Origin of the sequence: Methylacidimicrobium tartarophylax (genome assembly GCF_902143375.2) — a bacterium.
Classification (GTDB): Bacteria; Verrucomicrobiota; Verrucomicrobiia; order Methylacidiphilales; family Methylacidiphilaceae; genus Methylacidimicrobium; species Methylacidimicrobium tartarophylax.
Genome location: NZ_CABFVA020000002.1, coordinates 1 through 57,671, shown reverse-complemented (window position 1 = coordinate 57,671; position 57,671 = coordinate 1). Strand labels below are relative to the sequence as shown.

Annotated in this window: 46 protein-coding genes (1 of these 46 running past the window's edge); 25 read left to right on the top strand and 21 right to left on the bottom strand. The window is 60.4% G+C overall.

The window, feature by feature from the left end:
• The 4 genes from MAMT_RS00380 to uvrA form a co-directional block, all read right to left on the bottom strand.
• Positions 1-902, bottom strand: the 5' portion of a protein-coding gene (locus tag MAMT_RS00380; RefSeq protein WP_142658963.1) for a sensor histidine kinase. 67 nt of this gene lie to the left of the window's left edge; the window shows 902 of its 969 coding nt (coding positions 1-902); it begins with the start codon at positions 900-902; its stop codon lies off the left edge, out of view.
• Positions 899-1,675: a response regulator transcription factor gene (locus MAMT_RS00375; RefSeq protein ID WP_246186430.1), complete on the bottom strand. Its 777-nt coding sequence runs from the start codon at positions 1,673-1,675 to the stop codon at positions 899-901. The genes MAMT_RS00380 and MAMT_RS00375 overlap by 4 nt, the downstream gene beginning before the upstream one ends.
• The gene (locus MAMT_RS00370; RefSeq protein WP_142658962.1) at positions 1,675-3,324 is read right to left on the bottom strand and encodes an alpha-keto acid decarboxylase family protein; all 1,650 of its coding nucleotides are present in this window, start codon (positions 3,322-3,324) and stop codon (positions 1,675-1,677) included. The genes MAMT_RS00375 and MAMT_RS00370 overlap by 1 nt, the downstream gene beginning before the upstream one ends.
• A gap of 61 nt (positions 3,325-3,385) precedes the next feature.
• Positions 3,386-8,965 carry an excinuclease ABC subunit UvrA gene (uvrA, locus tag MAMT_RS00365; protein ID WP_142658961.1) on the bottom strand — a complete coding sequence of 1,860 codons (5,580 nt, stop codon included), beginning with the start codon at positions 8,963-8,965 and terminating at the stop codon, positions 3,386-3,388.
• Positions 8,966-9,221: 256 nt separating this feature from the next.
• Here uvrA and MAMT_RS00360 point away from each other — a divergent pair, with 256 nt between their 5' ends.
• From MAMT_RS00360 to MAMT_RS00350, 3 genes are read left to right on the top strand one after another with little or no spacing between them, the layout of a single operon-like run.
• Positions 9,222-10,898, top strand: coding sequence for an efflux transporter outer membrane subunit (locus tag MAMT_RS00360; protein ID WP_246186429.1), 1,677 nt, complete (start codon positions 9,222-9,224; stop codon positions 10,896-10,898).
• Between the two features lie 6 nt (positions 10,899-10,904).
• Positions 10,905-12,008, top strand: coding sequence for a M24 family metallopeptidase (locus MAMT_RS00355; RefSeq protein WP_142658960.1), 1,104 nt, complete (start codon positions 10,905-10,907; stop codon positions 12,006-12,008).
• A gap of 53 nt (positions 12,009-12,061) precedes the next feature.
• Positions 12,062-12,358 (top strand): hypothetical protein, encoded by a 297-nt coding sequence (locus MAMT_RS00350; RefSeq protein WP_142658959.1) that lies wholly within the window; start codon positions 12,062-12,064, stop codon positions 12,356-12,358.
• Positions 12,359-12,394: 36 nt separating this feature from the next.
• On the opposite strand, the gene MAMT_RS00345 is transcribed toward MAMT_RS00350, so the two are convergent.
• Complete coding sequence (locus tag MAMT_RS00345; RefSeq protein WP_142658958.1) at positions 12,395-13,513, bottom strand: LptF/LptG family permease; 1,119 nt, start codon at positions 13,511-13,513, stop codon at positions 12,395-12,397.
• A 58-nt stretch (positions 13,514-13,571) separates the two neighbouring features.
• On the opposite strand from MAMT_RS00345, the gene MAMT_RS00340 reads away from it, so the two are divergent.
• The 7 genes from MAMT_RS00340 (at position 13,572) to MAMT_RS00310 (ending at position 19,369) form a co-directional block, all read left to right on the top strand.
• A complete protein-coding gene (locus MAMT_RS00340) occupies positions 13,572-14,033 on the top strand; it encodes a GatB/YqeY domain-containing protein (protein ID WP_142658957.1) in 462 nt (153 codons plus the stop codon).
• An 11-nt stretch (positions 14,034-14,044) separates the two neighbouring features.
• Complete coding sequence (locus tag MAMT_RS00335; RefSeq protein ID WP_142658956.1) at positions 14,045-14,890, top strand: cytochrome C assembly family protein; 846 nt, start codon at positions 14,045-14,047, stop codon at positions 14,888-14,890.
• Positions 14,857-15,987, top strand: coding sequence for a glutamyl-tRNA reductase (gene hemA / locus MAMT_RS00330; RefSeq protein ID WP_246186428.1), 1,131 nt, complete (start codon positions 14,857-14,859; stop codon positions 15,985-15,987). The genes MAMT_RS00335 and hemA overlap by 34 nt, the downstream gene beginning before the upstream one ends.
• Positions 15,984-16,919 carry a hydroxymethylbilane synthase gene (gene hemC, locus MAMT_RS00325; protein WP_178086818.1) on the top strand — a complete coding sequence of 312 codons (936 nt, stop codon included), beginning with the start codon at positions 15,984-15,986 and terminating at the stop codon, positions 16,917-16,919. The genes hemA and hemC overlap by 4 nt, the downstream gene beginning before the upstream one ends.
• Positions 16,916-18,445 (top strand): uroporphyrinogen-III C-methyltransferase, encoded by a 1,530-nt coding sequence (cobA, locus tag MAMT_RS00320; protein WP_142658954.1) that lies wholly within the window; start codon positions 16,916-16,918, stop codon positions 18,443-18,445. The genes hemC and cobA overlap by 4 nt, the downstream gene beginning before the upstream one ends.
• 118 nt (positions 18,446-18,563) lie before the next feature.
• Complete coding sequence (locus MAMT_RS00315) at positions 18,564-18,917, top strand: tetratricopeptide repeat protein (protein WP_142658953.1); 354 nt, start codon at positions 18,564-18,566, stop codon at positions 18,915-18,917.
• Between the two features lie 110 nt (positions 18,918-19,027).
• On the top strand, positions 19,028-19,369 hold the full coding sequence (locus tag MAMT_RS00310; RefSeq protein WP_142658952.1) for a hypothetical protein: 342 nt from the start codon (positions 19,028-19,030) through the stop codon (positions 19,367-19,369).
• Between the two features lie 91 nt (positions 19,370-19,460).
• On the opposite strand, the gene ygfZ is transcribed toward MAMT_RS00310, so the two are convergent.
• Positions 19,461-20,342 carry a CAF17-like 4Fe-4S cluster assembly/insertion protein YgfZ gene (ygfZ, locus tag MAMT_RS00305; RefSeq protein WP_142658951.1) on the bottom strand — a complete coding sequence of 294 codons (882 nt, stop codon included), beginning with the start codon at positions 20,340-20,342 and terminating at the stop codon, positions 19,461-19,463.
• 165 nt (positions 20,343-20,507) lie between these two features.
• Between ygfZ and MAMT_RS00300 the strand changes: the two genes are divergently transcribed.
• The 6 genes from MAMT_RS00300 (at position 20,508) to groL (ending at position 27,481) form a co-directional block, all read left to right on the top strand.
• Positions 20,508-21,002 carry a nucleoside deaminase gene (locus MAMT_RS00300; RefSeq protein ID WP_142658950.1) on the top strand — a complete coding sequence of 165 codons (495 nt, stop codon included), beginning with the start codon at positions 20,508-20,510 and terminating at the stop codon, positions 21,000-21,002.
• Positions 21,003-21,092: 90 nt separating this feature from the next.
• Entirely contained in the window at positions 21,093-21,722 is a 630-nt protein-coding gene (locus MAMT_RS00295) for a hypothetical protein (RefSeq protein ID WP_142658949.1), read from the top strand.
• Positions 21,723-21,889: 167 nt separating this feature from the next.
• Positions 21,890-23,344 carry a UDP-N-acetylmuramate:L-alanyl-gamma-D-glutamyl-meso-diaminopimelate ligase gene (gene mpl / locus MAMT_RS00290; protein WP_142658948.1) on the top strand — a complete coding sequence of 485 codons (1,455 nt, stop codon included), beginning with the start codon at positions 21,890-21,892 and terminating at the stop codon, positions 23,342-23,344.
• A 122-nt stretch (positions 23,345-23,466) separates the two neighbouring features.
• Positions 23,467-25,422, top strand: a complete 1,956-nt coding sequence (gene dnaK, locus MAMT_RS00285) for a molecular chaperone DnaK (RefSeq protein WP_142658947.1) — start codon at positions 23,467-23,469, stop codon at positions 25,420-25,422.
• A gap of 94 nt (positions 25,423-25,516) precedes the next feature.
• Complete coding sequence (locus tag MAMT_RS00280) at positions 25,517-25,801, top strand: co-chaperone GroES (protein WP_142658979.1); 285 nt, start codon at positions 25,517-25,519, stop codon at positions 25,799-25,801.
• A gap of 54 nt (positions 25,802-25,855) precedes the next feature.
• Entirely contained in the window at positions 25,856-27,481 is a 1,626-nt protein-coding gene (gene groL / locus MAMT_RS00275) for a chaperonin GroEL (RefSeq protein ID WP_142658946.1), read from the top strand.
• Positions 27,482-27,666: 185 nt separating this feature from the next.
• Here groL and MAMT_RS00270 read toward each other — a convergent pair whose 3' ends face one another.
• From MAMT_RS00270 to gcvT, 6 genes are all read right to left on the bottom strand, one after another.
• Complete coding sequence (locus MAMT_RS00270) at positions 27,667-27,978, bottom strand: HU family DNA-binding protein (protein ID WP_142658945.1); 312 nt, start codon at positions 27,976-27,978, stop codon at positions 27,667-27,669.
• A 273-nt stretch (positions 27,979-28,251) separates the two neighbouring features.
• Complete coding sequence (locus MAMT_RS00265; RefSeq protein WP_142658944.1) at positions 28,252-29,604, bottom strand: CCA tRNA nucleotidyltransferase; 1,353 nt, start codon at positions 29,602-29,604, stop codon at positions 28,252-28,254.
• A 67-nt stretch (positions 29,605-29,671) separates the two neighbouring features.
• Positions 29,672-30,655, bottom strand: coding sequence for a lysylphosphatidylglycerol synthase transmembrane domain-containing protein (locus MAMT_RS00260; protein ID WP_178086816.1), 984 nt, complete (start codon positions 30,653-30,655; stop codon positions 29,672-29,674).
• Between the two features lie 188 nt (positions 30,656-30,843).
• On the bottom strand, positions 30,844-33,720 hold the full coding sequence (gcvP, locus tag MAMT_RS00255; RefSeq protein ID WP_142658942.1) for an aminomethyl-transferring glycine dehydrogenase: 2,877 nt from the start codon (positions 33,718-33,720) through the stop codon (positions 30,844-30,846).
• A gap of 48 nt (positions 33,721-33,768) precedes the next feature.
• Positions 33,769-34,167 carry a glycine cleavage system protein GcvH gene (gene gcvH / locus MAMT_RS00250; RefSeq protein ID WP_142658941.1) on the bottom strand — a complete coding sequence of 133 codons (399 nt, stop codon included), beginning with the start codon at positions 34,165-34,167 and terminating at the stop codon, positions 33,769-33,771.
• Positions 34,164-35,519 (bottom strand): glycine cleavage system aminomethyltransferase GcvT, encoded by a 1,356-nt coding sequence (gene gcvT, locus MAMT_RS00245; RefSeq protein ID WP_142658940.1) that lies wholly within the window; start codon positions 35,517-35,519, stop codon positions 34,164-34,166. Before gcvT ends, gcvH begins: the two co-directional genes overlap by 4 nt.
• Here gcvT and MAMT_RS00240 point away from each other — a divergent pair.
• Together MAMT_RS00240 and MAMT_RS00235 are read left to right on the top strand one after the other, a co-directional pair.
• Positions 35,437-36,060, top strand: coding sequence for a hypothetical protein (locus MAMT_RS00240; RefSeq protein ID WP_246186426.1), 624 nt, complete (start codon positions 35,437-35,439; stop codon positions 36,058-36,060). The two genes, gcvT and MAMT_RS00240, sit on opposite strands and share 83 nt — an antisense overlap.
• Positions 36,061-36,064: 4 nt before the next feature.
• Positions 36,065-36,334 (top strand): hypothetical protein, encoded by a 270-nt coding sequence (locus tag MAMT_RS00235; protein ID WP_142658938.1) that lies wholly within the window; start codon positions 36,065-36,067, stop codon positions 36,332-36,334.
• A 63-nt stretch (positions 36,335-36,397) separates the two neighbouring features.
• Here the strand turns inward: MAMT_RS00235 and phoU are convergent, their stop codons facing one another.
• Positions 36,398-37,078 carry a phosphate signaling complex protein PhoU gene (gene phoU / locus MAMT_RS00230; protein ID WP_142658937.1) on the bottom strand — a complete coding sequence of 227 codons (681 nt, stop codon included), beginning with the start codon at positions 37,076-37,078 and terminating at the stop codon, positions 36,398-36,400.
• A gap of 112 nt (positions 37,079-37,190) precedes the next feature.
• On the opposite strand from phoU, the gene MAMT_RS00225 reads away from it, so the two are divergent.
• Positions 37,191-39,596, top strand: a complete 2,406-nt coding sequence (locus MAMT_RS00225; protein ID WP_150003860.1) for an HAD-IC family P-type ATPase — start codon at positions 37,191-37,193, stop codon at positions 39,594-39,596.
• Here MAMT_RS00225 and der read toward each other — a convergent pair.
• The 5 genes from der to MAMT_RS00200 all read right to left on the bottom strand — a co-directional run bounded on the left by der (position 39,544) and on the right by MAMT_RS00200 (position 45,313).
• Positions 39,544-40,944: a ribosome biogenesis GTPase Der gene (der, locus tag MAMT_RS00220; RefSeq protein ID WP_142658935.1), complete on the bottom strand. Its 1,401-nt coding sequence runs from the start codon at positions 40,942-40,944 to the stop codon at positions 39,544-39,546. The two genes, MAMT_RS00225 and der, sit on opposite strands and share 53 nt — an antisense overlap.
• Before the next feature lie 36 nt (positions 40,945-40,980).
• On the bottom strand, positions 40,981-41,595 hold the full coding sequence (locus MAMT_RS00215) for a CDP-alcohol phosphatidyltransferase family protein (RefSeq protein ID WP_142658934.1): 615 nt from the start codon (positions 41,593-41,595) through the stop codon (positions 40,981-40,983).
• Positions 41,592-42,923 carry a glutamate--tRNA ligase gene (gltX, locus tag MAMT_RS00210; protein ID WP_142658933.1) on the bottom strand — a complete coding sequence of 444 codons (1,332 nt, stop codon included), beginning with the start codon at positions 42,921-42,923 and terminating at the stop codon, positions 41,592-41,594. Before gltX ends, MAMT_RS00215 begins: the two co-directional genes overlap by 4 nt.
• Positions 42,920-43,903, bottom strand: coding sequence for an AmmeMemoRadiSam system protein B (gene amrB, locus MAMT_RS00205; protein ID WP_142658932.1), 984 nt, complete (start codon positions 43,901-43,903; stop codon positions 42,920-42,922). The genes gltX and amrB overlap by 4 nt, the downstream gene beginning before the upstream one ends.
• A gap of 102 nt (positions 43,904-44,005) precedes the next feature.
• A complete protein-coding gene (locus tag MAMT_RS00200) occupies positions 44,006-45,313 on the bottom strand; it encodes a glucose-1-phosphate adenylyltransferase (protein WP_142658931.1) in 1,308 nt (435 codons plus the stop codon).
• Positions 45,314-45,357: 44 nt separating this feature from the next.
• Here MAMT_RS00200 and glmS point away from each other — a divergent pair, with 44 nt between their 5' ends.
• Complete coding sequence (glmS, locus tag MAMT_RS00195; RefSeq protein WP_142658930.1) at positions 45,358-47,205, top strand: glutamine--fructose-6-phosphate transaminase (isomerizing); 1,848 nt, start codon at positions 45,358-45,360, stop codon at positions 47,203-47,205.
• A 54-nt stretch (positions 47,206-47,259) separates the two neighbouring features.
• Here the strand turns inward: glmS and MAMT_RS00190 are convergent, their stop codons facing one another.
• Both MAMT_RS00190 and MAMT_RS00185 read right to left on the bottom strand, forming a co-directional pair.
• Entirely contained in the window at positions 47,260-48,669 is a 1,410-nt protein-coding gene (locus MAMT_RS00190; RefSeq protein WP_142658929.1) for a sensor histidine kinase, read from the bottom strand.
• Positions 48,666-49,418, bottom strand: coding sequence for a response regulator transcription factor (locus MAMT_RS00185; RefSeq protein ID WP_142658928.1), 753 nt, complete (start codon positions 49,416-49,418; stop codon positions 48,666-48,668). The genes MAMT_RS00190 and MAMT_RS00185 overlap by 4 nt, the downstream gene beginning before the upstream one ends.
• Before the next feature lie 165 nt (positions 49,419-49,583).
• Between MAMT_RS00185 and gyrB the strand changes: the two genes are divergently transcribed.
• Positions 49,584-52,172: a DNA topoisomerase (ATP-hydrolyzing) subunit B gene (gene gyrB, locus MAMT_RS00180; RefSeq protein WP_142658927.1), complete on the top strand. Its 2,589-nt coding sequence runs from the start codon at positions 49,584-49,586 to the stop codon at positions 52,170-52,172.
• A gap of 27 nt (positions 52,173-52,199) precedes the next feature.
• Positions 52,200-54,800, top strand: a complete 2,601-nt coding sequence (gene gyrA / locus MAMT_RS00175) for a DNA gyrase subunit A (RefSeq protein ID WP_142658926.1) — start codon at positions 52,200-52,202, stop codon at positions 54,798-54,800.
• A 19-nt stretch (positions 54,801-54,819) separates the two neighbouring features.
• On the opposite strand, the gene MAMT_RS00170 is transcribed toward gyrA, so the two are convergent.
• A complete protein-coding gene (locus tag MAMT_RS00170; RefSeq protein ID WP_142658925.1) occupies positions 54,820-55,812 on the bottom strand; it encodes an L-threonylcarbamoyladenylate synthase in 993 nt (330 codons plus the stop codon).
• A gap of 209 nt (positions 55,813-56,021) precedes the next feature.
• Here MAMT_RS00170 and MAMT_RS11210 point away from each other — a divergent pair, with 209 nt between their 5' ends.
• The 3 genes from MAMT_RS11210 to MAMT_RS00160 form a co-directional block, all read left to right on the top strand.
• Entirely contained in the window at positions 56,022-56,195 is a 174-nt protein-coding gene (locus MAMT_RS11210) for a hypothetical protein (RefSeq protein ID WP_178086814.1), read from the top strand.
• 39 nt (positions 56,196-56,234) lie between these two features.
• Positions 56,235-57,227: a methionyl-tRNA formyltransferase gene (gene fmt / locus MAMT_RS00165; RefSeq protein WP_142658923.1), complete on the top strand. Its 993-nt coding sequence runs from the start codon at positions 56,235-56,237 to the stop codon at positions 57,225-57,227.
• On the top strand, positions 57,196-57,671 hold a 476-nt coding region (locus tag MAMT_RS00160), incomplete at its 3' end, for a hypothetical protein (RefSeq protein WP_150003859.1). The genes fmt and MAMT_RS00160, both read left to right, overlap by 32 nt.

Here is a 57,671-nt window from a genome sequence, read left to right as displayed (position 1 = left end):
TAGGCGATCCTCATGTTGCCGTGGCTGTGGACAAGAGCCGCGACGATCCGTTTCCCGACGCCGAGCCCGGACCCCTTTCCTCCGCTCCGCTTGATTCGGTTGCCGACTCGGATCACGATGCGGTCGCGAGCACGGCGAAGGCGGAGGAAGATCGGGCCGCGTCCATGGTGCAGCGCGTTCGACACCAGATTATAAAGGATCTGCTTGAGGTAGGTGGGGTCCGCGTCGGCTTCCGCGGGTTCCGTGCGGATCTCCAGGGTTCGTCCTTCCGCTTCGGCCAACAGCCGAAACCCCTCCAAGAGCTCTTCCATGAGATCATCGACGCGCAGCCGCTCCCAACGGAGAACAAGACCTCCTTTCTCCGCTCGCGCCAGGAGGAGCGCGCGCTCGAGGTGATGTCCGAGCCGGTCGAGCTCTGCTTCAATCTGTTCGGCGATAGCCGGATCGACGCGATCCACGACCCGTTCCATCCGGAGACGCGCCAGGGTAAGAGGCAGCTTGAGCTCATGGGCGAGCCGCGCGGAAGAACGATCGACTTCGGCCAGAACCTCTTGGACCCGCTCGAGCAGCCGGTTGATTTCCTGGATCAAGGCCTCGACCTCGGGATCCCGTTCGTCGGAATGGACGCGCTGCCAGGGGCTTTGCGGATCGAGCAGGGAGAGCTGACGCCGAAGGGCTCGGAGCGGACGTCTGCCGGCGGTGGCGACCAAGAGCCCGATCCCCAGGAAGGTGGCCAGCATGGCCAGGGCATAGCCGGCTTCCCATCGGACAAGCTCGCGCCGATGCTCCGCGGTTTTCAGGAAGCGCGCTTCGCGTGCGGCGGCGGCCCAATGGAAGGCGGTAGAGACGCCGAGGAATCCCAAGCCGAATGCAGCCGTCACCGTGAGCCATCGACGGTTCATGGCGAAGCGGACGGAGCCGGCCGCAGCGCAAACCCTATCCCACGGATCGTCTGGAGCAGGGGAGGCTTTCCCGGAAGATGGAGCTTTTGGCGTAGGTGGTTGACGTGGACGTTCACCAGCGCGGTTTCCGAATCGAAACAGCGATCCCACATCTTTTCCAGAATGAGTGCTTTGCTCACGGCGTTGGGGGCATGTTCGATCAAGAGGCGCAGCAACTCAAACTCCCGATTGGTCAGGTCGATGCGCTGGCTGCCGCGGGTGACGGTGCGGGCCACCAGGTCCATCTCGATATCCTCGAAGCGCAATCGGCTCGCCAGGGTCGGGCTCTGGCGACGCAGGAGAGCGCGCACGCGCGCAAGAAGCTCTTGGGTCGAGAAGGGCTTGCCCAGGTAATCGTCGGCTCCTGCGTCCAGGCCTCGCACCCGGTCTTCTACGTCTGCACGACCAGTGAGGAAGAGCACCGGCAGGCGCGATCCGGACCGTCGTAACTGGCGAACCACGGAGATGCCGTCACGCTCGGGAAGCATGAGATCGAGGACGAGCAGATCGAAGGGATAGTTCTGCGCCAACCAGAGGGCCTCTTCGCCATCCTCCGCCACCTCGGCCGTGTAACCCTCGGCCTGCAGGGCTGCCTTCAGATGCTTCCAGATCTTTCGCTCATCCTCGGCAATCAGGATTCTCATCTTCCCATCCGTGGGATCGGTTTCCGGCTGCTCGAGTTGCGGTGGATGTTGCGACGTACCAAGGGTCGGATCGGCAGCTTCCTCAACCATTAATGGTCGGCCCGCTGTTGCGGGGCGAGGCGTTTCGCCAACCGTTCCAGGGCGGGGGAGCGATCGTGAGGGTTGAGGCGCACCTCGATCAGCCAAAAGGAATCTTTCTGGGCTAATGCGGCTTGAAGAGTCTCTTCCAGTTCCTGGTTGGTACGGACCTGACAGGCGCGGCCGGATCCCAAAAGCTCGGGGAGTCGGCAGTAGTTCCATTCCAGTAGATCGTTAAACGGCCCGTCGAGAATCTGTCGCTCGGTAGAATACCCGCGATTGTTGAGCAGCACGACGATCGGACTCAAGCCGAAGCGGGCTGCGGTGGAGAGCTCCATTCCCGTCATTTGAAAGGCACCGTCTCCCACGAGAACCAGCGGGCGCAAGCGTGGATTGGCAAGAGCGGCCCCCAGCGAGGCGGGAATGGCGAATCCCAAGGATGCGTAATAGGCGGGGCTCAGGAACTCGGTCGGTTCGCGAATGACCAGATCCGAAGCGCCGAAGAGCGCCTCGCCGACATCGGCGATAACGATGATTTCGCGGCTCAGGATCCGGTTGACTTCCGCAAAGAGCGATTGAACCGTGATCCGATCCTGAGGACGAGCTGAATTCCTCGTCATCGGCTCGGTTTGGCGTGCAGCGATGCCCGGCAAAACCCTTTTTTGAATGCCGAGCTTCAAGAGACCGCGAACGAAGTCTTCTAATCGGACCCCTTCGAACGAGTGGTGGCGAATGGAGAGCTTCTCGCTGGTCGCATAGATGGAGCGGCTCATGTCGAACGAGGACGAGCTGCCGCCCACCGTGATGTCAGTGAGAAAGACTCCCAAGAGGAGGAGGCAGTCACTCGCTTCGACATAGTCGTTGACTTCGGCTCTCCCCGTGGCTCCTTCGTAGACGCCGATGTAATGGGGATGCGTTTCCGCGATGACCGATTTCCCGAGGAGGGTGGCCGCCACGGGGATTCCCGTCGTCTCCGTAAGCCGCACCAGCTCCTTCTGCAGGCCGAAGCGGTGGAGTTCTACATCGGCCAGAATCAAGGGGCAGCGGGAAGCCAGGAGCATTTGCCGGGCCTCCTCCAATGCCTCCGCCAGGGCTTGTGGATCGCTCTCTTCGGATTCGCGCCGCGTCGAGGGAGGACGACAGGGCGCCAGCATGAGATCTCGCGGCACCTCGATGTAGACCGGCCGATGGTAGCGGCGCGCGAGATCGAGCAGCCGGTCGATTTCGGACGCCGCCGTATCGGGATTGTCGAGAACGGTCGCTCCGACCGTGATCTCCTCGAAGATCTTCCGCTGGGTGTCGAAATTGCGCACCTTATGATGGAGGAGTGGGTCCTTCTTCCGCTCGGCCATCCCGGGGGCGCCGCTGAGGACGACCACCGCCGATTTTTCCGCATACGCCTCCGCCACCGCATTCGCGATTTTCAGGCCACCGACGCAGTAGGTGACGCAGACGGCGCCCATGCCTCGGACACGAGCATAGGCGTCGGCCGCAAAGCCCGCGCCCTGTTCGTCACAGGTGTTGATGGTCTCGATTCCTCCCTTTCGAAAGGTAGAGAAGAGGGGCAGGGCGTAATCGCCCGGCACTCCGAATACATATTCGATTCCCTCGCCCTTGAGACGACCGGTCAGATACTCCGCGATGCTCGGCGATTCTTTCATAAGATAAGCTTGCCCAAAAGACTCCGTTCGGGAAATCCGAAAATGGGCGGGCTCGAGCCGTTCAACCCGGATTGTCCGAACGATCCAAGACGGGTCGCAGGAAGGGAGCGGTCGGCGATCTCTTGGTCCTAGAGATCTTTTCGGGTGGGCCCCAGGCGACGATTCGGCCTCCGGCTTCCGCCGCTCCGGGACCGAGCTCGATCACATAGTCGGCTTCGGCGATCACGTCGAGATGGTGCTCGACGATGACGACGGTGTGGCCGAGATCGACCAACCTCTGAGAAAGCCGAAGAAGCTTCTCCACGTCGGCGAGATGCAGTCCGATGGTCGGTTCCTCCAAAAGGTAGAGGCAGCGTCTCGGAGGCGTGGGTGCCAGGGATCGGGAGAGGGGGCGAACGAGCGATGCCGCAAGCTCGGTGGCGAGCTTGAGCCGCTGCGCTTCGCCTCCGGAGAGGGTGGGGCTTGGTTGTCCGAGGGTCAGATAGCCCAGGCCTGCTTCCGCGACGAGGTCAAGGGATCGGTGGATTCGGGGAACGCCCGCAAAGAAGGATGCGGCGGCTTCCACGGTCATTTCCAAGATCTCCGCGATGGTCTTTTCGCGGTATGCGATCTCGAGGGTTTGGGGGTTGTAGCGGCTTCCCGAGCAGCTTTGGCAAGGGATCCGGAAGAGCGGAAGAAGCGGGAGCTCGACGGCGAGAGTGCCGTTCCCCTGGCACGCAGGGCATCGTCCGGCGGGGGTGTTGTAGGAGAAGCGTCCGGGTCCATAGCCCCGCTCCCGCGCGGTTGGAAGCGAGGCAAAGAGTTCGCGGATCTGGTCAAACACTCCCAGATAGGTTGCGGGAGTCGATCGGCTTGTTTTGCCGATCGGGGATTGATCGACCAGCACGGCGGCGGCGAAAAGATTGACGCCGGAAAGAGTTTTCCAGCATGGCCGCAGCGGCTTCTTGCGATCCGGCTGGTTCCTCGCGACGGAGCGGCGGACCGCCGGAAAGAGGACCTGATGCAAGAGGGTGCTCTTTCCTGACCCGCTCACGCCGCAGATGACGACGAGCTTTCCAAGAGGAATGGCGAGGGAGAGATTGCGCAGGTTGTTCGCCTGGATTCCTTCGATGCGCAGCCAAGCCTCGGAACGGCCGCAGGGTCTACGCTTGCCGGCGAGTGGATGGCGAAGCGGAGACCCGAGAAGCCGGCCCGTCACCGAGGCGGGATCATCGGCGAAGCTTGTCCAAGGCCCGTCGGCTACGATTCGGCCGCCGAATCGCCCCGCCCCCGGCCCCAGATCGATCACGCGGTCCGCGCGCCGGATCGTCTCTTCGTCGTGTTCGACGACGACCAAGGTGTTTCCCTTGCCCCGTAGCTCGTCCAGCGTGTCGAGCAGACGGGCATTCTCTTGCGCATGCAGCCCGATCGTTGGCTCATCGAGCACGTAGAGGACTCCTTGGAGATTGCTGCCGAGTTGGGCGGCGAGGTGAATGCGTTGCAACTCGCCGGCGGAGAGAGTCGAGGCCGAGCGGTTGAGTTGCAGGTAGGACAGTCCTGCCTGCTCCAGGAAGCGGAGGCGAGTCATGACCTCGGGAACGATCTTGGAGAGAATGGGGGCTTCCCGGCCGACCGGCTGAATCCGGGAGAAGTAATGGGTCGCTTCCTTGACGGAAAGCCGGCAGATCTCGGGGAGCGTTGGACCCGCACCGGTCTTTCCCGAATCCAGAGGAAGACGCACGGCGGCGGCGACAGGATTGAGCCGGGTTCCACGGCAGCTCGGGCAGGGGGTCTCCTCTTCCTCGTCCCCGTTTTCTCGATCCGGTGCCGCACCGTAGCCCTGGCAAACCGGACACCAGCCGAAGGGGGAGTGAAAGGAGAAGAGGAGCGGCTCGAGCTCGTCGAACGAGCGCCCGCTGCCCGGACAAAAGTAACGGGTGCTGAGGAGCGAATCGGCTCCTTGCGGATCGACCAAGAGGATGCTCTCCCGTCCCAGAGAGAGGGCTTCGGCAACGAGGCGTTCGATCTCTGCATCCGCAGAGCCGGGTAAAAGTGTCCCGAGCCAGGCGTCGATCGAGTGCGTTCGGTAGCGGTAGGTCCCGCGGAAGCGGAGTGGATCGACCCATCGTCCGTCGATGCGCAGGCCGGGAACCTTCTTGCGCGCCGCCCAGCGGGCGAGTGCCGTGTAGTTTCCTTTTCGGCCGCGGACCAGCGGGGCAAGCAGGCGTTGGGGAACAACCAGGCGTCGGGCGACTTCCGCAAGAAGGGCTTCCAGGGTTTGCCGTTGGGCCCTCTCCCCGGTTTCCGGGTCGGCGGGAATGCCGAGCCGGGCGTAAAGTAGCCGCAGAAAGGGGAAGATCTCGGCGACGGTCGCGACGGTGCTCTTGGTTCCCGGTCGGGTGAGCCGCTGTTCGATGGCAACGGTCGGCGGCAGGCCGCTTACCGATTCCACATCGGGCTTCTCCATTTGTTCGACAAATTGGCGCGCATAGCCCGACAGGCAGTCGAGATAGCGTCGCTGGCCCTCCGTGAAAAGGATGTCGAAGGCAAGAGTAGACTTCCCGGAGCCGCTGACTCCGGTCAGGACCGTGAAGCTGCCGAGCGCAATGTCCAAGGAGAGCGACTGCAAGTTGTGGTGGTTCGCGTTTCGGATCGACAGCCGATCCGGGCGAGCGGGGACCGTGGCCGGCGGTGGCGAGGCGGGCCCTTCCTGGAGGCGGGCCGTCTCCGTCTTTTTCGCGTCACCCGCAAGCCGCGGACGAAGAAAGCGGCCTGTATGGCTCGTTGGATGGGAGGCGATCGCTTCGGGACTGCCTGCGGCCACCACCTTGCCTCCGTCGGCACCTCCTTCCGGCCCGAGTTCGATCACCCAATCCGCGCAGCGGATCAGATCAAGATTGTGTTCGACCACGACAAGGGTATTTCCTTGGTCGACGATCCGCTGGAAAAGGCGCAGAAGGGCGGGAAGATCATCGGCATGAAGGCCTGTCGTCGGCTCATCGAGAAGAAAAAGCGCGGCAGTCGCGGTGCCGCCGCGCTTTCTTCGCGCATGGGCGCGTTCGCCTACGGCGTCGATGCCACCAGCCAGATGATTCAAGATCTTCAGGCGCTGGCTCTCCCCTCCGGAGAGTTGGCTCAAGGGATGGCCGAGACGGAGATAGCCGAGGCCGATCTCCGCTAGGCCCTCGAGTCGGCGAACCGCTTGGCGGCAGAGCTTTTCTTCTAGCAAGGATGGCGTCGCTTCCGGACGGAGGAGGAGAAGGGCCTCGGTGACGCTCATGGAGAGAAACTCTTCCAAGCTCTTCCCCCGAAAGCGGACGGCGAGGACATGGGGCTGGAAGCGTTTGCCCTGGCAGATCGGGCAGGGGAGAAAGACATCGGCAAGAAACTGCATCTCGACGCGTTCGACACCGGATCCTTCGCAGTGCGGGCAGCGGCCGTCGCCGGCGTTCAAGGAAAACGAAAGAGGGGTTAAACCGCGCGAGAAAGCATCCTCTGTCTGGGCGAAGAGTCCACGGATGGGCTCCCACGCCTTCGCGTAAAGGGCGAGATTCGACCGTGGGGTCCGGCTGAGCGGGGATTGATCGACCTCGTAAAGGGCGGAAAGTCTCTCCCATCCGGCGATGGCAGCCGTCTCCCCTTGGAAGGTTGCCGGCTTGTCCGGATGGGAAAGGGCGGCGCGGAGCGTCGAGGCAAGGGCGTCGTGGATGAGGCTGCTTTTGCCGGAGCCGCTGACGCCGGTGACCGCCACGAAGCAACCGAGGGGAAGATCGACGGAGAGATCGCGAAGGTTGTGCACCCGGACGCTCGACAATCGAAGCCAAGGCGCGGAATCGATCGGTCGACGAGAAGAGGGCACGGGAATCGTCTTTCGTCCCGAAAGATAGGCGCCGGTCAAGGAGCGGGAGGAGTCGAGGATCTCGGCAGGCGAGCCGGCGAAGACGACGGCACCTCCCTCCGACCCCCTTCCCGGGCCGAGTTCGACCAGATGATCTGCGCCTCGGATCACAATCTCCTCGTGCTCGACGACGACGACGGTGTTGCCTTGGTCTCGCAGATGGCGCATCACGCCAAGCAGCCGGTCGACGTCCCGCGGATGGAGTCCGATGGTTGGCTCATCCAGGACGAAGAGGGTATTGGCCAAGCGGTTCCCCAAGCAGATCGTCAGGTTCGCTCGCCGGATCTCTCCGCCCGAAAGCGAGCGGGTCGCCCGGTCGAGAGAAAGATAGCCGAGTCCGATTTCCTCCAGGTACTGCAGACGGATCAGGGTCTCTTCCCAGGCGCGGCGTGTGGCGAGATCGGCCGGCGGAAGCGAAAGGGAGGCGAGCAGCCGCCTCGCCTCTTGCACAGGCCGTTCGCAGAACTCTGCGATCGAAAGTTCTCCGGAAGGGAAAGGGAGACGGTAGGCGCGCGCCAAGGCCGCAAAACGGGTTCCCCCGCAGTCGGGGCAGGCGCGGTAGTCGCGGTAACGGGAAAGGAAGACGCGGACGTGCGTCTTGTAGGCCTTCTTTTCGAGAAGGGAAAAAAAGCCACGTACACCACACCAGAACCCGGCTTCCACGGCTTCTTCCGCTTCCTGCTCGGGACGTTCGCCCTCGCGGAGGAACTCTTGCTCTGCAGGAGAGAGCCGGGAGAACGGGGTGTCGATCGAAATCCCTCGGCGCAAGCAGATCTTCTCGACCTTCCCCTGCCACCATGACAACGAGTCTGAGCGGAAGGGCTGGATCGCTCCGCCTCTCACCGATCGGTTCGGATCCGGAATCGCTCGGTTTAAGTCGAACTCCACGATCCGTCCGAAACCATGGCAGTTCGGACAGGCGCCCTGCGGATTGTTGAAGGAGAAGAGAGCCGGGCTGGGTAAGGGAAATTCCTCTCCGCATCCGGGACAGATCCGCCGGTCGGTGAAGGTCAGATTCTCGCCGCGCTCCGTACGGATCGCTACCTTTCCTTTGCCAAGTCGCATCGCTTCCTCGATACCCTGGGCAAGGCGGCTTTTTCTCTTCTCCTCGACGCGCAGCAGGCGCAACGCAACGAGCAGTCGGCCGTCGGCGATAATACCCCCGCCGGAGTCCTCATCCGTGCGGACGAGATTTTCTTTTTCCCATACCCGCAGAAGGCCCTGAGAACGCAGGAAGGAGAAGGCCTCCTGCCGGGGCATCCCCTCCGGAAATTCGACCGGAAACCCGATTCCGATCTCCTCGCCGGAAAACGTTTCTAAAATTCTTTGCGCGATCGTAGCGGAAGAGGCCTCTTCGACGGGAAGCTGGCAGTGAGGGCAGTGGAGTCTTCCCACACGGGCGTAAACCGACTTGAGATAATCCAGGATGCCGCTCATCGTTCCGAGCGTGCTTCGGGATGTGGCCGCGCCGCCACCCTGACCGACAGCGATTGCCGGGAGAATCCCTTCGATCGCCTCGCATTCCGGCTTTTCCCTCCGTTCGAGGAACTGACGGACGTAGGGCGATAAAGTTTCCACGTAGCGTCGCTGGCCTTCGGCATAGAGCGTGTCGAAGGCCAGCGACGATTTCCCCGAGCCGCTGGGTCCCGTAATCACCGTGAGCTTGCTCCGAGGAATCTCCAAGCTGATCGAACGGAGGTTGTGAACTCGAACTCCGCGGAGGGAGATAAACGACCCTTGCGGCGTAGGTCGATTAGAGGTCATCCGTTCTTGTCCAGGATCGGGAACTGCTTGTCATGGGGAAAGATCAGGGGCGTTCGAGGTTCAAAGCATGGGCGGATTTTGCGGGGAAGAAAATCGAGGAACATTCTGCCATTGACAGCGGCGCCTTGGCTTAAGAGAAGATAGCGCGGCATTGCAAATCGACCAAGGCCTGAGCCAGGGGAAGCTTCCGCTTGACCCAGCCGCTCGCGGGAACGTATATCCCGATGTTCCTGGGGACGAGTTGGGTGGAAAACCTGTGAGTAAACGTTTACTTCCGAATCACCAGAACCAGAGGAAGGAACGAAGCCGAAGATCGGCTCTTCGGGCATGTCTTCTTTGGGCGGCACTCGGCCTTTCCAGCGGTTGCATGGTCGGACCCGACTATAAGCGGCCGACCGTGGAGACTCCAACCAGCTTCAAGTGGGGAGAGTCGACGGCTGGCGAGAAGGTACATACGGGCCAGAATGGTCAATCGGCGCAACCGCAGACCGAAGGTGTCTCCCATAATATCCGCTGGAGGAAAGCCTTGCCCCAGGATGCGATCGCCAAGGGGGAGTGGTGGAAGCTCTTCGACGATCCGGTCCTTGACCAGTTGGAAAGCCAGCTCTCCATCGGCAACCAGCAGATCAAGCTGGCCTTCGCCCAAGCGACGGGCTCTCGGGCGCAGGTGGGTCAGGCGCTCGCCAATTTCTTCCCGAACGTCGGCGTCGCTCCCTTTTATTCCAATATCAGTTTTTCCCAGAATCAGCCTTTCTACTTGCACCAGCACGAACAACCTACCGTGGTGAACGGGAAGGTGGTCGGCCAGACCCAGGTGGGTCTGCCGCTTTCCTGGCAGGAGTTTGCGATCCCGGGCTACGCCGTCTATGAGGTCGACATTTGGGGACAGCTGCGGCGAGGACTCGAGGCGGCCAAGGCGAGCGCACAGGCATCGCAGGCCGCCTACGAAACCGTCATCCTTTCCCTCCACGCGGAACTGGCGATCCAATATTACTTGATCCGCTACATCGATTCGCAGCTCGCGGTCTACAAGTACATGGTCGATGTCTTTCGGGATAACCTCTACTTGGTTCAGAGCCGCTACGACGGCGGGGTGGCCAACGAGCTCGACCTGGCACGAGCCAAGACCGACCTGGCGACCGCCCAGTCCCAGTATATCGGCCTGCAGAAGACGCGGGCCCAGACCGAAAACGCAATTGCGACCCTTTTGGGCAAGCCGGCTTCTACCGTGCGGGTGGCCCCCAACCCCTTGCGGGACGCCCCTCCGATCCTCCCCGCCTATCTCCCGTCGGATCTCCTCCAGCGGCGTCCGGACGTAGCCCAAGCCGAGCGGCAGATGGCCCGCGCGAATGCGACGATCGGAATGGCGCTCGGAGCCTTTTTCCCGTCGGTGAATCTCTTCGCGGTCGGCGCGCTCTTGAGCGATTCGGCTTCTCTCCTGTTCAATGGATCGAGCCGTTTATGGTCGATGGGCCCCTTCGTCAACATTCCCATGTTCGAGGGGGGGCGGCTGGTCGCAGGACTCGAATTCGCGCGAGCCGCGTACCAGGCAGCGGTGGCGAACTACCGGCAACAGGTGCTAGTCGCCTTCCAGGAAACGGAAGACGCCCTGGCGGGCATCAAGATTCTCCTCGATCAGCAGGAAGCGCAGAACCGGACGGTCACGTTCGCCAAGCAGCAGTACGACGTCTCTCTGGTCCGCTTCAAGGAAGGGATGGTCAACTACATCGAGGTAGACACGACGATGCGCGTCTGGCTGAGCGCCCAACTGCTCGACGTGCAGGTCCTGGGAACGCGCTATATCGCCCTTGTCTCCCTGATTCGGGCCCTGGGCGGAGGCTGGAAGGACTACTCGATGCGAGCGATGGCGGCGCAGCCGAAAGTCCCCTCTGCCTCTTCGGAGGCTCATCCGGCGGGGAAGAAGAGCGGATAACGACGGATGGCAAGGGTTCTTTACGGTTCCAGCGAGCGCGAAGCGGATCTTCGGTATGCGGTCCGCATGGTGATCCCGGATCCGTTTTTCTGGGCGGAGAAAGGTGGGCGGACTTACGCGGTTCTTGGTCCTTTGGAGATCGATCGCGCGCGCAGGACGGCGCGCGTGGATGAGTTGATCCCGGCCGAGGAGTTGGTTCCCGAGGAAGGGAAGCGGTCGGATCCGGTAGAACTTCTCTTGGCTTTGGCGCAGAGGCTCCGTTTTCGGGTGGCGGAAGTCCCGGAAACCTTTCCTTTGGGAGTTGCCGACCGCGCCGGGAAGCAAGGGTTGCGGTTCCGCGTTCGGCAGGGGCCTTTTTTCCCCGAGCGTCAGCGGAAGAGCGAAGAGGAGATCGGGTGGATCACCGAAGCATTGCGGACTGCCGAAGCGGGGATGGAGCGAGCTCGGGAAATTCTTCGAGAGAGCCGTCCGGACGCAAAGCGGCGGCTCCGATGGAAAGAAGAGGAGCTGACCTCGGAACGGCTGCGGGGGGAGATCGAAGCGGTGATCGCGCGGCGCGGCGGGATAGCGGAGCAGTCGATCGTTGCGGGCGGATTGCAGGCGTGCGATCCCCATGAACAGGGGAGCGGCCCCTTGCATGCCGGCGAGGCGATTGTCATCGACCTCTTTCCCCGGAGCCGGGCGAGCGGCTATTATGGGGATCTGAGCCGCACCTTCGTGAAAGGAGAGCCGTCGGAAGCATTGCAGCGCCTTTACGACACGGTTGCGGCCGGCAAACGGTGGGTATTGGAGACGATGAGGGAGGGCACAGACGGCCGGGCCTTGCATCGTCATCTTCTCCGCCGGTTTGCCCAAGCGGGCTATCCTACCGAGCGCCGCGGAGGCAGATGGGTTGGTTTTTTCCATGGAACCGGGCACAGCCTGGGACTGGAGATCCATGAGCCGCCTCGCTTTGCGGCCGGCCGCTTTCAGGCGGGCCAAGTCATGACGGTTGAGCCTGGGCTTTACTATCCGGAGATCGGCGGCGTCCGCTTGGAAGACCTCGTGGTGGTAGAAAGGGGAGCGATTCGGAACCTGACGCGTTCTCCCGAAGAGTTCAAAATTCCTTGACGCTGGGAAGGGGAGAGTGCTGGATTGGCTGGTTCGACGGAAGCTCCTCTCCGATGAAAATCCAACTCCTTCGCGGTGTTCTCTTCTGCTGCCTGCTCGGGGGTGCCCTTTCGATTGGTCCCGGCAAGCTCTTCGGCTTCTCTGCGGAGGGCATTCAGCGACTCCAATCGGACGAGGATCCGGAACCGGGTCAGGAGCCGGAGACGCGGCCCGGTCACCAGCCGGGAACATCGCATGAGGGGGAGCAGGAGCCGGGAGCACCCAAAGGGCCCTCCGAGCCACCCTTTCTCCCGGAGCCCTACTTTCCGGAAATGCCCCAGTTCCAACCGGACGAACCCTATGTTCCGTAGGAAAGAGAGCGCTGCAGGCGATTGCCTCGGGAGCGATTACCTCCGGTTGACCCGCCAAATCAAGAGGAAGCCGATGGCCTGGAAGACGATGTTCGGCATCCAGATGATGAGCTCCGGGAAAAGAGGGGTCTTTGCCTTGAGCGCGTCCGCCAAGAGCACGATCGCGTAATAGGCCAGCACGATCACCAAGCTTAGCGCGACGCCCACGGAGCTTTCCCGCCGGTGAACCTGGATGGCCAGAGGCACGCCGACGATGGCAAAGGTAAAGCAGGAGAGCGAAATCGCGAGACGCTTTTGTAGTTCGGTCAAGAGCGGGGTGGGGTTGAGCGCAAGGGAGGAAACTCGATTTCCAAGGACTTGCTCTCCGATCTCGCCGAGGGTCGAAAGTCCGATGCTCTTTCGGACGGTCAGGCGATCGAAGAGAGTGCCCAGCGAGATCTCGTAGGGGACTTGCAGGGCGCGCGAGCCGGCGACGATGCTTTGCACATCCTCGGGGTTGGCCACGTTCCGCTCCTCCTGACGGCTGCTCCGCAGCGTGAGGATGATCCGCTGGTGAGGGATGTCGGCGTTGATCTCTGCTTCGTCGGCCCGGATCGCGCGGAGGGGGCGAAAGGCGCTATCGACTTCCCATATGTAGACGTCATGAAGGCGGACGCCGGCGCGTCTGCTCGCGTAGAGCCGGAAGCCGTCGAACTGGTCGATCGACTTTCCGCTTTCGAAGAAGGAGAGCGGATTTTGCAAGAGAACGTCCGAGAAGATCTCTTTGAACGCGTGGCGGCTCTTGGGTCCGACATAGGCGTTGATGGAAAAGCTGAAGAGGCTGTATGCGAGAGCGAACCAGATCACGGGGGCGAGGAGCGGGCCGATCCCGATCCCTGCGGATTTCAGGGCGATCAGCTCGTGGTCCTGCGACATTCGACCGAAGAGAAAGAGAACGGCCATGAGCAGCCCCCAGGGAAGTGTGAAGGTCAAGACGAACGGGACGAGGGAGAGAACGAGCTTGGCGATCACCCAGAGGGGAACTTCGTGATGGATGATGAGGTCGGCGACATCGCGAAATACGTTGGCCAAGACCAGGAAGAAGGTGAGAATGGCTGTACTCGTCAGGCTGATTTTCAGGAGATCGAGAAAGAGAAGACGGTAGAGCGTTTTCATCCGACTTCGATAATTTTACGGCTGCCTCGGAGGAGGAGAGGATGCTACGCTCCTGAGAATGTCGCTCTTATTAAGAATCAATGAGGAGCTCAAGGAGTCAATGCGAAAACGGGATGCGGCTCGGACCTCCGCCTTGCGACTGCTCAAGTCCGCCATCCAGTACGCCGAGTTGGAAAAGGGGCGGGCCGGAGCGCCGACTGATTCCGAGGTGATCGCTGTGATCGCCAAAGAGATTCGGAAGAGAGAGGATTCCATTGAGCAGTATCGGAGGGGGCAGAGAGCGGATCTCGCCCGGCAGGAGGAGTCCGAAATCGAGATCCTGCGGGAGTTTCTTCCCGAACCGTTCTCTCCGGAAGAACTGGAATCGCTGGTTCGCCGCACGATCCTCGATGTGGGGGCTACGGGTAAAGCCCAATTGGGCGCGGTCATCAAGGCTGTCCTGCAGCAGGCCGAGGGTCGGACCGATGGCAAGCGGATTCGGGAGGTAGCCGATCGACTTTTGAAAGCCCAAGGTTCGTAAGGGGGCAAAGGATGGAAGATCGGCTCTGGCTGGGGTTGGCAGGGCTTTTTGCTTTCCTCGGTGCCTTGCGCGGAGCCTATATGTGCGGCTCGCGCTCCAAGGAGAGCGGCCGGCTGATCGACCTCTTCCTTCTGGCTGCCTGGGGATGTCAGTCGGTCTTTCTCTATCTTCGGGGAAGAAGCATCGGTCATTGCCCGATCACCAATTTGTTGGAGACGGTGGCGTTCTTGGGCTGGGCATTGTTCTTGATGTATCTGCTGGTGGGATCGGCCTACCGGCTCTCCGTGCTCGGATTTTGCACGGCTCCGGTCGTTTCTCTTCTGGATTTTGCCGCCTTGATCGCCCCGATCGACCGGGCAAAGCCGTTGCCGAAGCTGGGGTGGCCCCTGGAAGTTCATGGAACCGCCCTGCTTCTGGCTTACGGGGCGCTCGGGATCGGCGCGGTGGCGGCTCTTCTCTATCTTTTCGAGGATCGGACGTTGAAGAGCCGGCGAGTGGCCGGATGGTTTTGCACCTTTCCCGCTCTGGGAGACTTGCTTGTCGTGCAAAGAAGGCTTCTGTATCTCGGTTTTGTCCTGCTGACCGCGGGCCTCTTGGTCGGAGTACTGCTTTCGGCGCGGGGCAACTGGGATTGGGTAAAGCTCTTCTGGTCAGTGGGGGTCTGGCTGCTCTATCTTGTCCTGGTGTGCGCACGCGGGATTCTCCACTGGAGTCCACGGAGGATCGCCCAAGGCATGGTATGCGGATTCCTTTTTGTCCTCTTGACGTTTTGGCTCATCAATAGTTGGAGTCGCGCCCATGATTTCGGAAGTCATCTGCCGGGATGCGGGGCGAGCGGGCCGCTCTGCGAACGGTGAAGGAAGCGGTGAATCAGAGACGGGGAGATATGCAATTTCTCGTGGGTGGCGGGCTGAATTTTGAAAAAAGCCCTTTGGAGCTCCGCGAGCGCATCGCGTTCCGTTCCGAGGAATTGACCCGTGCACTTCCTCTCCTCCGGCAGGAGCTGGGTTTGGAGGAAGCGGTCCTCGTCTCTACCTGTAACCGAGTGGAATATGTGGGAATCACCCTGGATGCGAAGCGATGTCGGGCGGGTTGGAGCCACTTCCTGGAGAGCTACCATGGCTTTCAGGCGGATTGGGGGACCTACTCTGAATTTCGACAAGGGCGCGCTTGCGTCGAACACTTGTTCGAACTGGTTTCCGGCCTCCGCTCGATGGTGATCGGGGAGACGGAGATTTTCGGGCAGGTGAAGGCGGCCTACGAAGCCGCGCATCGACTACAGACGACCGGGCTTTGGCTCAACCGTCTTTTTCAGACTTCCTTCTCCGCCGCGAAGGCGGCGCGGTCGAGAACATTCATCACCCGGGGGAACCTTTCGGTAAGCTCGGTCGCCGTGGAGCTCGCCGAACGACTTTTCGGGGATCTCTCGGGACGATCGGTCATGGTGCTTGGAGCGGGGGAGACCAGCGAAAAAACGTTGCGCGCTCTTGAGGGGCGCGGAGTGAGCCTCCTTCTCGTGGCGAACCGCACCTATGGTCGGGCATGCGAACTCATGAAAGAACTCCACGGGGAGGCGATTCTCTGGTCGGAGTTCCTGGAACGGAGCGCAGACGTCGACATCGTCATCAGCTCAACGTCCGCCCCCCATTACATTCTCACCCGGGAGAAGCTTCTTCCTCTGCTGAGCAGAAGAAAAGGGGACCCTCTCTTTCTGATCGATTTGGCTGTGCCACGGGATATCGACCCCTCCGTCAATGCTCTGGACGGGCTTTACTTGTATAACATCGACGACTTGCAATCGATTGCCCGACAGAATCGAGAGGATCGAACCGCCGAAATCGCCCGATGTCGCCGACTGCTCGAGCCCTATATCGAACGCTTCACGAAGTGGGCAGAGCAGCGTCAAAAGCGGTCGCACGGTCCGAATGTCATGGGAGACTTTCGTACGGCATGACTCGGCCGCTTGTCATCGGGAGCCGTCGCAGCGGGCTGGCCAGAGTGCAAGCGGAATGGGTGAAGAGCGCTCTCGAGGGGCTGTTCACCGGACAGAGTTTCGTGATCTCCTTTCTCGAAACGGCGGGAGATCGCTGGTCGGAACGAGGGGAAGCATCACTGCCGGGAACGGGGATTTTTACCAAAGAGCTGGAAAGCGCCTTGCTCTGTCGGAAGATCGATCTTGCGGTCCATAGCATGAAGGATCTTGCGACCGAGCTCCCGAAGGGATTGAGAATCGCCGCTGTTTCCCCGCGCGAGGATGCCAGAGATGTATGGGTGAGCCGAAGGTTTTCGCACTGGGAGGCCGCTCTTCCCGGAACGACGGTGGCCGTGGGGAGTCCGAGAAGGATCCAACAGTTCCGAGAGCTGCGTCCGGATCTCTCCTTTTGCGAAATTCGAGGCAATGTGGACACCCGCCTGCGCAAGCTCGAAGCGAACCCGAGTTGGTCCGGAACGGTTCTCGCCGCCGCCGGCTTGAAGAGGCTGGGACTCTTGGAGAGCGGCTGCCATTTGGCTTATTTCCCCTTCGAGGTCATGCTGCCGGCGCCAGGCCAAGGAGCGCTGGGGATCGAGGCGCGGATCGAGGACGAGGAGGTCGGACGTCTTCTTTGTCCGCTCCATGACGACGCAGTGGGATGGGAGGTGGCTGCCGAGCGGGCGTTTCTCCGGGGCTTGGGGGGCGGTTGCCGTTCAGCAGTGGGGGCGAAGGCGACCGTCCAAAGGCAGGAGCTCGTCCTGGAAGGGGTGGTTTGGATCGAAGCCCGCAGGCGTAACTATCGAAAAAGAAGAGTAGGTCGAGCGGAGGAAGCGGAATCTCTCGGGAAGGCGCTTGCGGAGGAGATTCTGAGCGAGGCGGGATCTCCGCCCGACTCTGGCGGGGCGATCCAATGAGCGCGGGAAAATTGCAGGGAAAAGTCTATCTGGTGGGTGCCGGCCCAGGCGATCCCGGGCTCCTGACGCTTCGTGCGCGCGATCTCCTCGCGGTGGCTGACTATGTGTTTTACGACGCGCTGAGTGCCTCCGAGCTTTTGCAATGGGCGAATGCCAAGGCGCAAATCGTTTTCGTCGGGAAATCGAGCGGACGCCAAGCCTTTTCTCAAAGAGAAATCGAGGCACTGCTCGTTCGCCGCGCCTTGGAAGGAGCGCGGGTGGTTCGGTTGAAGGGGGGAGATCCCCTCCTCTTTGGGCGCGGAGGAGAAGAGGGGGAGGCGCTGGCCGCCGCAGGCATTCCCTTCGAAGTCGTTCCGGGGGTAAGCTCGGCCTTGGGCGCTCCGGCCTATGCCGGGATTCCGCTCACTCATCGCGGCATTGCCTCCGAAGTGACGATTGCCACCGGCCATGAGGATCCCATGAAACCGGAAGCTTCGGTGGATTGGGCGGCTTTGGGGGGCCTCAAGGGCACAAAGGTGATTCTGATGGGGACAGAAAGGCTCGCAGAAATCTGTCAACGGCTGCTCGAAGGAGGAGTGCAGGAGGAATGCCCCGTTGCGGCCATCCGATGGGGAACGACAGGAAGGCAAGAGGTGCGGGAATGCACCCTACGCGAAGCGGCAAGCGGAGAGTTCTCCGCCCACTCTCCTTCCGTGATCGTGGTCGGGGAGGTCGTGAAGCTACGGAACCGGCTCTCTTGGCGGGAAGAACTTCCTCTTTTCGGGCAGCGCGTAGTCGTGACGCGCACCCGAAGCGAATCGAGCTGCCTGGGAAAGAGGCTGCGAGAACTGGGCGCGGACGTGCTGGAGATTCCGACGATACGGATCGTGCCTCGTCCTCTCCGCGATTCACAAAGAGACCTGATCCGACGTCTGGCTGCCGACTTTTCCTGGGTCATCCTCACGAGCCCCGTCGGAGCCGGCCTCTTCCTGCACCATGTCTTCGAGACGGCGGGAGATCTGCGAGCGCTCGGCAAGCTTCGCTTTGCTGCGGTCGGAAAAGCAACCGCCGCCGCCGTCGCTCGGTTTCATCTCGCGGTGGATCGGGTTCCCGAAAGCTATACGACGGCTGCGCTGGCGGACTCCTTCGCTCCCGAGGAATTGTGTGGTTCGCGGATCTGCTTGGCCCGAAGTGCTCTGGGAAATAAGGAGTTGCCGGCCTCGTTTCGGCGATTGGGAGCTCATGTGGAAGAGTGGGTGCTCTATGATACAGAGCCCGAGATGGGCGATCGCACTGGGGCGAGAGGCAGATTCTTGGAAGAAGGAGCCCATTGGATTCTCTTTGCGAGTTCGAGCGCTGCCGAGAATTGGCAGAAGCTCGATCTTCGTCCCGGTAAGGGTGCCTCTTCTCCGCAGGCATTGAGTATCGGCCCGGTCACGACTCAGGCCCTGCAGCGGCTCGGCGTTGTGGTTGCCGCAGAGGCTTCGGAGCACTCCATCGATGGGCTCGTGGCCTGCCTCCTCGGCCTTGCGCGGAAAGAGCAATAGGAGCAAGTGTGACCACTGGGCAGAGTCTGCGGCACGGAAGAAAGCCGCTTCACCGGCTGCGAGCACGATCGAGCCGGCAAACGGCAATCGACGGAGCGGAAACATCGGAGAAAGAAAAATGACGGATCCTCGTGCACGAGAGCTCGTGGAAAAGGGGAATGAGGCGCTTGCCGTGGGAGATCTGGAAAGAGCGGTCCTAGCCTATCGAGAGGCGGCCAATCAAGACGCTTCCTCTTTCGATGCGCAGCAGGCTTTGGCCGTGGCCCTCTATAAGACGGGAAACTACCCAGAGGCAATTGATGCCGCACTACGCGCTGCGGCCTTGCGGCCGGAGGAACCCTTGATTTGGACGACGATGTCGCTCGCTTATCAGAAGCAGCAGCGGATCGCCGAAGCGGAACAGGCCGCTCTCAAAGCCAGACTCTATTCTTGGAAGCAACAGACAAGTGAGCAGGAGACTCGGGAAAAATAGTATTGCATCGGTTCTCCATGCGAGTCTTACTAAGTTGCATGAAGCTTACACAGATTACAAGCGCACAACTGAACGAGATCGCGAGGCTTGTGCAGGAAAAGGAGAGTCTTTTGGAAAGAGTCTCTGAGATCAACGAGAGGCTCCAATATCTTCCGGCCGAAGGCCGCGGCCGCGGAGGACTGATGACCAGGGGGCGGATCCCCGGCAGGGCCGGAAGATATCCCGGGAAGCTGAAAACAGCCGTTCTGGAAGCGTTGGCTGCCGCCGGATCCGAGGGACTCACTGTGAAGGAGCTCTCTGCGAAGCTGGCGGTGAAGGCCAATAATTTGTATAGCTGGTTTTACACGACCGGAAAGAAGGTGGAGCATTTAGAGAAGAGGGTCGACGGCAAGTATATCTATACCCCGGTCGAGACCGAAAAGGCCGATCAGCACGCGATTTCCGGAGCGTGATCGAGGTGCCCGCTCGGACTGGACACGGAGCCAATAGGAAGGGAGCGGGAGATCGAACGCATCGATTTTGGCGGGGAGTGAGACATGCAGGCTAAGCTGCCCGCAGCGGTTCGATCACTTCCCAGACGGAGCCGCCGACCTGAAACCTGCTGCCGGGGGCAGCGGAGGCGCGCTTGACGATGCCAAGGGCAAGCTCGGCTTTGCGTGCAAAAGAGTACGCGACGCTGGTGATCTTGCCGGCCTCTTGGCCGTCTTGGCAGAGCGGCGCTCCGATCGGGAGCCTCTCCGAAAGCGGCGGTGCGGCCAGAAGGACGAGTGAGCGGTTCGCGTGTCCAATGTGGTGTAGGCGCGAAACGACTTCCTGGCCGACGTAGCAGCCTTTTTGGTAGGAGATCGCAAGCGGATCCATCCCCACTTCCTGAGGCAGATCCCCGGGCTGAAGCTCGGCTCCCCACTGAGGCAGCCGGGCTTCCAGCCGGAATGAATCCAAGAGAGCTTCCGGAACAGGGAGACCGAGTTGGACGGCTGTTGTATCGGGAGACCAGAGATCCCAGCCGCGGAGACCGAAGCGCGGGCTGCGGAAGGCGACGGCTTCCCTCGGGAACGTGAGGTCAGAGGCAGAAAAGATTCGGGTCAGTGTCCATCCGACCGGCCGCTCGAACTCCACGTCGTCGGCGGCGAGGAATCGCCGCAGACGGGTTTCGAGGGATTCCTTCTCGGATGCCGGTCCATCGATCCAGAGCGCGTCTTCCGAGGCGCCGATCCAGAGATCCCCAAGCAGCTTACCCTTGGCCGTCAGAATCGCGGCATAGATCGCTGAGGCGGGCGCCAGGGCGGCGACGTCGTTCGTGACTTGGCCGTTGAGATAGCGAACACGGTCGGCGCCCGTGACTTTCCAGAGAGCGCGATCCGGGATCGTCGCCCAAGCGGTCTTGCCGGAAAGAATCTCGTCATAGAGTGCTTCAAGGTTCATGAGTTCATCCTCCCATAGCGCACACAGAGATGGGCTTGCCACTCCCGCTCACACCATCCAGCGTGCGGGTGTCGGGGTGCCTGCTTCGACTGCAAAAGTTCTGAGCAATGTCGGCTCGCGGCATGACGCCGAATAGCTTAGCCTCGACGGGGCGACGGAGAAAAGATGGAATCTGAGGACAGGCGCTGGATGGAAACGGCTCTGGAGGTTGCCCGCCAGGCGGGAGCAGAGGGGGAGGTGCCCATCGGAGCACTGGTCGTTTGCGGCGGCGCGGTCGCGGGCCGAGGGGCGAACTCGGTCGAGCGCCTTCGGGACGCGTTGGCGCATGCGGAGATGCAGGCCATCCGGGAAGCGCAGAGCCGGATGGGCGATTGGCGGTTGGAGCGGTGTACGCTTTATGTGACCAAAGAGCCGTGCCCCATGTGCGCAGGGGCGGTCCTCCAAACGCGGATTTCCCGAATTGTCTATGCCTTGGCCGACCCGAGGTTTGGGGCTGTGGAAAGCCGGTGGCGGTTGTGGGAAGGAGCGAGCAAGCAGGTGACGATCTCCGGAGGGTTGCTCGCTGGGCAATCCCTCTCTCTTCTGCAAGATTTCTTTGCCGAGGTTCGTCGACGGAAAAAGGCAGTTGCTTCTGCGAAACGGGCACGTTACTTAGGGTAGTCAATTGTCATGGAGGAGACTGATACTGTTCGCTCTTTCGAGCAGGCGTTTCGCTGCTCTCTAGCACTATATTGTCCAGGACGTTACGCGGTGCGCTTGCGGGAGGCCGGAAAAGGTCAGTTGGTGCCTCACTCTCTGGTAGAAGCCCCCAACGAGGATCAACTTCACGTTTTTGGTGGCAATCAGGTGCGCGCCATGGGGCATGCGGTGGAAGAGTTGGCCCTCCACTCCGAAGGAGGAGAGTTGATCGTGCTCTTCCCGGATCTCGACGCTTTTTCCCCGTTGCGGGAAAGGTATGCGCAGCTTGCCAAGAAGCCTTGCCGCGTACGGGTGTGGGCTCCCGGCACACCACCTAAGCGCTGCTCCAAAATTGATTTTGTCGTCTCCGTGCATCCACGATTGGCGAAATATCGGCTCTATCTGTTCTCCGGCGTAGGCCGGTCCGCCCTCGTCTGCTGCAAGCAGCTCGGCCGGGCCAAGGGCAATGGGGAGCGAGAGCCGCTTGCCTGCCAAGAGCGTTACGTCGGATTTTGCAGCTTCGATCCCTATGTCGTGGAATCGGTGCGCTGGCGATTCAACCTTTTGAGTTGCGGCTTAGAGAAGTTGGTTCGCCATTGGGAAGGATTCTTTCCGCTGCCCACTCCCCCGCTTCGAGCCATCAATGACTTCGTCAAGAGTCAGTGGATGCGGACGAGCGGCGTGTTCGGCGGGCTTTCCTAAGAGGTGGACGGGCAGCGACACCAAGCCGGCATGCTTCACCAGGCGCAAAACCCGAGGCACGAGTTGATCCGTAGGGATGACTTCGGTCTTCACACGGCAGTTTCCGCTCGTTCGTACGCGGAACCCTCGATTTCCATGGTGAGCTATGCGAGTGGACGGCCTCGGCTATGCTAGCTAGCACCCCCTGCCGGCTCTTCGGGGGAGAGACCGGAAACCGGTCGCGCTACTACTTCCTTGGCATTTGTGGCACGGCTATGGGGGCGGTGGCCGCCATGTTGCGGGAGGGGGGCTGGGACGTCGGCGGCTCGGATCAGAATGTCTATCCGCCTCTTTCTACGTTTCTGGCATCACGCGGCATTGCGCTTCATGAAGGATATCGACCGGAAAATCTCCCCGAGGATCCGGAAACAACCTTCGTCGTGGGAAACGCGATCAAGAGAGGCAATCCGCAGCTAGAGGCCGTCTTGGAGCAAAAGCGTTTCTATCTCTCTCTCCCGGAAGTTCTCAAATTTGTTTTTCTCCGGAAGACACGGAACTTTGTGGTTGCCGGCACCCACGGGAAGACGACGACGGCTTCCCTGTTGGCGTGGCTCTTCGCCGCCTCCGGAGCAGATCCTTCTTTTTTGATTGGCGGACTTCCCGGGAATTTTGGAGCAGGTGCCCACAATGGGAAAGGCGACATTTGGGTCTTGGAAGGGGATGAGTACGACACCGCCTTCTTCGATAAGCGAAGCAAGTTCCTCCATTACCTGCCGGAAGTCGTTCTGATCAACAATATCGAGTTCGATCATGCGGATATCTTCCCGGATCTCGCAGCGATTCTGCTCTCGTTTCGGCGGCTGGTTCATCTGGTACCGCGGAACGGACGAATCATCGTGAATGCGGATGACCCGAACAGCTTGGCGGTTTGTGAGGCCAGCCTTGCTCCCGTAATCAGCGTGGGATTCGGGGAAAAGGCGGAGATCCCGATCCGCAACGTTCGCTATACCCAAGAGAGTTCCGAATTTGCAATGCTCGGCCGGCGGCTCCGCATCCCGCTCGTGGGAGAGCTCTATGTGCGCGACGCGGCCATGGCGATCGCCGCAGCCGTCCACGGCGGAGTTTCTCTGGATTCCATCGCCGAAGAAGGGCTTCCCCATTTCCAGGGCGTGCGGCGGCGGGGCGAAGTTCGAGCGGAGCTGGGAGGAATTGCGATCGTCGATGACTTCGGCCACCATCCCACAGCCATTCGGGAGACGCTCCGGTCGCTCCGTCTCCGTTTTCCGAAGAGGCGCATTTGGGCGATTTTCGAGCCGAGGAGTAATACAACGCGCCGTGCGATCTTTCAGCAGGCGCTTCCGGAGGCTCTGCAGGGCGCCGACGGCGTCTTTATCGCCGACGTGGCCAGGAAGGATCAGCTTCCGCCGGCGGATCGACTCGATCCGCAAAGAGTCACCGAAGATCTTCGGCAGAAAGGGAAGCTCGCGTTTTTCGAACCGGACGCAAGCGCGATTGCCACCCACATGGCCACTCTAGCCCGAAAGGGAGATGTCGTTGTGGTATTCAGCAACGGCGGCTTCGACGGGATTCATGAGAAACTGGCAGCCGCGCTGCAGGCCCGCCGGGACATAATGACGCAATAGCTGCGTCATTCTGACGCACTTCCCGTTAAGGCCTTTCGGCAGGAAAACTAAAGCAACATGTTGGAGATGTGTAGTTAGCGCTAATCAGCCCGACTTGGAACACTTTTTGCGACAGAAATAGTATGGCGCACGTCCTCGGAATCGATTTGGGCACGACCAATTCGTGCATGGCAGTAATGGAGGCAGGACAACCGGTCGTCTTGGAGAACTCGGAAGGGGCGAGAACTACTCCATCGATCGTGGCATTCACGAGGACGGGTGAGCGCCTCGTGGGACAGGCAGCGAAGCGACAGGCGATTACCAATCCGCGAAATACGATCTTTTCGATCAAGCGCTTCGTCGGACGACGATTTTCGGAAGTTCAGGAAGAGGTGAAGCGGGTCCCCTACCGGGTTGTGGAAGGGAAAGGGGGAGGCTGCGCTGTCGAGGTGGAGATTGGGGCGGATAAGCGTTTGTATAGCCCGGAGGAACTTTCGGCCTTCATTTTAATGAAATTGAAGGCGGATGCGGAAGCGAAGCTCGGAGAGAAGATCACCCAGGCCGTGATCACGGTTCCCGCCTATTTCAACGACAGCCAACGGCAGGCTACCAAGGATGCGGGGCGAATTGCGGGGCTGGAGGTTCTTCGCATCATCAACGAGCCGACGGCTGCATCCCTTGCTTATGGGTTGGAGAAAAAGAAGGACGAGCGCATCGCAGTCTACGATCTTGGCGGGGGAACCTTTGACATCTCCGTTTTGGAAATCGGAGAAGGAGTCTTCGAGGTCAAAGCGACCAACGGCGATACCCATCTAGGAGGCGATGATTGGGATGCCGCGATCATGGACTGGCTCATCCAGGAGTTTCAGCAGGAGGCCGGCATTGATCTGCGTCGCCAGCCGGACGCGGTGCAGCGCCTCAAGGAAGAGGCGGAGCGCGCGAAAATCGCTCTTTCCTCCTCCACGGACTACGAGATCAATCTTCCCTTCATCACAGCGGATCAGACGGGACCGAAGCATATCCAGAAGAAGCTGACGAGGGCAAAGCTCGAGCAGCTTACCGACGCTCTGGCCGAGCGTACGATCCGGCCGGTCACAAGCTGTTTGGCGGACTCCAAGCTTTCCGCCTCGGAGATCAACGAACTGGTCCTGGTCGGAGGGATGACACGTATGCCCAAGATCGTGGAGACGGCTCGCAGGCTGATCGGCAAAGAGCCTCACAAGGGGGTGAATCCCGACGAGGTGGTTGCCGTGGGAGCGGCCATCCAAGGAGGAGTCTTGCGAGGTCAAGTGAAGGACGTGCTTCTTCTCGACGTGACACCGCTGACGCTGGCAATCGAGACGGCAGGTGGCATCGCCACCCCCATGATTCCGCGCAATACCACGATCCCGACTCGGAAGTCGCAGATCTTCAGTACCTTCTCGGATAATCAACCTAGCGTCGAGATCAAGGTGCTTCAAGGGGAGCGGCCGATGGCTCGCGACAACAAGCTCCTGGGAGTCTTCCACCTGGATGGAATCCCACCGGCCCCGAGAGGAGTCCCGCAGGTAGAGGTCACTTTCGACACCGATGCGAACGGCATTCTGAATGTTTCGGCAAAGGATCTCGGCACAGGGCGGGAGCAGAAGATTTCGATCACCGGCTCCAGTGGACTGTCCAAGGACGAAATCGATCGGATGACTCGGGAGGCGGAGACCGCTGCCGAGGAGGACAAGAAGCGGAAAGAAGCAGCGGAAACCAAGAACAATGCGGATAATCTCGCCTATCAGGCTGAAAAGCTTCTGCGGGAACACGGCGAGAGGATCGATTCGGCCCGGAAGATGGAGATCGAGAATGCGATCTCCCGGTTGCGCGGCCTGCTTTCTGGTGAGGATACGGCCGCCCTGCAAGCCGCGCTGAACGAGCTCAACGAGAAGATTCAAGCGGTCTCGGCGGAGATGTATCGGGCGAGCGCGTCCGGAGCGCAGGCGGCCGGAACCGAAGGGACCGGAGCGCCGCCGCCACAGCCTCCGGGGGAGGAGTCGGCCGGAAAGGGCGACGTGATCGAGGCCGACTTCGAAATGATCGATAAGGATAAGGACAAGGATAAAAAGCAGTAGGGCTTGCCAAGGAGTTTTTAGGGCGGGCTGGTTGGGAAACCGGGGCCCGCGATAGAGCAGAGGAACAGATAACAAAGGAGAAGAAATGGCTGAAGTGAATATTCGACCCCTGGGGGATCGAGTCCTCGTTAAGCTGGTCGAGGAGCAGGAGACGAAAAAGGGAGGAATCATCATTCCAGACACCGCCAAAGAAAAGCCGCAGGAAGCAACGGTGGTAGCCGTCGGTCCGGGCCGCTTGGAGGAAGGGAAGCGCATTCCGATCGAACTTAAAAAAGATCAGCGTGTCCTCATCAGCAAGTACGGCGGCACCGAAGTGAAGATCGATGGAGAAGCCTACCAGATCCTTCGGGAAGACGACGTGCTTGCGGTTGTGGGGTAGGAAAAGAACGGTTTCGAAGCGATAGAGAATAAGAATAAGCGGAGAACTATACGTATGGCAGCTAAGCAACTCATTTTTGACGAATCGGCTCGTCATGCCCTTTTGCGAGGCGTGGAGAAATTGGCGAAGACCGTGAAGGCGACACTCGGGCCTTCGGGTCGCAACGTGATCTTGGACAAGAAATTCGGAGCTCCGACCATCACCAAGGATGGTGTGACCGTAGCCAAGGAAATCGAGTTGGAAGATCCTTGGGAAAACATGGGTGCCCAGCTCGTTCGCGAGGTGGCTTCCAAGACCAGTGATGTGGCCGGAGACGGCACGACCACTGCGACCGTCCTAGCGGAGTCGATTTACCGGGAGGGCTTGAAAAACGTCACTGCCGGAGCGAATCCGATGGAATTAAAGCGCGGAATCGACAAGGCGGTTGCCGCAGTCGTGGAAGAGCTCCACCACGTATCCCGGAAGGTGAAGGAGAAAGAGGAGATCAAGCAGGTGGCTACGGTCTCCGCGAACTGGGATGCTTCCGTCGGTCAGATCATCGCCGATGCGCTGGATAAGGTCGGCAAGGATGGTACCGTGACGGTGGAGGAGGCGAAGGCCATCGATACCACGCTTGAGGTAGTGGAAGGAATGCAGTTCGACAAGGGATACATCTCTCCCTACTTCGTGACCAACGCCGAAGAGCTGGAAGCGGTGCTGGAAAACGCCTACATCCTGATCCATGAGAAGAAGATCTCCAGCTTGAAAGATCTTCTCCCCATCCTGGAGAAGACCGCGAAGGCCGGGCGGCCGCTCCTCATCATCGCGGAAGATGTGGAAGGGGAAGCGTTGGCTACGCTCGTGGTCAATAAGTTGCGCGGAACCCTTCAGGTTTGCGCGGTGAAAGCGCCCGGCTTCGGGGATCGCCGCAAGGCCATGCTCGAAGACATTGCTATCCTGACGGGAGGACGTTGCCTGACCGAGGACCTGGGCATCAAGCTGGAAAACATCCAGATGGAAGACCTGGGTCGCGCAAAGAAGGTCGTCATCGAGAAGGAGAACACGACGATCATCGAAGGAGCGGGTAGCACCAGTTCGATTCAAGGGCGCACCAACCAGATCCGGAAGCAGATCGCGGAGACGACCTCCGATTACGACCGTGAGAAGCTGCAGGAGCGGCTGGCGAAGTTGGCGGGCGGAGTAGCCGTGATTAGCGTTGGAGCGGCCACGGAAACCGAGCTCAAAGAGAAGAAGGCCCGTGTGGAGGACGCCTTGCACGCCACCCGCGCCGCCGTCGAAGAGGGGATTGTGGCTGGAGGTGGTGTTGCTCTTCTGCGATGCCAGAGCGCAATCGGCAAGCTGGATCTTAAGGGAGATGAAAAGATCGGCGCGCTGATTGTGGAGCGCGTTCTGGAGGAGCCACTTCGAGCGCTGGCCAACAACGCCGGCTTGGAGGGTAGCGTCATCGTGAACGCGGTGAAGAGTCGGAAGACTGAGGAAGGCTTCAATGTCGCCACCCGCCAGTATGTAGACATGGTGAAAGAGGGCGTTGTCGATCCGACCAAGGTTACCCGGACGGCGCTGCAGAACGCTGCCTCCGTGGCAAGCTTGCTCCTGACAACGGAAGCGATGGTGACTGAGATTCCGGAGAAGGAAAAGAAGGCTATGCCTCCGACTCCCGGAATGGGCGAGGAATATTAAGAGTAGAGAAAGAGCATCCGTGCGTTAACAGGTTGCTCGAATCTGATCAGGAAGGGCCGGGGTCCCTATTGGGGACACCGGCCTTTCTTTTGTCGGCGTCCGGGGAAAGGCGGCGAAAGTGCCACCCCGGTGGTTCCTACAGAGCCAAAGCAGGGGCGGATCGCAGCAGGGGCCCTGCGTTTCCGCTAAAGCCCTGCCTTCAATCCCTTGCCGGGAGCGAAACGTACCGACTTCGAGGCCTTGATCTTGAGGCGTTCGCCGGTTTTCGGATTTACTCCCATCCGGGCTTTCCGATGCACGACCCGGAAGGTACCGAAGCCGATGAGCTGCACTGTGCTCGCCTTGCGGATCCCCATCTTGAGGGCATCTAAGACAGCTCCGACCGCGGATTCGGCGAGAGCCTTCGTCGTCTCCTTCCCCATTTCCTCTTGAACATGTTGGACGAGGTCGACGCGATTCCAGTGCTTGTTCTTCTTCTGCTTCTTCTCTTCTTTCATCTTCCCTCTCTTTCTGGAAGCTGCTTCGATGCGCTTCCTGGCTGTTTGTGACAAAGGGAGTGAGAGCCGTCAATGGGAAAAGTGGAACAACGAACTGTTAGCCGCGTCCGGCAAGCATCACCCTCAAGTGAGGGATATTCCACATGATGCGTGGCTACAACGAGTTGCGCGCTATGATCTAATGTGCGGCAACGGAAGAAAAAATGAGCAGTAAGCCGTGGCTCATATCAAGATGGAAGAGATGGAGGAAGTCGGAAACCTAAACGAGCATCCTCAGAGCGGCTTCGTGGGATCCCTATCGGGTCTGGGAGGTTTGGGCGAAGAGCGGATCAGCAGCTCGGCGAGCGCAAGCGCCTGTTCGCGCGTGCAAATCTGCCCGTTGAGCTGGGCTTCGCGGACGGCACCCAAAAGGGAGCCGAGACGCGGTCCAGGAGAAAGTCCAAGATCAATGAGATCATGGCCGGTGAGAAGTCGGGGAGGAGAGATGTCAGAGGGAGGGAGCTCTTCTAACTGGGTGCGCAGAAACTCATAGATGGACAGATCTCCGTGGCAGGCAAGACAATCGATCCGATGTAACTCGAGCTCCAGGGGAAAGGTGGCGCGTGCGAGCAGCCGTTTGAGGGTGGCCGGGCGCATCTGTTTGGCATCCTTAAAAGTCATATGATTGGCAACCATCGCGACGACGTCTTCGATGAGGGCATTGGGTTGGCGGAGACGGGAAAGAATCGCATGGGCGATTCGCGCCCCGACAACCTCGTGTTCAAAGAAGCGGATCCGGCCGCTGGGATCCGTCCTTCCGGTGACGGGCTTTCCGATGTCGTGCAGCAGAGCGGACCAAGCCAAGGAAAGGGGCGCATGATGGAGTCTTTCGAGCAGGAGGCGGGTGTGGACGAAGACGTCACCTTCAGGGTGAAACTCTTTTGGCTGCTCGACGCCGTGCAGAGCCGACACCTCGGGAAGAATCTGCGCGAGAAGCCCACTCCGGTCCAGGAGGTCGAGGCCAAGCGCCGGAGCTGCTCCTGACCAGATGCGATCCAACTCATCGCGAACACGCTCGATGCTGACCAGAGAAATCGTGGCCGCCTGATCCTGGAGGGCATGCCAAGTCTCCTGCTCAATGGAAAAACCCAGATTGGCTGCGAACCGAATGGCGCGCAGCAAGCGGAGCTTGTCTTCACGAAAACGCTGCGACGGATTCCCAACCGCCCGGATTCTTTTTTCCACGAGGTCGACTTGACCTCCTACATAGTCGATCAGCCGCTCGGCGACCGGGTCAAAGAAGAGAGCGTTGATCGTAAAGTCCCGTCGACAGGCGTCTTCGGCCGGCCGTGCGAAAACCACGTGATCCGGATGCCTGCCGTCGCGCGTCCCGATATCTCGGCGGAAGGTGGCGACTTCAAAGGAGCAATCTGCCGACGGTACCCGTACGACCCCGAAGACTCTGCCGTGCAAGCCGGTGGCCTGAGGGAAGAGTCGCTGTACCTCTTCCGGAGTTGCCGTGGTGGCGATGTCGATGTCGTGGGACTCCTGGCCCAAAAGCCGATCGCGGACGCAGCCACCCGCGAAGTAGGCGATAAAGCCTGCCTCCTGGAGGCGCTTCGCAAGGCGCAACCCCGTTTGCCACATACTCTCGTTTTGAGTCCCCAACGCTTCTTGACCCGCTACTCGGTCGGCCCAGGCATGACGGTTTGTCCTAAGGCGTGGCCTCGTCCGACCGCTTGCCCTTCTGCTTCCAATAGACGATTCCGCCGACAAAGCTCCAAAAAAGAGTGGTTCCAAAGAAGAGCAGAGAAAAGGTCACTGCTTGCGCGCTCGCCAATCCTAGAGGCTGGAAAAAGAGAACCAATAGCCCTTCCCGTACTCCGAGTCCAGAAATGCTGATTGGGATGGCGTCCAGAACGCTCACCACGGCAAGGATCCCCGCCAAGCTCCAGAAGGGAATCGGTAGCTGGAGGGCCGTGGCGGCAAACCACGCAAATCCGAAGGTCGAGCCATGAGCAGCGAAGGAAAAGAGAGCGGCTCGGCCGGTTGCATTAGGGTCTGCGGCAAATCGGCGAAGCGCATGGGAGAGCTCTTCGAGCAGCCTGTGAAACGGGGCGTGGCTCTCCAAGAGCCGAAAAAATCGTCGTCGAAGCAGCGAAGGCAGAAGCCAGGCAAGCAACGCAACGAGAAAGATTCCCAGGGCAACAAGCACAAAGGCGAGCAGGACTTCCAGGACCAGGGAGCTTTTCGAAAGAATCGGATAGAGAGGGAAGCAGAGACCGGAACCGATGAAAAGCAAGACGACCACGCCGACGAAGCGGTCGTAAAGGACGGAGAGCGAGGCGGCTGCCTTTTGCTTCGGAACGAGGCGAACGGCGTAATAGATCCGCACGAGATCTCCTCCAGTGGAGCCAGGAAGAAATGCGTTGAAGAAATGGCCGATCAGGGTGAGCCGCATGGTCTCTCCGAGAGAGAAAGCGATCTCTTGCGCCCGAAGCAGAGCCTGCCAGCGCAACGATGCAAAACCAACTTGTACGCCGGCCAGGAGAATTGCCCCCAAAAGCCAGACAGGATTTGCCTCGCGGAGGGTTTGGCCGATTCCTCTCCAAGGGACACGTTGGATGATCAGGGTCAGCAGCCCCACGGAGACGGCGACGCGGAGGAGAAGCCAACCGAGACGACGAAACTTTTCCATAGCAGAGTGGCCGCTCGAGAACGGGTACCTCCCGACCGCTTTCCGAAGAAGGGGACGACCCTCTTCCGTCCGGCAGGGATCTCCTGTACGCATCTTCCTTCGCCTGCCGGACCAGAGCAACTTTCAAAAAGGAAGATCGCACTCCTCGCTCGCTAGGCGCTGCCTCCCCTTGACGGATTTAGGTCTGACTAACCCTTCTCCGAAGGCGGATCCTCCGGCTTGGGCCAGGTACAAGAGGGGTGACGATCTCCGAAGACGGCGTCGACTCGAGCGACCGGCGGCCAATATTTCCTCTCCTTGAGCCAAGGGAGCGGAAAGAGCGCCCTTTCGCGAGAATAGGAATGGTCCCACCTTTCCGCCGCGACGGCGGTTGCAGTGTGCGGAGCGTTCCGGACCGGGTTATCTCCCGCAGGAAACTCGCCCTTGCGCACCTTCTCGAGCTCTCCATGGATCATGATCATGGCATCACAGAACCGATCCAACTCCTCCTTCGATTCGCTTTCGGTCGGCTCGATCATCAGTGTCCCGGGGATCGGCCAGGAGACCGTAGGCGCATGGAAGTTGAAGTCGGCAAGACGCTTGGCCACGTCGTCGACTTCGATCCCTAAATCCTTCCAGGGCCGAAGATCGACGATGCACTCATGGGCCACCAGGCCAGCCTCATTGCTAAAGACCAGAGGAAAGTAGGGGGCAAGTCGGTAGGCGATATAGTTGGCCGAGAGAAGGGCGACCTGCGCGCATCGGGTTAACCCGCGCGCACCCATCATCACGAGGAACATCCAGGTGATGGGATAGACCCCTGCGTTCCCCCAGGGAGAACCGCTGATGGCGCCGATCGCTCCTCCCGACGCGGTGGAGAGAAAAGGATGCGAGGGAAGGAAGGGGACAAGGGCGGGTGAAACAGCGATCGGGCCTGCGCCGGGCCCTCCGCCGCCGTGGGGGATCGCGAAAGTCTTGTGGAGGTTGAGATGGCAGACGTCGACGCCCAACTCTCCCGGCCGACACAAACCCAGGAAGGCATTGGCATTGGCTCCGTCGAGGTAAACAAGCCCTCCCGCCTCCCGAATCATGCGAATGGCCTGCGGGAGGGTATCCTCGAAGAAACCGTAGGTCGAAGGGTAGGTGATCATGATCGCCCCGACACGCGTCCCGACCTGGGCCAGTTTCTTTCCAAGGTCTGCGAGGTCGAGTCTCCCTGCTTGGTCGCAGAGCAAGGGCAGGATCGAAAAGCCCGCCGCGGCGGCGCTTGCCGCATTGGTGCCGTGCGCGGAAACCGGCAGGAGGCAGATATCCCGATCCGCCTCTCCATGCCCCCTATGGTAGGCACGGATGGCCAGAAGACCGGCGAACTCACCCTGGCTTCCCGCCGCCGGCTGAAAGGAGACGGCAGCCATCCCCGTGATTTCTTTTAGCCAGCGCTCCAGGTCGCCGAGCATCTCCTGGTACCCAGAAGCCTGCTCTCGTGGGCAGAACGGGTGAATCTGCGAAAATTCATCCCAAAGCATCGGCAGCATCTCGGCGGCGGCGTTGAGCTTCATGGTGCACGATCCTAAGGGGATCATGGAGGTAGTCAGGCTGATGTCGCGCGCGGAGAGCCTTCGGATATAACGGACAAGCTCGGTCTCGCTCTTGTATCGATGGAAGATCGGGTGAGGGAGAAGAGGCAGGCGCCTGCGGAGGCTTGGCGGGATGGGAGAGGATGCGCCTTGTTCGGCTGGCGGAGGCCGCCAGGAGCGACCGGACTCCTCGGCGAAAAGAGAGAAAAGATCGAGCAGGTCTTTTTCCCGAGTCGTCTCATCCAAGGAGATCCCCAGCCCGTCGGGTAGCCGGCGAAGATTGATTCCGGCCGCTTGCGCGCGGCAAAGGAGGGCGTCGCGGCGCCATCGGGGCAGACGGGCGACCACGGTATCGAAACGCGGCCCGGGCTGAAGCGGGAGGCCGATCTCGGCGAGCCCGTTCGCAAGGCGGTCGGCCAGTGTCCGGATGCTTTCGGCAATGGCTCGGAGCCCGGCAGGGCCATGATGGATTGCGTAGAAGGCGGCGACGACAGCGGGCAGGGCTTGGGCGGTGCAAATGTTGCTCGTCGCCTTTTCCCGCCGAATGTGCTGCTCTCGGGTTTGTAAGGCCAGACGAAGCGCCTGCCTCCCTTCCCGGTCGCGAGAGATGCCTACAATGCGACCCGGCATTTTACGCAGATAGCTCGAACGGCTGGCCAGAAAGCCGGGATGGGGCCCGCCGTAGCCGAGGGGAAGACCAAAGCGCTGGGTCGATCCGATGGCGATATCTGCGCCCAACTCTCCGGGAGTTCGGAAGAGGGTGAGAGCCAAAGGATCCACATGCATCACCACGATCGTGCGGCGCTCTCGAAGTGCCGTAATCGTGTCGGTGTAGTCGAGAACGATGCCGTTGGTTGCCGGATAGGGAAGAAGAACGCCGAAGTAATTCTCCTCGGGAAGACCATCCCGCAATGGATCCCCGACATCCACCACGATCCCAAGGGGATCCGCGTGGGTCTGCACGACCGCAACCGTTTGCGGGTGACAGAGCGAAGAAACGAGGAAGCGCCTCGATTCCGGGATGGCGCTGATGCGAGCGCACATAGTCATGGCTTCGGCCGCAGCCGTATCGGCGTCGAGAAGAGATGCATTGGCTACCTCCATTCCCGTGAGGTCGGCGACCAGTGTCTGGAAGGTCAGAAGCGCTTCCAGCCGCCCCTGGCTAATCTCCGCTTGGTAGGGGGTATAGGGCGTATACCAATCGGGGTTCTCCAAGACGTTCCTTCGGATCACGGCGGGAGTGATCGAGGCGGAATAGCCCATTCCCAGATACGAGCGGAAGATGCGGTTTTTCTGGGCGAGATTCCGCAGAGCTACCAGGGCGTCGGGTTCCGAGAGGGCTTCCGGCAACTGCAATGGCGCGAGGGCGCGGACAGACCGCGGGATGATCGCGTCGGTCAAGGCCTCCGCCGAGGGAAAGCCGAGCATTTTCAGCATCGCCTCCTCTTCGAGGGGGCTCGGCCCGATGTGCCGCTTGAGAAAGGAAGTGGGCTCTTCTGGAACGCTCATCTCTGGTCCCCCGGCTGCTTTGGAGAACGGTCCTCTAACCGCCATTTCTCATGGGGTGGACCCTGTCGCGCCCGAGGTAAGCTTTGCATAGGCCTCCGGCGATTCCAGCCGCTCGGTTTCTCCTGGATCCTCGACATGGATCCGAAAAAGCCAGCCTTGCCCGTAGGGGTCGGTATTAATCAAGCCGGGGTTCTGAGTCAGGGCGGCGTTGACCTCCCTAACTTCTCCGGTAGCAGGGGCGTAAATATCGGAGGCGGCTTTTACCGATTCAATGGTGGCTACGGCTTCTCCCCGTCGCACATGCATGCCCATGGTCGGCAACTCGACAAAGACGATGTCTGAAAGCTCCCGCTGTGCATAATCGGTCACACCGACGACGCCCATTCCTCCTTCGAACAGCAACCACTCGTGCGATTGCGAATAGAAACGATCGGTTGGAATCTTCATCTGTTTTTGCTTCGATAGAGAGGAGAGAGATGGAGCGTTACCGGATAGCGGGTGCCCCTGACCGGATAGGTGAGTCGGGTACCCTCGGTGGCTAGCGCCACGTTCACGTAACCCATTCCGATCGCGGCCTCCAGCGTCGGAGAAAAGCCTCCGCTCGTTACCTTTCCCACGACAGTTTCCCCAGCCAAAAGTGGATAACCGGCTCTGGGCGGGGGAGCGGGACGCTCAGCAGCAAAAGCAACCAGAGAGAGGTCCGGAGCTCGGCGCCTCTTCTCCGCCAGCGCTTCCTTACCAGGGAAAGAAGCACTCTTTTCCCAATCGACGACCCATCCCATGCGGGCCTCGAGCGGAGTCCGCTCTTCACTCAGCTCGTGCCCGTTGAGGGGCAGGCAGGCTTCCAAGCGAAGGATGTCCCGTGCCGCCAATCCGCAGGGGCGCAGGCCCGACGAGGCGCCCGCCTGGAGCAGGGTATCCCAGAGGCCCACCCCGAGCGAAACAGGAAAAAAGAGCTCCGCACCATCCTCGCCCGTGTAGCCGGTGCGTGCCACCCAGAAGCTGGTCCCCTTCCATGACGCAGCCACGATAGCGCGTCGTTCGAACGCTTCCGGAAGCTCGGGCAGGATCTTTCGGAGAATGTTTCGAGCCTCGGGCCCCTGGAGAGCCAGGCCTCCCCAGCGCTCGCTTTCATCGGCAATGGTCGTCTCGGCGCGAACCAGTTTTTCAGAAAACCAGCGAGCATCCTTTTGTGTGGTCGACGCGTTGACCACCAACAAAAATCTCGACGGCTCGATCCGATAGACAAAGAGATCATCCATAATGCCACCGTCTTCGTTCAGCAGCATGGAGTATCGTCCCCGCCCCGTGGGAAGGACAGCGATGTTGCTCGGCAAGAGCCGATCGAGCCGCTCCTGCACATCCGGACCCTGGAGAAGAAGCTCTCCCATATGGCTGATGTCGAAAAGGCCGGCCTTCCGGCGGACACTCAGCACTTCCTCCGCCACCGAGGTGTAGACGATCGGAAGCACCCATCCTGCGAAGCTTCCCATTCGCGCACCCCATTTTCGATGACAGTCGTCGAACGGGGTGGTTCTGAGAGGAGGGGAAGAAGCTTGCACGCTCGGTAGCAAGTCAAGGCGAGACCGAATTGTCTTGTCAAGACCTCTTCCCCTTCTTACTTGACTGATTCCACGCCAGCGGAAGCAGAAGCTTTGTCTCCCGAAGGCTTGCTTGATCGAAACGAAGCGGTAGGATGATTCCAAGCATCGCGCTATGAGCAAGAAAGTTGGGGAAACGGCATCCGTGCCGGAGGAGTCCGAACTTGCCTCTCGTTTCTCCGTGGATGATCTGAACATCAAGGTTCAGCAGGCCCAAGAGGTCCTGCTTGATCTGGAGCGGAGGCGGGAGGAGATCGAACGCCAGAAGCGCCAGCTTGAGGAGCTACGGAAAAAACAGCGGGATTTCGAGGTCGGTCATCGAGCGGTGACCGAAGAGTTGACGCGAAGCGTCGCTCTTTTGGAGCGACAGGAAGAGGACGGTCAGAGAGAGCTGGATGACATCCGCTCGGTTCGAAAGACTCTTGCCGGACAACTCGCCTCGTTGGAGGCCCTTGAGCCCGCAACCTGGGAGCCGGCGAATCTTGCCGATGAACTGACCAGAGCGCTGGCTCTGGTGGATCAGTCTCGGGCCGCTCTGCGGCAGTCCCAAGGACGCCTCGAACGCCTGGGGTGGGAGGCTGCCGAGCGGGAGAGCACCCCTACTCAGGCAGGAGGAGTTCTCGAAGAAACGGACGAAGGGTTTGGTTTTTGGCATAAAGTCGCGAGCGGCCTTGCCTATTCCCTCCCCCTCATTCTGTTTCTCCTAGGAGTCTCCCTTTTCTGGTTCCTGAAGAAGTAGACGCATGCCGCTGGATCCGGAGGGGGAAGAGTCTGGCTCGGAAGGACGAGAGCGAGGTCCAGGGGCGCGACATTTTCTGTCGGAAGGTGGCGAGGCGGCGCAGGCGCGGCTGGCGAAGGAGGGGAAAAGCTCCCTACACTGGAAGCACAGCGCACAGCGGAGACGGGACCGAAACCGATTTCTCCTGCTGCTCCTGCTCCTCGCGGCGGTCCTCTATTTTCTCTGGAAACAGTGTAGCCCCTATCTTCCGCATGGAGCAAGCGGCGCACCATGAGCAGCTGAAGCTTGGGCAGGTTCTTCGAAGCGGGAGGCACGGAGGCTAGGCTCTCCCGGATTTTCAGGGCGTAGGTCGGCCGCTTTCCGCCCAGCCTCGATGACGGATATCTCGGGCGCGATAGAGGTAAAAGACTTCTTCAGCGATGTTTTTGGCGTGGTCGGCGATGCGTTCGATTGCACGACTGATCAAGAGCAGGCATGTCGCTTGCGGGATCGAGCCCGGCTGTTCACGCATTGCCTGGAGCAGATTCTCGGAAAGCTTTTTATTGAGGGCGTCGACTTCCTTGTCCCTCTTCACGATGCCGATGGCCTCCTTGGCCTTGGCCTCGATAAAGCAGTCGATGGCACCGCGATACATTTCTTCAGCTACCAGCGCCATCCGGGGGATATCAAAGACGAGCTTGAGCGGAGGTGCTGCGTTGAGCCGTCGGGCGAGGCGGGCGATCGTAACGGCTTGGTCACCGATCCGTTCGAGATCGCTGGAAATCTTGGAGGCCACGAGCACGAACCGACAGTCGATCGCAACCGGGCTGTGTGTCGCGATATAGGTGATGACCAGATCGTCAACCTTGACTTCCAGGGAGTCGATTTCAGAGTCCTGCTTTTCAACTAGATCGGCGAGCGAATCGTTTCGCTCGGTGAGCGCCTGCAGCGCCACCCGAAGGTGGCGGGCGGCAAGGCTGGCCATCAGGAGCAGCGTTTCCCGGATGCGAGAGAGTTCGAAGGATGCGGTACTACTCATCGCGGGCCGGATCTTCGCTGGGAGTTCCGCCGACAGGCATGGAGAAATGTAGCATGGGCCTTGCGCGAACGGGTACTCTTTTCCTTGCCGCTTTGGGCGTGAAGGGAACTCGGTGAGGGCGAAGGAAGCCGAAGAAGGGCCGATGAGGAAAGAAGAGCTTGCCAAGGAGCTTGCGGGCGGAAGTCCGACGGGTGGGCTCTCTTGCGAAGAAGCGGCAAGAAGGATTGCGGCGGAGGGGCAGAATACGCTCCCGGAGCGTCTCAGGTCCCCTCTGCTCGATTTCCTCGGGAAGTTTTGGGCTCCTGTCCCGTGGATGTTGGAAGCCGCGATCGCTGTGGAAACGGTCCTGCGGCGAATCGGAGATGCGATCGGCATCGGGGTGCTCTTGCTTTTGACGGCAGCCTTGGCTTTCTTCCAGGAGAGTCGCGCAGAGCGGGCTTTGCGTCTCCTCCGACGACACTGGAGCGGGACGGCTCGAGTGTTTCGCGATCGAGTATGGCAGCGCATCCCCCTAAGCGAGATCGTTCGGGGCGATTGGATTCATTTGCGGGTCGGGGATGTCGTTCCAGCGGATGCCCGATTGCAGTCGGGTGCGGTGGAAGTCGATGAATCTTCCCTTACCGGGGAACCTTTTGCCCGGGGAAAGGAAGCGGGGGCCATTGTCTACGGAGGGACGGTAATCCGCAAGGGGGAGGCGACCGGCGAAGTGTTTGCCACCGGAGCGAGGAGCTCCTTTGGGAGAATCGCCGACCTGGTGTCGTCGGCACGGGCCCCAAGCCAGATGGAGCAGACGATCTTTCAGATCGTGCGTTGGCTGATCGGGATCGATGGCGTGCTCGTGGTCCTGGTTTTCGGCTATGGGCTCGTTCACTCCCTTCCGCTCAGCGAAGTCCTGCCGTACGCCCTCGTACTGCTGATCACCTCCGTGCCCGCCGCCTTGCCTGCGACCTTTGCGATGACGAGCGCCCTTGGGGCACAGGAGTTAGCGAGGAAGGGGGTGCTCGTCCGGCGATTGGCCGCCGTCGAGAATGCGGCAACGATGGATATTCTGGTCGCCGACAAGACGGGAACCATTACGACCAACGAGGCGGTCCTTCAAGAGATCTCGCCTCTTTCTCCTGCCACCCGAGACGAGCTTGTCTCGTGGGGGGCAATCGCCTCGCTGGAAGCGAGCGAGGATCCGCTCGACTGCGCCATTCTTGCGCTCGCAAAACGAGAAGGTCTCCCTTTGCCGGAGGAGAATCAGGTCTCTTTTACGCCTTTCGATCCCTCGACGAAATATTCCGGTGCCGATTTCGCGAGGAATGGCGGTCGCTTCCGTGTCCTCAAAGGAGCCCCGAGCGCCGTGGAGCACGCCGTCGGGGGGTTCCCAGCGGATGCTCTCGCGACGATAGAAAGGCTTTCGTCTCGGGGCTTGCGCGTTCTCGCCGTGGCGGCGGGCAGTCCCGGGGATTTGCGGCTGACTGGCTTTCTTGGCTTCTCCGATCCGGTTCGGAATGATTCCCGCAGCCTGGTCGCGAGGCTTCAGGAGCTCGGGATCCGCGTGCTTTTGGTAACCGGAGACACCGTGGCGGCAGCCCGGGCGGTTGCGCGCGAAGTGGGCATCGGCTCGCGGGTTTGCGGAACTCCCTTGCCTCCGATTGAGGGAAAGAGCGATCCGATCGATTCCTGCGATATTTTCGCGGGCGTCTTTCCGGAAGAGAAGTTCCGGATCGTGGATCGCCTGCAAAAGGTCGGCCATGTGACCGGGATGACCGGAGACGGCGTGAACGATACGCCGGCACTCCGGCAAGCCGATGTCGGGATCGCGGTCAGCGGAGCCTGCGATGTGGCCCGGGAGGCGGCAAGCATCGCTCTCACCAGCCCGGGACTCATGGATATCGTGGCGGCGGTCGAGATGAGCCGGAAAATCTACGAGAGAATGCTGACCTACATTTTGAACAAGATCATCAAAACGGTGGAGGTTGCGGTCTTCCTTACCGCAGGCCTCCTCTTCACCGGCATCTTCGTTCTCACCCCGTTCCTGGGAGTGCTTCTGCTTTTGACCAATGATTTCATCACCATGTCGCTCGCATCCGACCGTGTTCGCATCCCGGTCCGTTGCCGCCGATGGCCGATCCGCTCCGTGGTTCTGACCGCGGGGAGCTTTGCGCTCTGCCTTTTGGCTCTCTCGTTCACGATCTTCTCGCTGGGCGTCTACTGGCTCAAGCTCGACACGGCCCATCTCCAGACGCTGGTCTTTGCCTGGCTCGCTTTTTCCGGGCAGGGTATGGTCTATGTCGTTCGAGCACGAAGCCAAACGGCAGGCCCTCTTCCGGGCTTGTGGCTCTGGATGGGCTCCCTTGGCGGTGTCGTAATCGTGTCGCTTCTGGTGATCGCCGGCGTCGGTATGGCGCCCTTACCGTGGACGGTGGTGATCGGGCTCCTCGGAACGCTGGCGATTTTCCTGGCCGCACTCTCCTTGGTTAGGATGAGAATTTTTTCCTTCTTTGGCTTGGAAGGGGGCGCTTCTCGCTAGGAACGCTTCCCTCCGCTTTTTTCCAGCTCCAGTGGACCGGACGCCCCAGTAGCGGGAACTCCTTGCGGATCTGGGCTTCCAGGAAGCGCTCGTAAGAGGCGACGAGGAGCCGTGGATCATTGACAAAGAGGCGGAGGCGAAAGGGGGAGGCGGCTGCGGAATCCCGTGGCGCTTCGTTTACCGCGTAATAGATTTTCAGGCGCCTCCCGCCCGATCCCGGTGGGGGAAGACGGCGCTGGGCTTTTTGGAAGAACCGATTGAGAGCGCCGGTCGAGACCGCCTGGCCCGCTTGCTCGTCGACGCGGAGGCTCGTCTCCAATAAACGGTCGAGATTGGTGCCATCTCTGGCACTCAACGGGACGACGGGAGCGAACGACAGAAAGGGCAGCTCGCTCTTCACCGCCTTTGCAAGAAGGGCCTCGGTTCGCCTGCCCTCGGTCGGTTGCGGAAGAAGATCGCACTTGTTCCACGCGATCACGCAAGGCCGGCCGATACGCTGAATCCAACCGGCAATCTTCTTGTCTTGCCGCGTGATGCCTGAATGGCTGTCCAGCACAAGAATCACCAGATGGGCCCGGGCTAAGGCGTGGAGGGAACGCCCAGCCGTCTTCGACGCGAGCCCCTCCCGCTGTTTGTGGCGTGGCGCTAATCCCGCCGTGTCGATCAGAAGAAATCGCTTCTTGCGCCATTCCAACTCGATATCGATGGCGTCGTGAGTGGTTCCCGGCTCCGGAGCCACAAGCAAGCGAGATTGGCCGATCAGCGCGTTGACGAGGGTCGACTTGCCGACGTTGGGTCGTCCGAGGAGGGCGAGCCGTCGAGCCGGCTCTTCCGGGACGCGGGGCGATGCAGGGACGGGATCTTCTCCCGTTAATTTCTCTCGCAACGGACGAATGCCTCGGTTATGGGCGGCGGAGATCGGGATTGGCTCGCCTAGGCCGAGCTCGGAGAGCTCTCCGGCCAGCGAGTCGAGCTCCTCTTGATCGATCTTGTTGGCAATCACCCATACTTTCTTGCCCAGCTTGCGCAGAACCCCGGCGATCTCCCAGTCAAGAGGGGTAAGGCCGGATCGGCCGTCCAGAACCAGGAGGAGATCGCTCGCCTGACGGAGAGTAGCCAGAGTGAGATCGGTAAGCGGCCGCTCCTTCTCCTCACGGGAAAACGCAACTCCGCCCGTGTCGATCAGAACCGCCGGCTTGCCACCGAAACGAACCCGGACGGAAAGGGGATCGCGCGTCACTCCGGGCTCGCGATAGGTCAGTGCAATCTCTTTTCCACAGAGCCGATTAAAGAGAGTCGACTTTCCGACGTTAGGACGTCCCACGATCACGAAAGTTCGCATAGGCATTTCTGGCTTTTCGCAGAAAACCGCTCCATTCGTTTTCTAACGAAGACTGGCGCTCCCGCTGCGTGAGGAAGCAAGCGGGGAGCAAGATACGCTTTGGACCAGGATGCGCAATCCCCTAGCGAAGTAAAAGCAGGTCGAAAGGATCAGGAAGACGGCGGCGATCCAGCAGGACGCCGCCGCCCAAGAAAGCTTCAGAAGAGCGGCCGCCACGGTGATAAAGGAAAAAAAGGTCGCTGCTTTCCCGGTCCAATGGGGATGGATCGGAACTTCTCTTTTACGGAAGAACAAAAAGCCGATGCCCCCGAGAAGGAAGACGTCTCGGATGAGGACCAGGACCAGGAACCAGAAGGGGAGGGGAGCCGACTGCGGAGAAGGGAGAGTGGTCAAGCAGAGAAGGGAGACCAGCAAGAGGAGCTTGTCCGCCAGCGGGTCGAGGATCTTTCCCAGACGGCTCTGCTGTCGCCAGTGTCTAGCGATGTATCCGTCGAGCGCGTCGCTGAGCGCTGCGGCCAGAAAGAGGGAAAGACCTGCGATGCGAAAGCGATCGTCTGCCGCTCCTTCCGTTTGGCTCTTGCCGTACTGCCAGAGAACCACGGCCATGGCTGGAATGCAGAGCAGCCGCGCGATGGTGACGCGATTGGCCCATGTCATGAGGCAAAAGTCTCGATCGCTCGGCGAAGGCGGTGAAGAACCCGTTCTTTGCCAAGGATCGTCAGGGAGTGATAGAGGCTTGGCCCTACTTCGCGGCCGGTGGTGGCGACGCGTGCCGGATGGACGTAGGTCCGAACGGATGTCTCGTGAGCCTGCGCAAGCTTCCGAAAGCGAGCTTCCAGTGCAGAAGAGGCAAAATCGGCTGCTTCCGAAAGATCGTCCAGGAGCTCACGAAGCGCTTGGACGCCAGCAGGGTTTAAAAACCGGTTGACCGCGCCTTCTTCGAAGGAGACCTCTTCCTGGAAAAACGGACGAGCCCATTCGACCAGCTCTTTCCCGGTCTTCACTTTCTCTTTCACCAAGAGGACGACCTCCTTGATGTAGTCCTGCTCCCACTTCGCAATCGGGAAGCCGGTCCTCTCGAGCCAGATTCGCGCATGGGGCAAAATCTCCTCCACGCTCAGGCTCCGCATATAGGTTCCGTTCATCCAGAGAAGCTTGTCTGCATCGAACCGGGCATTGCTTCCATGGATCTGGTTGAGCTCAAACTTCCCGATTGCCGTCTCGATCGGAAAGACTTCACGGTTCTCCCGCAGGGACCACCCGAGAAGGCAGAGGTAGTTGCGCACCGCTTGCGGCAGATAACCGCCCTCTTGATACTCGCTTAGGGAAGCGCCGACATCCCGCTTGCTCATCTTGGAGCCGGTGCGATTCAAGATGAGCGGGATATGGGCGTACCGAGGCGCGGTTTCGCCTAAGGCGGCGGCGATGGCCAGATGCTTGGGCGTATTCGAAAGATGGTCTTCTCCGCGGATTACATGGCTGATCCGCATCTCGAGGTCATCGACGACGTTCACGAGATGGAAGACCGGAGAACCATCCTTCCGTTGAATCACGAAGTCCTGTTCCAGGGTACAGTCGAAACCGACTTCACCGCAGATCAAGTCCTCCACCACGATCTTCTTGCGTGGCATCCGGAAACGGATCGCCCCATCGCTTTCGTACGCTTGATCCCGATCGAGGAGCCGGCGGAGTGCGCGATCGTAGATGGCGCGCCGCTCGCTCTGGAAATAGGGTCCTCGATCGCCGCGGACGCCTCCAGCGGGCAGGGGTCCTTCGTCCCAGTCGAGCCCCAGCCAGTGGAGACCGTCAAAGATGACTCGCACCGCATCGGCGGTATTTCTCGCAGAATCGGTATCCTCGATGCGAAGGACGAACGTTCCTCCCATGTGACGGGCGTAGAGCCAATTGAACAGGGCGGTGCGCGCCCCGCCCACATGAAGGTAACCTGTGGGAGAAGGGGCGAAACGGACTCGTACGCTACTCATATCTTTGCTCCGTCAGTAAGCGGTCCTTCGCTCCTCTGCAACAAGCCGCTCGTGAAGGTGACCACCGACTGATCCCCTTCTTCGAACCACTGCTCATAATAGGTGCGTTTCAACCGCCCCTTAGACTCGGTGATGCGAAGCAGCAGCGCAAGAGCACCGACTCCGTCGAAGAAGCGAATGTTTCGTTCCCGACCCAGATGGGTAAAAAAAGCGGAAAGGTCCCCCTGCTCCACGGTTTGCCAGAGTTCCTCCTCCCAAAGCCGGGTCTGTTCCAAGAGTGGCGGAGTGATCGCGAACGGGTGTCCGAAACGCGGGCCCATATGGCAACCATCAATGCTGACAATCAGCTGCATGCGCTCTCCGTAAGCTTGTCGCAGGGAATGGAGCAAAGTCGCCAGTTGGTCGAAGGGCGAGTTTCGGCAGGGCGCTCTCCCCTGCTCTACCCAGTCGAAAAGCCCGCCGCAAAGAACCGGAAGAAAGCGCACCGGCCGATCGCTCCCTCGAAAGGCACGAAGGGCTTGAAGAAGCACGATGGGAAATTCGATCGAATGCTCCCCCTCGTGCGCCTCCGGATCGTGGCACGGGAAGCTCACCCGGTTGCGAAGCCACGCAATCGACTCGACCTCGGCGAGGGCTCGGCCGAGCGGAGTGCGAAGATCGCGATCGTCGATGCTCCATTCGAGCCTCGAACGGTGGCCCACGCCCAAAATAAGGTAGAAGTCGGCATCAGGCGTGTTTGCCAGTGGAGCAAAGGCGTGAGTGTACGCTCTTGGGCTGACGCGGAAATCAATGTGAGGGGAGAGAACGCCGAGAAGATCGCCTCGACCGGGCAGGGAAGCCGGCGGCAAAGGAGCGGCGCCCGGTTCGGAGAAAAAAGAGCGGAAATAGGAAAGGGATTGCCGCCCGTCGCTGGGATAGCAGGTGCCCGCGCAGCGGCAACGGACCGTCTCTCGACGGCGGCCGGGCGCGGAAATGGACATGTCTATCATTTTTCGAGAAAAGCGGCTCAGGCAAAGCAAAAGTTTGCGATTTGCGGAATCAGCGGGAGCGTGCCGGCGGATCCGAGGAGGGAGCGGGCGGCGTCAGATCACTGTCCCATGGGGCACAATCCCCCCGCGGGGAATGATCACCAGCCCGTCTCGGACAAAAAAACAGTCTCCATCCATGTTCGCGGGTTTTCCTGCGGGGGAGACTCGCACATTGTCGCCCACTCGACTGTTCTTGTCGACGATCGTTCCTTCCAGGAAGCTGTTCCGGCCGATCCCCATTCTGGGTAGGCCTCGTCCTTCCGCCCCGAGCACCTGCGCGTCGGTCTCGTAGTAGTCATTCCCCAGGAGCAGCGTATCCTTGATGGTCGCTCCGGGCAGAACGATACTTCGGATCCCGATGAGCGAGTGCTTGATTTTTGCTTCCGAAATCACGCTGCCTTCGGCAATGAGCGAACCGGAGACGTCCGCTTGCGAGATCTTTGAGCTGGGTAGGTAGCGTGCCCGCGTATAGATCGGGAAGCGGCTGTCGTAAAAATCGAACTTCGGCTGCGGTTCGCAGAGATCGAGGTTCGCTTCGTAGAAGGCGCGAATCGTTCCGATGTCTTCCCAATAGCCCGAGTGGACGTAGGCGAAAACCCGATGGCTGGAAAGGAGACGGGGGATCACGTCTTTGCCGAAGTCCGGCTCCCCACTCATTAATGCGTTGGCCAACACCTTCCGATTGAAAAGGTAGATTCCGGTCGAAGCCCAATATTGCGGCTCTTCGGGAGGCAGGCGAAGCAGAGAGACGAACGGGTCGCCGATGGCCAGCTTCTTGAGAAGCGACGGCTCTTTCGGTTTCTCGACGAAGGAGGCGATCCGGCGCTCCTCGGTCACCCGAACGATTCCAAAACCGCCTACCAAGCTCTGCCGGACGGGAGTCACGGCGACCGTCAAATCCGCACAGGTCGCCACGTGCTCTTCGATCAATTCCCGGAAGTTCATCCGGTAAAGCTGATCCCCCGCCAGAATCAACACCAACTCATGCGGATGACTCGTGAAGTGGCTCAGGTTCTGCCTGACGGCATCGGCGGTTCCCTGGTACCAGTACGAGCCTTTCATGGTCTGCTGCGCGGCCAGGAGTTCTACAAACCCCTGGGAGTAGTCGTCAAACCGGTAGCTCTGTTGAATGTGTCGATGCAGGGAGGAACTCTGAAACTGCGTCAGGATGAAGATCCGCTTGAGGTCCGAATGAATCGCCAGACTGATGGGGATGTCGACGAGGCGATATTTCCCGGCCAAGGGGACGGCAGGCTTTGCCCGTTCCTTGGTCAGCGGGAAGAGACGCGTACCCGCTCCTCCGCCCAGAATCACGGTGATCACGTCGAAGGGAGAGAAATTAGAGCCGTTCGATCGAGTCATGGGAATTGACGAAGGTTGTCCGCGAAGAATAATGGGGCCGCATTATGTGTGGAATTGTCGGTTATCTCGGACAAAAGGAGGCTCAGCCGCTGTTGCTGAGCGGGCTGCGCCGGCTTGAATACAGGGGATACGATTCGAGCGGAATCGCCATCCTGGACAAGGGGCAGTTGGGCGTCGTCAAGCGAAAGGGCAGGATTTCCGAGCTTGAACTGGCCCTTCAAAAACAGGGCCTGCCGGGAAAGATCGGTGTGAGCCATACTCGCTGGGCGACTCATGGAATTCCGAGTGACGCCAATGCCCATCCCCATCTCGACCAGTCGCATCGGCTTGCCATTGTCCATAACGGAGTGATCGAAAATTACCAGCTTTTGAAGCAAAGGCTATCCGATTCTGGTCATCATTTCGAATCGGAAACAGACACCGAAGTGCTCGCTCACCTCATTGGCGAAGCGTATGACCTCCTGCCCCCCCAGGATCCTCAAAGGTTAGAAAACGCCGTCCGGTCGGCGTTAACGGAGGTGATTGGCACCTACGGGATTGCCGTCATTCATGCGGATTGTCCAAACCTACTGGTTGGAGCGCGGAGGGGGAGTCCTCTGATTCTGGGCATCGGCAACGGCGAGTTCTTCCTGAGCAGCGACGTCACGGCGGTCTCCGGGCAGGCTCAGCGGGTTGTTTACTTGAGTGATGGCGACATCGTCGCGATTCGTCCCGACGGATTCGACATCTCCTCTCTCACTCGGCCCAGGGTAGGATTCGAGATCAGCGAAGTGGAGAAAACCGAAGCGGAGGCGGAGTTAGGGGGCTATCCGCACTACATGCTTAAGGAGATCTTCGATCAACCCGAGGCGATCCGCAATGCGATGCGGGGACGCTTGGATCTCGAGGAAGCGACCGCCAAGTTGGGCGGTCTCAACATGAATCCGCACCAGCTCTTGCGGATCCAGCGAATCGTGATCGTCGGCTGCGGCACGGCCCGTCATGCGGGGATCGTGGGGGAGTATCTGATCGAATCTCTGGCCCATCTTCCGGTAGAAGTCGATTATGCGAGCGAGTTCCGCTATCGGAATGCTCCGCTCGACGGAGAGACCGTAGTTTTTGCGGTCAGCCAGTCCGGGGAGACTGCCGACACTCTGGCCGCCGTCCGGGAAGCCAAGCGGAAGGGGATGCGTGTCCTTGGGATTTGCAACCAGGTGGGGAGTACCATCGCCCGGGAAACGGAGGGAGGAGTCTACATGCACGCGGGACCGGAGATCGGTGTTGCGGCGACCAAGTCTTTCACTTCCCAGGTATTGGTCTTTCTGCTGCTCGCCGTGCTGCTCGGTCGATTGCGCTATCTTTCCGCTCGGCAAGGGAAAAAGTTGATCGAGGCGATCGAGAAGCTTCCGGATCAAGTGACAAGTGTTCTCTCCCGCCACAAGGAGATCCGCGCGATCGCCGAGAAATATGCCGATGCCGAGGCCATGCTCTTCTTGGGCCGACAGTTTCAATATGGCATCGCCCTCGAAGGGGCGCTGAAGATGAAGGAGATCACCTACATCCGGGCCGAGGGCCACCCGGCGGCCGAGCTCAAGCATGGGGTGATTGCCCTGGTGGATGAGCGGATCCCGAGCATCTTCCTCTGCCCCCAGGATGGGGTCTACGACAAGAACGTGAGTAACATCGCGGAGGTCAAGGCCAGGCGCGGTCCCGTGATCGCCATTGCGAGCGAAGGGGATGATCGGATCGGGAAGCTGGCCGACGATGTCTTTCTGATCCCGCAATGTTCGGAGCTTCTCGCTCCCATTCTTACCGTCGTTCCTCTCCAACTGCTGGCCTATTACACGGCGCTCTCCCTGGGGCGGGATATTGACAAGCCGAGAAACCTCGCCAAGAGCGTGACCGTAGAGTAAGGGAGAGCGGCGAGGGGAGCCGCCGTATCCCGGCGCGCTTCGGCCGACGGGTTGCTACCCTGCATTCTTACAAAGTTCGGACCCGAGGCGCGGAAGGACGGAAGGGCCTTCCGGCGTGCGCACGGGGTGTTCGACCGAAGCGGCCGAAACGGTTGGCCGGTCGTGTGGCGTGCTTTCCGGGGGAACGGCGGGCCAAGCGGGGAGGGTCACGGTCACGGTGGTGCCTCTGCCGGGCTCGCTCTCGATCTGGACCCGCCCTTGGTGAAGATCGACGATTCGCTTCACGATGGAAAGGCCGAGCCCCGTTCCTCCCATTTGTCGGCTCCGGGTCTTGTCGACTCGATAAAAACGTTCGAAAACATGGGGCAGGTCGGCTGGTGGAATGCCCACACCCTGATCGATCACTCGAATCGAGATCATTTCTCCTTCCTGGTCGGCTTCCATGCGAATGGGAGAGTCCGGTTCGGAGTATTGAATCGCATTCTCCACCAAGTTGTAAAAGACCTGTTCCAGGCGGAAGGGATCCCCGTCGACCTTCGACAGGTTCTCCGGAAGCCGCACGAGGAGGCGGATCCGTTTTTCTTGCAGCGGCTGGCGGAGATCGGCCTCGATCCTTCGCAGGAAGTGCGAAAGGGAGATCGAGGAACGCTCCAAGTGGATCTCTGCCGGCTCCAAGGCGGAGAGGGTAAGCAGGTCGTTGACGAGCCTGCTCAGGCGCAGGGAGTGGCGTCGAAGGATTTTGAGAACCCGCTGAACTTCCTCTGGGGCGAGCGCGGCGGAAGTATTCAAAAGCGTTTCGAGGTAGCCGCGAAAAATCGAGAGCGGGGTGCGAATCTCATGCGAGACGTTGGCTAGAAACTCCTTCTGTTGCTCCTGGCTCCGCTTATGCTCGGTGATGTCGTGAAGCACAAGGAGAAGCTGATTCGGTAGGCCCGGCTCGCTCCGCATGGGCACGGCGTTGACGATCAGAAAGAGATCGGCTTGGGAGGGCAGGCCGCGCAGAGAGATCTCTCCCGAACGGGCCTCTTGCCGAGCAAAGGCTTCGCTGATCAGACGATCGATTTCGGCGACGCGAAGGGATTCGAGGATGGTGCGTCCCGACGGCTCCGAGCTGAGTCCGAATTGCTTCATCAGAGCGTCGTTGGCCAACTCGACCCGGTGGTTGTGGTCGACGATCGCCACCCCTTCCATCATGTTTCGGAGGACTCCGCGGAAATTCTCTCCCTGCTGCTCGATGTTTTCCGAGAGCTTCTCCCTGGCGGCTAGGATTGCTTCCAACCGGCTCGCCACGCGAAACAGGCTCCTGGGGCCGAAAATGACGAACGAGCGGGGATGCCGACCCTGGGTGATCTCTTCGGCAATGCGCTCGAGCTTGGCTGCCGATCGTGTCCAAGCAAGCAGTTGAAGGAGGGCTGCTACCAGAGCCGTTCCAAGGAGGACGATCAGGAAGGAGGAAAGCGTCATGGGTCGGGCTTGGGCGAAACAGGCTCCTCCGCGTCGTCTCCTCTGCGCTTCGTGCGGAACCGATATCCAATCCCACGGACCGTTTCGATGTAGCGGGCGGCTCTTCCCAGCTTTTCCCGCAAGCGGCGGACATGCGTGTCTACGGTGCGCGTATCCATCTCCATCACCTTTTTGTATCCCCAGACCTCTCGCAGCAGATCCTCGCGCCGGTGCACCCGCCCCCGGCCCCGAAGCAGCATGTTGAGCAATCGAAACTCCGTCACGGTCAGGTCGACGCGACGGCTGCGGACAAACGCCTCGTGCCGTTTGGGATGGAGGACGAGGTTTTCATGACGGATCGGTTCCGTCGGCAGCACGCTTTCTACACGGCGGCGCAGGAGCGATCGAGTGCGGAGAACCAGTTCCCGTGGGCTGAAAGGCTTGGTCAAATAGTCGTCGGCGCCGAGCTCGAGACCTTCGACCCGGTAGGCGGGTTCGACTTTTGCGGTCAGGATCAGGATGGGTAGATCCGCCGTCGCCGGATTGCGGCGCAAGGTCTTGCAGACTTCCAGGCCGCCTAGCTCTGGGAGCATGAGATCCAGAACCATCAGGTCGGGCAACCCGCTCATCGCTTTTTCAAGGCCGTCGGCGCCGTTCGCGGCGCGGATGGTGTGGAAGCCGGCGGCTGTCAGGTTCAGGCAGACCAGTTCCAGGACATCGGGTTCGTCTTCTACGACGAGGACAATGTGCTGACCAGGAGACACCGCCATGCCGGGCCTGAGGCTACTCCAAGGGAAGGGAAAGCGCAATCTTCCGGCAATCTTCAGTAGACCAGAACATGGACGCGATTCGAAAGAGCCGACTCAAGAGGCGGATGCGTTCGGCTTGTCTTCGGGAACGAGGTGCCGTATTATTCCGACGAATCAGTTGCTACGATGTCTGTTGAAGGGCTATCCCGCCATTTGCCGGCGAATTCAGTTCGGTACGATGCGTCAAAAATCGAGAAGCTGGAAGGTCTGGATGCGGTACGCAAGCGTCCCGGCATGTACATCGGCCACACTGATGAGCGAGGGCTGCACCATTGCGTTTTTGAGGTGCTCGACAACTCGATCGACGAGCATCTTGCAGGCCATTGCACCCAAATCGATGTAGCGATCCATAGCGATGGCTCGCTCTCCGTTCGCGACAACGGGCGCGGCATTCCGGTCGATCTCCATCCCAAGTTCAAGATTCCCGCAGTCGAACTGGTTCTGACCAATCTTCATGCAGGAGGAAAGTTTGGTCAAGGGGTCTACAAGTATTCCGGCGGGCTTCACGGGGTGGGGGCAAAGTGCGTTAACGCTCTATCGGAATGGTTCGAGGTCGAAGTCTCCCGCGACGGAAACGTCTATCACATGGAGTTCCGTCGAGGGAAGACCGTCAAACCTTTGGAGATCATTGGGAAAAGCCGAACCACCGGCACCTTCATTACTTTCAAGCCGGACCCCGAGATCTTCACTTATACCCAAGAGTTCAAGACGGATATCCTTGCGCCTCGACTCCGCGAACTCGCCTTCCTGAACCCCGGTCTGGAGATCAGCCTTTCCGACGAGCGGCTCCTGGATGCCGACAAGCCGAAGGTGCAGCGCTTCTTCTACCGCCAGGGGATCGAGGAGTTTCTCCAGCAGATCACCGGAAGCATGGAGCTGCTTCACCCGAAGCCCATCGTGATCGCTCGGGAGAAGGACGACATTCTGCTCGATTGCGTCCTGCAATACACCGAGGGGTATGCCGACCAGATCCTCTGTTATACCAACGGGATTCCCAATCCGGATGGGGGTACTCATCTCTCGGGCTTTCGAAGCGCCCTCACCCGCTCGGTCAATCAGTACGCGAAGGTCAACAACTTGTTGAAGGACAAAGAGCCCGCCATCTCCGGAGATGACGTCCGGGAGGGTCTGTTCTGCGTTCTCTCGCTCAAGCATCCCAACCCCAGCTTCGAATCCCAGACCAAGGTCAAGCTGGTGTCGCCCGAGGTTGATGGAGTCGTTTCTTCCCTGGTGTACGAGGGGCTGATGTCCTTTTTCGAGAGGAATCCCGCCGTCGCTCGAAAGATCGTGGAGAAGGGGCTGACCGCGGCACGCGCCCGGGAAGCGGCTCGGAAGGCGCGGGAAGCGGTCCGCAAAACCGCGCTCTCCGGAAAGGGATTGCCGGGAAAACTTGCCGACTGCTCCACTCGCAGTCCCGACGAGGCAGAGCTCTTTATCGTCGAGGGAGATTCCGCCGGAGGTTCCGCCAAGCAGGGGAGAGACAGGATGTTCCAGGCGATCCTTCCGATTCGGGGGAAGCTGATCAACGTGGAGAAGGCCAGACTCGATCGGGTCCTCCAGAACGAAGAGATCCAGACAATCATCACGGCGGTCGGCACGGGCATCGGAGAAGGAGAGGGGGAGGGAGCCTTTCAGCTCGACCGACTTCGTTATCACAAGGTCATCCTGATGACCGATGCCGACGTCGACGGCTCCCATATTCGGACTCTTCTGTTGACGTTCTTCTATCGACAGATGCAGGAACTCATTCGAGGGGGATTCGTCTACATCGCACAACCCCCGCTCTACCTGGTGACGCGCAAGAAGAAGGAGTGGTACGTCCGAGACGACGCGGAGCTCAATCAGATGCTGATCCAGCAGGGAGCGGAGGAGGTCAAGGTTGAAGATCTGCGTGCAGGCCACCTCTTTTTCGGTGTAAAGCTCGTGGAGCTTCTCAAGCGCTTGGAGGAGCTCGATCGATTTGCGCGTTCCTTGCAGAACCATGGCGCCGATTTCGAAGCTTATCTGGAGAGCCGCGATCCAGAGACGGGAGCAATGCCCGTCCACCTCGTTCGCATACGAGAAGGCAACCAGGAAGAAGTCCGTTTCTTCTGTTCGGATGGGGATCTCGCTCGTTTCTCCGAAGCCAACCCAGACTTGGCGCTTTTTGAGCGCGAAAACGGGAATGGCAGGAGCGGGCTCTCTTCGGGAGAAGAAGCGGCGAATCCCGAGGGAGAACCGGCGCTGGAGCAGCCGGAAGCCGAGTCGACGCCCGTCGAAGGGGACGACGCTGGGGAAGAGTCGAGACCGCGATTCCGCCGGGCGACCCATGTTGAGCTTTATGAAAGTAAGAGCATCCGGGAGAAGCTCGACCAACTGGCTGAGCTGGGGATGCCGATCTCTCGGGCTCGCTCCGTAGAGCCTCTCTACGCCTTTCTCGAAGGGGAGGAAGAGAGCCGTCGGCTCCTCTACTCGCCGAGCGAAATCTTGACGGCCGTCAAGGAGGTGGGTAGGCGCGGGGTCGAGGTCAAGCGGTTCAAGGGATTGGGAGAGATGAATCCGAAGCAGCTCTACGAGACGACGATGGACCCGGAGCGCAGAAAGCTCCTGCAGGTCGAGATCGCCGATGCGGCTACGGCACAAGAGATTTTTGCGACGCTGATGGGGGATGTCGTGGAGCCCCGGAGACGGTTCATCGAGGAAAACGCGCTTCACGTCCGGAATCTGGACGTCTAAGCGGAGAGTAAAGGGAGAGTAGATCGCATGCCGGATGGGACAAACGAGGGAGAGGGGCGGCCGCTTCTGGGAGCGGAGCGCTTCGAGTCACGCGACGTCTCCGAGGAGATGCGCAACTGCTTCCTCGACTATGCGATGTCCGTCATCATTTCCCGTGCTCTCCCGGATGTGCGCGACGGATTGAAGCCCTCGCAGAGACGGATTCTCTACTCGATGCATGAGCTCGGCTTGGCTCCGAATCGGAAACATCTCAAATGCGCCAAGATCGTCGGCGAGACCATGGGAAACTATCACCCGCACGGAGATCAAGCGATCTATCCCACCCTGGTGCACATGGCTCAGCCGTGGGCGATGCGCGACCTGCTGATCGATGGACAAGGTAACTTCGGGTCGGTGGAAGGAGATCCACCAGCGGCGATGCGATACACCGAAGCCCGCTTGACCCATCTTGGATCCCTTTTGATGGCGGACATGGACAAGGAAACGGTCGACTTCGTCCCGAACTATGACGAGACACGGACCGAGCCTGTTGTCTTTCCCGCGGCTTTTCCCAACCTGCTCGTCAATGGGAGCACGGGCATTGCGGTGGGGATGGCAACCAACATCCCGCCGCACAATCTCGGAGAGCTTGTGCAGGGTGTCTGTGCCCTCATCGATAACCCCGCGTTGACCTCTGAGGATCTGCTCCAGTTCGTCCGAGGACCCGATTTTCCGACTGGAGGGATCGTGGTAGGCCAGGAGGGGATTCGAAATTATTTCCTGACTGGAAAAGGAAGCGTGCGACTGAGAGCGCGTCTGCACGCGGAAGAGGGGAGGAACGGGCGATCGACCCTTATCGTCGACGAGATCCCCTTCAACGTGAACCGAGCTACCCTGGTGGAGCGGATCGGCGATCTCATCACGGAAAAGATGATTGATGCGAGCGACGTCCGCGATGAATCCGACGAGAACACCCGGGTCGTCATCGAACTGCGCCGCGATGCCCTGGCCAAGGTCGTCGAAAACAATCTCTATCGGCTCACTCCCCTCGAAACCATCTTTGCCGTGAACTCCCTGGCGATCGACGGAGGACGGCCTCGCACCCTCAATCTCAAGGAGATGCTGCTTGCCTACCTGGAGCATCGGAGAGAGGTGGTTCTGCGGCGAAGCCGCTTTGAACTCCGGAAGGCCGAAGAGCGGGCGGAGATCCTGGAGGGATATCTGATCGCCCTGGCGAACTTGGATGAGTTTCTCCGCGTGATTCGGGGGGCGGCCAATCGGGAAGCCGCTCGAATCGAACTGGGAGGATATGAGTTTACTCGAGAGCAGGTGGAAGCCTTCGGAATCGTCGTTCGCCATGCGGAGCGTTTGGAGAACGGCCGATACGTCCTCTCCAACGCGCAGCTCGACGCCATCCTCGACCTGCGCCTTTATCAGCTCACCGGTCTCGAGAGGGAAAAGATCATTGAGGACTATCGAAAGCTGATGGAGCGTGCTCGGGAGCTCGAGGAGATTCTTGGGAGCGAAGCTCGGGTCCTGGCCCTGATTCGAACCGAGTTGCTGGAGGTTGCCGCCAAACGGGCAACCCCGAGGAGGACGGAGATCGTTCCGGCGCAAGGGGAGGTCGCTTTTGAAGATCTGGTGGCCCGGGAAGCGGTCGTGATCACCCTGACGCATCGAGGCTATATCAAGAGAACGGGCTTGGCCAACTACCGGCTGCAACGACGCGGTGGCCGAGGCGTGATCGGGATGGTGGCTCAGGAAGGAGAACGGACCGAAGAAAATGATTTCGTAGAGCACCTCTTCACGGCCTCCACGCATGATCACCTGATTTTCTTCACCACGGCGGGGCGTGCCTACGTGGAGCGAGTCTATGAGATTCCGGAGATGGCACGGGCGGCCAAGGGCAGAAGCATTGCCAATGTGCTCCAACTCGCGCAGGATGAGGAGATTGCCGCCCTCCTTCGGGTGGTCGCCTCCTCCGAGGAGGGAGCCGCCTGGGATCGCCCGGGGTTCCTCTTCTTCTGTACCGCACTCGGCCAGGTGAAGAAGACACCGCTCTCCGACTTCGCCCATATGCGCAAGAAGGGAATCCGGGCCATCAACATCTCGGAGGGCGATCGGTTGATCGACGTGAAGTTCACTACGGGAGATCGCGAAGTCGTCTTGATTTCTCGAGAAGGTTTGAGCATCCGCTTTCCCGAGGAGGAGGTTCGCGCTATGGGTAGGACCGCGGGCGGGGTACGGGGCATTCGCTTGTCCAAGGAAGACCGGGTCGTGGCGGCCGCTGTAGTCGATCCCGCCGCAACGCTCTTGGTGGCTGGCTCCAATGGCCTTGGCAAACGAACCGACTTTGACGAATACCGCCGGCAGGGACGTGGCGGCAAGGGGGTCATCACCATGAAGATGACCAAGAGGACGGGAGAGGTGGTGGCCGCCCTCTCGGTGGTCGATGGAGATGAGCTCATGCTCCTTACGGAGAAAGGGATTACGGTCCGCATGCCGGTAAAGGGAGTCCGGCGAGTCGGTCGCAATACCCAAGGAGTGCGCCTTCTCCAGCTTGACCAAGGCGATCGGTTGATCAGCGTCGCCCGCGTGGTGCCGGATCAGGATCAGGAAGAGGAGGGAGAAGCGGGCCTGCTCGCCTGATTCTCGTCGCCGCGGTTGCCTAGCCCCTTACCCTTAGGGAAGCAGAGACTTCGGCCGCCTTTTGTAGCCGTTCGTTGATCGCTCGGCCAAGACCGTGATCGGGCGCGAGCATGGCATAAATCCGGCTCACACCGCTTTCGTCGAGTTCCCGGAGCCGGCCGAAAAGATTGGCCGCCGCTTCCTCCAATTGGGAAGAGGAAGAGAGGCTGCAAGCAATGGCAAAACCGTCTTGGCAGGGCCCCCAGGCGAGAAGCCCGGCCTCCTTTCGCTCGGAGAGGGGAACCTCTCCAGGCGCTTGGATCAGGATGAGGGGCGTTCGCAGAGCATAAGGCCGGCGAAGGCGACCGAGGGGCGGTTGGGGACGTCCGTGGTCCGCTTCACAAGCGAGAGAGCCGATCTCTTCCTCCAGAAACTCACGCGGGACTCCCCCTTGCCGAACTAAGAGCGGCCGTGGAAACGCAAGGGAAATCACCGTCGATTCTACGCCTACACGACACGGACCGCCGTCGAGTACGAGGGAGATCTCTTCCCCGAACTCGTGTCGGACGGCAGTAGCCGTGGTCGGGCTGATATGGCCAGAGCGATTGGCGCTCGAGGTTGCTAATGGACGGCCGAAGCGCTCCAAAAGAGCGAGGGTGAGCGGATGATCGGGGACGCGTACCCCTACGAACGGGAGGCCCGCCGTCAGGAGATCGAGAACGGCCTCGGGTCGCTTGCGCAGGATCATGGTCAGTGGGCCAGGCCAGAAACGCTCTGCGAGCCGGACAGCGCTCTCCGGAAGATCGGTCAGCAGGCCAAAGGCCATCGTCGCCGACGCACAAAGGAGGCTGATCGGGTGGGAGCAGGCTCGCCTCTTGCGCTCGAAGAGTCTTGCGACGGCTGCGGGATTGGTCGCGTCGGCCGCTAGTCCATAAACTGTTTCTGTCGGCACTCCGACGGCCTCTCCCGCGCGCAACAAGGCCGTAGCTCGATCGAGGATCGCGTCGACCTCCGAGGATAACGCTCGTTCCATGATCAGCTCCCTCTTCCGTCGCCCGATTCGATCCACCTCCTCCCCGAAACGGGAAGAAGCAGGGAAAGGATGGAGCATCCAGCCGACGCAACATCGGGCTACCAATTGCCTTGCGGCTTGTCGCCGGCAGTGGCTAAGTTTAGCGCATGAGCCGTTCCTTCGAAAGTTTTTCGGCTTCGACTCTGTATTGTTCCTCGTGCCGCAAGCCCATGGCGGTCCGGGAGCGGCTCCTCCTCGTTCTGCCGGGAAAGGAGATCTACGACTACCTCTGCACAGGTTGCGGAGCGTCCCTTGGGCAACGGGAGGCGTCTGCTTCGGCCGTTTCTCCTCCTCCCTTGAGCGCAGCGATTCGCCACAGGCACAGGCCCCGGCGGCGGCCGTGAGATCCGGTAGCCTTCGCTTTGCGTTCTTCTGTCTCGAACATGAGAGTCGTCTTTATCGGATCGGGTGAATTCGGGATCCCCATCCTTCGAGCGCTCGCCGTGCACCGGGATTATCGGCTACACGGAGTGATCACTCAGGTGGATCGTCCCTCGGGGCGACACCGTCTCCCGACCCCTTGCCCCGTCAAAGCCGCCGCACTCGATCTCCATCTCCCCATTTTTCAGCCGGAGAAGATCAATTCCCCGACCGCCATCGAGCAGATCCGTTTTCTCCAACCGAAGGTCTTGGTCGTCGTCGCCTACGGGCAAATTCTTTCGCGTGAGGTCTTGGAGATCCCGAGCCAGGCTGCGCTCAACCTGCACGCTTCGCTCCTTCCCCGCCATCGGGGTGCCGCGCCGATCCAGGCGGCGATTCGCAGCCGCGACCGGGAGACCGGGGTCTCCGTGATCTGGATGGACGAAGGATTGGATACGGGAGACATTTTGTTAGCCAAGAAGCTCTTGATTCGCTCCACGGACACGGCGGGAACCTTGCAGGCGCGCTTGGCGAAATTGGGGTCGCGAGCCGTCGTGGAAGCGCTCGACCGTCTGACGTCCGGCTCGGCCGAAAGGATGGCGCAAGATCCAACAAAAGCGACCTATGCGAAAAAATTGTCCAAGGAGGATGGGGAGATCGACTGGAGCCGAGACAAGTGGGAGATTCACGCACATGTTCGGGCGATGAATCCCTGGCCTGTCGCCTATACATGGCTTCGCGAGGGCGGACAGGCGCGCATGCTCAAGATCTTTGGGACCATCGTGTCGATTCGAGCTTCCGGAAGACCCGGTGAGGTTGTGCGGATCGATCCCCATGGGGTCCTCGTGGCAGCAGGGGGTTCCGGGGGCCTGCTTTTGCGCGATGTGCAGATCGAAGGGAAACGGCGGATGCCTGCGGCGGAATTTGCGCGAGGCGTTCGTCTCACCGTGGGGTCGGTGTTCGGGGAGGGGCTCGCCCTTGGCCATGGTCGTGCTGCTGGCGGAACTCTTTCTTGACGGGCGCCTGTCGATGCAGCCCGAGGGCGCCGAGCTTCTGGCCGACCTGCTCTGCCGCAAGCGAAGGGCGGAGCGTCAGGAAGAGCTTTGGAGCCCCTGGGACCTGTCGGAACGAGCGGGCGGGTTGCGTGCCCGCAAGATTCCTTTGGCTCAGCTCCCGCAGCTCCTCAACCTCTGTGTATCCAGGGTCTGTCTTTTGGGAGACGCGAACTGGAATCGAATCGCTCTCGAAAGCGGGCGAGTGGAAGAGATCTGGATCCGATGGCGGCCGGAATTCGGCGATGGGCGTGCAGCTCCTTTCGTTTCCGAATTTCATCCGTCGGAGGGAGCCCGGCTGCCGTTACGGTTACTCTACTGGCGCACGGTAAGAGAGGGTGGGATCATCGGGCGGTATGCCGTCATCCGAAGCAGACAGGTCCAGTTCGCAAGCCACAGGAGAACGCT

Excerpts from the sequence above, each read along its gene's own strand:
- amrB (WP_142658932.1), bottom strand. The coding sequence starts at position 43,903 with ATGTCCATTTCCGCGCCCGGCCGCCGTCGAGAGACGGTCCGTTGCCGC.
- dnaK (WP_142658947.1), top strand. The coding sequence starts at position 23,467 with ATGGCGCACGTCCTCGGAATCGATTTGGGCACGACCAATTCGTGCATG.
- gyrA (WP_142658926.1), top strand. The coding sequence starts at position 52,200 with ATGCCGGATGGGACAAACGAGGGAGAGGGGCGGCCGCTTCTGGGAGCG.
- MAMT_RS00185 (WP_142658928.1), bottom strand. The coding sequence starts at position 49,418 with ATGGCGGTGTCTCCTGGTCAGCACATTGTCCTCGTCGTAGAAGACGAA.
- hemC (WP_178086818.1), top strand. The coding sequence starts at position 15,984 with ATGACTCGGCCGCTTGTCATCGGGAGCCGTCGCAGCGGGCTGGCCAGA.
- MAMT_RS00265 (WP_142658944.1), bottom strand. The coding sequence starts at position 29,604 with ATGTGGCAAACGGGGTTGCGCCTTGCGAAGCGCCTCCAGGAGGCAGGC.
- MAMT_RS00375 (WP_246186430.1), bottom strand. The coding sequence starts at position 1,675 with ATGGTTGAGGAAGCTGCCGATCCGACCCTTGGTACGTCGCAACATCCA.
- glmS (WP_142658930.1), top strand. The coding sequence starts at position 45,358 with ATGTGTGGAATTGTCGGTTATCTCGGACAAAAGGAGGCTCAGCCGCTG.
- MAMT_RS00190 (WP_142658929.1), bottom strand. The coding sequence starts at position 48,669 with ATGACGCTTTCCTCCTTCCTGATCGTCCTCCTTGGAACGGCTCTGGTA.
- MAMT_RS00170 (WP_142658925.1), bottom strand. The coding sequence starts at position 55,812 with ATGGAACGAGCGTTATCCTCGGAGGTCGACGCGATCCTCGATCGAGCT.
- MAMT_RS00350 (WP_142658959.1), top strand. The coding sequence starts at position 12,062 with ATGAAAATCCAACTCCTTCGCGGTGTTCTCTTCTGCTGCCTGCTCGGG.
- MAMT_RS00345 (WP_142658958.1), bottom strand. The coding sequence starts at position 13,513 with ATGAAAACGCTCTACCGTCTTCTCTTTCTCGATCTCCTGAAAATCAGC.
- hemA (WP_246186428.1), top strand. The coding sequence starts at position 14,857 with ATGCGGGGCGAGCGGGCCGCTCTGCGAACGGTGAAGGAAGCGGTGAAT.
- MAMT_RS00270 (WP_142658945.1), bottom strand. The coding sequence starts at position 27,978 with ATGAAAGAAGAGAAGAAGCAGAAGAAGAACAAGCACTGGAATCGCGTC.
- MAMT_RS00300 (WP_142658950.1), top strand. The coding sequence starts at position 20,508 with ATGGAATCTGAGGACAGGCGCTGGATGGAAACGGCTCTGGAGGTTGCC.
- gltX (WP_142658933.1), bottom strand. The coding sequence starts at position 42,923 with ATGAGTAGCGTACGAGTCCGTTTCGCCCCTTCTCCCACAGGTTACCTT.
- MAMT_RS00215 (WP_142658934.1), bottom strand. The coding sequence starts at position 41,595 with ATGACATGGGCCAATCGCGTCACCATCGCGCGGCTGCTCTGCATTCCA.
- MAMT_RS11210 (WP_178086814.1), top strand. The coding sequence starts at position 56,022 with ATGGCGGTCCGGGAGCGGCTCCTCCTCGTTCTGCCGGGAAAGGAGATC.
- fmt (WP_142658923.1), top strand. The coding sequence starts at position 56,235 with ATGAGAGTCGTCTTTATCGGATCGGGTGAATTCGGGATCCCCATCCTT.
- MAMT_RS00335 (WP_142658956.1), top strand. The coding sequence starts at position 14,045 with ATGGAAGATCGGCTCTGGCTGGGGTTGGCAGGGCTTTTTGCTTTCCTC.
- phoU (WP_142658937.1), bottom strand. The coding sequence starts at position 37,078 with ATGAGTAGTACCGCATCCTTCGAACTCTCTCGCATCCGGGAAACGCTG.
- gyrB (WP_142658927.1), top strand. The coding sequence starts at position 49,584 with ATGTCTGTTGAAGGGCTATCCCGCCATTTGCCGGCGAATTCAGTTCGG.
- ygfZ (WP_142658951.1), bottom strand. The coding sequence starts at position 20,342 with ATGAACCTTGAAGCACTCTATGACGAGATTCTTTCCGGCAAGACCGCT.
- mpl (WP_142658948.1), top strand. The coding sequence starts at position 21,890 with ATGCTAGCTAGCACCCCCTGCCGGCTCTTCGGGGGAGAGACCGGAAAC.
- MAMT_RS00235 (WP_142658938.1), top strand. The coding sequence starts at position 36,065 with ATGCCGCTGGATCCGGAGGGGGAAGAGTCTGGCTCGGAAGGACGAGAG.
- uvrA (WP_142658961.1), bottom strand. The coding sequence starts at position 8,965 with ATGACCTCTAATCGACCTACGCCGCAAGGGTCGTTTATCTCCCTCCGC.
- gcvH (WP_142658941.1), bottom strand. The coding sequence starts at position 34,167 with ATGAAGATTCCAACCGATCGTTTCTATTCGCAATCGCACGAGTGGTTG.
- MAMT_RS00370 (WP_142658962.1), bottom strand. The coding sequence starts at position 3,324 with ATGAAAGAATCGCCGAGCATCGCGGAGTATCTGACCGGTCGTCTCAAG.
- MAMT_RS00260 (WP_178086816.1), bottom strand. The coding sequence starts at position 30,655 with ATGGAAAAGTTTCGTCGTCTCGGTTGGCTTCTCCTCCGCGTCGCCGTC.
- MAMT_RS00355 (WP_142658960.1), top strand. The coding sequence starts at position 10,905 with ATGGCAAGGGTTCTTTACGGTTCCAGCGAGCGCGAAGCGGATCTTCGG.
- cobA (WP_142658954.1), top strand. The coding sequence starts at position 16,916 with ATGAGCGCGGGAAAATTGCAGGGAAAAGTCTATCTGGTGGGTGCCGGC.
- MAMT_RS00200 (WP_142658931.1), bottom strand. The coding sequence starts at position 45,313 with ATGACTCGATCGAACGGCTCTAATTTCTCTCCCTTCGACGTGATCACC.
- MAMT_RS00340 (WP_142658957.1), top strand. The coding sequence starts at position 13,572 with ATGTCGCTCTTATTAAGAATCAATGAGGAGCTCAAGGAGTCAATGCGA.
- der (WP_142658935.1), bottom strand. The coding sequence starts at position 40,944 with ATGCCTATGCGAACTTTCGTGATCGTGGGACGTCCTAACGTCGGAAAG.
- MAMT_RS00240 (WP_246186426.1), top strand. The coding sequence starts at position 35,437 with ATGAGCAAGAAAGTTGGGGAAACGGCATCCGTGCCGGAGGAGTCCGAA.
- MAMT_RS00315 (WP_142658953.1), top strand. The coding sequence starts at position 18,564 with ATGACGGATCCTCGTGCACGAGAGCTCGTGGAAAAGGGGAATGAGGCG.
- gcvP (WP_142658942.1), bottom strand. The coding sequence starts at position 33,720 with ATGAGCGTTCCAGAAGAGCCCACTTCCTTTCTCAAGCGGCACATCGGG.
- groL (WP_142658946.1), top strand. The coding sequence starts at position 25,856 with ATGGCAGCTAAGCAACTCATTTTTGACGAATCGGCTCGTCATGCCCTT.
- gcvT (WP_142658940.1), bottom strand. The coding sequence starts at position 35,519 with ATGTTCAGATCATCCACGGAGAAACGAGAGGCAAGTTCGGACTCCTCC.